This is a genomic window from Coprococcus sp. AF16-5 (genome assembly GCF_003479365.1).
Taxonomy (GTDB): Bacteria; Bacillota; Clostridia; order Lachnospirales; family Lachnospiraceae; genus Coprococcus; species Coprococcus aceti.
Window position 1 is genome coordinate 579,217 of record NZ_QUGZ01000002.1, and the last position, 57,671, is coordinate 636,887.

Genomic DNA, 57,671 nt, shown 5'->3' on the forward strand with positions numbered 1-57,671 from the left:
CACTCGATGGTGAGAGCTGTATATCTGAGTTCTCCCGAGGATTCCTGCTTGCACTGATAGCTGTCGGACATCCAGAAATACTCAGGATGATCGGCGAGCACAGCGTTGACGATCTGATCCATTCCATCGTTGCCGATAACTTCCCAGTCTTTGTTGCTGACCGACAATGTAAATGCTGTGTAATATCCGCCGTCCTGATAAGAAGCATTGGATGTCGACTCGTTGAATTCCTGAGCTGCATCGTTGATCTGTTTGTAGACGGTTCTGTACGCACTGTTGTCAAACTGGTCATAGAAATAAGTTCTGCCATCTATGGTATCGGTTTTGTTACTGCTGTCCGTATCATCTGTATCCGCCGCCTTTGCGACATATGGAGAAGATGATAATATCATGGTAAGCGTAAGCAGCAGTACAAGAAATTTTTTCTTCATAACTGGAACACACTCCTTCTTTTGCTTATGCAAAGCCCCTTTATATACTTCTTTCAATAATAACACATTATGGTTATTATTGCCAGAGAAAATGGGTTAAAGCGGTTGGATTTTGCTTCGCATATGTGTATAATAGTAAAAACCTGATGGTTAACGGATGGAAGGAGGAAACACATGGCTTCCAGTTGCGATATGTGTGCACACTATGTGTACGATGAAGAAGATGATTTTTATGAGTGCCTGGTGAATATGGATGAGGATGACTTTGCCAGATTTGTGGCAAGAGGCTACGACAATTGTCCGTATTTTCAGTTGGATGATGAATACAGGATAGTGAGACATCAGATGTGACGATTGAAGAAAAACGGGAGATGTGCAGCAGCGCGTCTCCCGTTTTTCTGGCAAATGATCAATGTGATCAGTTCTTTTCAAATGACTCCGCCAGCTCCGTGAGATACACATACCTCTCCAGAAGCTGATCCAGCTCTGATTCAAGCTGTTCCTTTTTCTGCGTGAGTTCGTTAAGCTTCACGAAATCTGACACAGAGTTGTTGATATCGGTCTCCGTCTGCTCTATCTCAGCTTCTTTCTGGGCGATGGTGTCCTCTATGGTGTCATATTCCCTCTGCTCATTGAAGGAGAACTTTTTCTTCACGGATGGATTCTGCGTTTTCTTTTTCTGGGCAGGTTCCTTGTCCGATGTGCTGACACGCTCCGGCTTTGTCTGGGTATTTGCCCCTGCCGATGCGCTGTTGGCAAATGAACCGTGGGTCAGATAATAATCGGTATAACCGCCCTCGAACTGTGAGATTCCGCCGCAGCCGTCAAACACCAGAAGCTTTCTTATGACTCTGTCCAGAAAATATCTGTCGTGTGATACGACTATCAATATGCCCTGGAAGGAATCAAGATAGTCCTCAAGTATACACAGTGTGGAAATGTCCAGATCGTTGGTCGGCTCGTCAAGGATCAGTACATTTGGCGATGATACGAGAACCTTCAATAAATACAGTCTTCGCTTCTCGCCTCCTGAGAGCTTCTCTATGCGCTGGTGCTGCAGAGTGCCGTCAAATAAAAATCTCTCACACATGGTGGATGCTGACATGAGACCTTCGGTGGTCTGGATATACTCTGCGGTTTCTTTGACGTAGTCGAGTACCTTCATGTTGGGATCCAAGGCTTCATTTTCCTGAGAGAAATATCCTATCCTTACGGTGTCTCCGATCTCTATGGTTCCGCTGTCCGGCTTGGTGACACCGGTTATGAGCTTCATGAGCGTTGTCTTGCCACAGCCGTTTGGGCCAACAACACCTATCCTGTCAGTCCTCAGGAAGTTGTATGAGAAGTCCGTTATGACCGGACTTGGTCTGCCCGGCCAGGTCTTGGCTATATGGGAGAGCTCTATTGTTTTGTTTCCCAGCCGGCTCGCGATTGAGCTCATGGTAACCGACTGAGTTTCCTTTATAAGCTCCTCACTTGCAAGCTTTTCATATCTCTGGATATGGGCTTTCTGCTTTGTGCTTCTGGCTCTAGCACCTCTCTGCATCCATGCGATCTCCTTGCGCAGGATATTCTGATGTTTGTTCTGAGTGGCAAGTGCGATGTTCTCACGCTCTGCCTTCAGCATGAGATAGCCTTCGTAGTTGGTATTGTAGCTGTAGGTTTTGCTTTTGTCGATCTCTACTATGCGGTTGCACACCTTGTCAAGAAAGTATCTGTCGTGGGTGACCATGACCAGAGCGCCCTTGTAGTTGTTAAGGTAATCCTCCAGATATTCTGTCATATCGTTGTCGAGGTGGTTGGTGGGCTCGTCCAGAACAAGAATGTCACATCTTGACAGCAGTGCCGCAGCCAGAGCGACCTTTTTTCGCTGACCTCCTGAAAGTGTGCTCACCATGAGGCTGGTGTCGTCAAATCCGAGACGGTGAAGAAATGCCTTGGCATCACCCTCTATGCTCCATTTGTTCTCCTCGTCGACATTTGCAGTGATGACATAGTCGTATATGCTGACCTTCTCTGCGAAGTCGGGGGTCTGTGGAAGATATTTTATGACCACGTTGTTTCCCTTTGACAACTGTCCTGAATCACATTCGTCTATGCCGGCTATGATCTTGAGGAGAGTTGATTTACCCGTGCCGTTTACGCCTATGACACCGATCTTTTCTCCTGAATTTACTGAAAAGTCTGCGTCATCGAACAGAATCTTGTCAGTGTATGCTTTTGAAAATCCTTTTATTGTAAGTAGATTCATATATGTTCTTATGGGGCTTTGTGCCCGCCCTTTCGTCAAAATGAGCCGTGAAAACGGCTTTGCATGTAAGTATTATTGTAATTGGGGAGAATTGACGAGTCAAGAAGCATATCATAATAGAAATACCATTTGAGAATAATTAAAAATAGACGAAAATATATAAGACCATGATCTCCACCCGACAGTATATTTGTAAAAAAACATTCCTGAATTTATACAACATGACTAAAAAGTAACCTTAAAAGGCGTTTTAGGTTAATAAAAACAAGCCATTTGCACAAATTGGTTTACAAAATTACAATTTTGTAATTTGCAAATTATTCCAAAAAGTAGTATAAATTGAACATTGATTACGGACAGGAATGGAGGTAATTATCATGGAATCAACAGATATCAAGGTTAAGCTCAATTCGGTAGAGCAGGTAAGACAGTTTGTAGAGACAATGAGAAAATATGATGGAGACGTTGATGTATATTCATCCAACAGGAATTATCTTGTAGATGGCAAATCAATACTGGGAGTTTTCAGTCTTGGACTTGATCAGGAACTCACAGTAAAGTTCTATAACGGAGCGACAGAGTCGTTTATAAATACATTACAGCCATTTATGCTGGCTGCATAAGGAGTATTTATTACAATAATTTCCATAGCTAATTCGTGGTCTGTATGCATTGACACATTCGTTGATGGAGTGTTAGAATGTCCTTATAAATATTAAGAGATATTAGGGGGCGCAGCCAATGCAGATTACAGAGATGAAAGCTAAAGTTAACACTATGGATGACATCAAGAAGTTTGTTGCATACCTGAATCAGTTTCCAAATGATGTTGACGTTTCATCAGCTCAGTACGTCGTAGATGGAAAGTCAATCTTAGGTGTGTTCAGTTTAAATCTTGAGAAGCCACTTACAGTGAAATTTCATGGAGAAGTTGCACCAGAGCTTCAGGCAAAGCTTGATGAGTTTAAGTGCTAATTCTATAGGATACATAAGAAAGCTTAGAAAAGCAGGCTGCAGATTTTCTGCAAGCCTGCTTTTCCTATGCTGTGAGACAAGTGTCAGGAGGGATGATTATGATATACGAAGCGGATCAGGGGTTGGAATACCATATAAAGGTAAATGAGGATATGATAGGCCGGTATGTTATCATGCCGGGGGATCCGAAGAGATGTAAGGCGATAGCAGCATATCTCGAAGATGCGGAGCTGGTGGCGGACAGCAGGGAATTTGTCACGTATACAGGCTATCTGGATGGAGAGAAGGTCAGTGTCACGTCCACAGGTATAGGCGGCCCGTCGGCGGCCATAGCCATGCAGGAGCTGGTGCACGCCGGTGCCCACACTTTTATCAGGGTTGGAACCTGTGGCGGTATGCAGACTGAGATCGTAGGCGGAGACGTGGTGATCGCCACGGGAGCTGTCAGGATGGAGGGCACGTCAAGAGAGTATGCGCCTATAGAGTACCCTGCGGTTGCGGATATAGATGTGGTGAATGCGCTCAGAGAGTCAGCAGGAGCACTTGGAGTGACGGCACACACAGGTGTGGTTCAGAGCAAGGACTCATTTTATGGACAGCACTCGCCGGGAATCATGCCGGTTGGATATGAGCTTATGAACAAATGGGAAGCGTGGAAGAAGATGGGCTGCAAGGCCTCTGAGATGGAATCTGCTGCATTGTTCATAGTTGGAGCGTTCCTGCGGGTCAGGGTCGGTGCGTGCTTCCTTGTGGTGGCAAATCAGGAGAGGGCTGCAGCCGGTCTCCCGAATCCTGAGGTACACGACACCGATAAAGCCATACGTGTGGCTATTGAAGCTGTGAAGAAGCTTATCAGAACTTGAATACACGACCTATGTCTGTCTTGTAGCTTTCAAGATAGTCAAGGATCTCATCTGAATTATCCATGACGGTATATATCTCGTTGGTCGCAGGCGTCATAAAGCCTTTGTCCGACGTCTCTTTGAGCATGGACAGAAGATGATCGTAGAATCCGTTCTGATTGAAAATTACGATTGCTTTGCCGTGACGTCCGAGCTGCTTGAGCGTGAGGATCTCAAAGAATTCCTCGAGAGTGCCAATTCCGCCGGGCGTTATGATGAAAGCGTCTGCCTTATCTTCCATGATCTGTTTGCGCTCTCTCATGGTCTCAGTGGTTATCAGCTCGGAGACATTCTCAAACAGTATTCCATCAACATTAAAGAATGAAGGAGTGACGCCTATTATGGTGCCATTTTTCTCGTATACACCCCTTGCCACTGCGCCCATGAGCCCATTTGCTCCAGCGCCGTACACAAGAGTGTGGCCTCTTTTGGCGATTTCCCTTCCTAAATATTCTGTTTCTTCTATATAAGATCTGTCAATGTCGTTGCTTGACGCGCCGTATACACATACATTCATAAAAACCTCCAATGTGACAATGCCAGGTATTCCTGAACTGCCGTAAAAATCATTTATTAAACAGTATATAGAAGTAAATGATAATTTGGAAGAAATTATTTATAAAATAATGTAAAATCGCAAAAAAATGCGGAGCAGCCATAGGACTGCCCCGCAAAGGGAAAACATGAAAAGAATGATATGAGATTACAGAAGCTCAACAACTTTGCCCAGAACTGCGATCTCTTTTTCTTTTGCACCCATAAGGTACTTCTCAAATCTGTCCATACAGTCAACCTTGCCTGTGATGGAGGTCTTGATGAGAAGGTTTCTGGCGGTGAGCATGGTGTTCTCAACCTCCATATAATCATTCAGGATATCACCGTTGAATTCAATATATCTGTGATCCATCATGTACTTGAGTCTCTCCATCATGAGAACCTTGTGGTCATACAGGATGTGAAGAGCACGTATATCAAAGTCTGGGTCCTCTGCTGAAAGCTGCTTGCCGATCTGCTTCAGAACCGCATCGTAGACATCAACCCCAAATACTGTGTCCTTAAAACGATTCCTCATCATACGGAAGTGATTCTTGGTATCCTTTGACTCAAGGTACTCGATGAGGGTATCCTTGATATACTGTGTGTCGAGTTCGTAGTATGTATCAGCCAGATTCTTCTGGATCACGTATATTCCACGGCGTCCCTTGTAGTCGTCCTTGAAAATATGATCCTCCTGGGCTGTGATGGTGTCATAGCCGTTTCTCACATCTGAGTATGATACTTTTGAGTAGGAATAATGCTCGCCAAATGTGAAATCTCCAACATAGAACTGCTGCTCCTCGTCGTCATATCCGTAGATGAAGAGCTCGTGTGGGAATTTGTAGTCGGCACCGGAATCGCAGAGGATCTTAGCCTCGTCAAATACTCCGTATACATATCCGCCCAGATTGATGGTCTTCTTGATGAAAGTGAGAATATCTCCGCAGTAGCTCTCTACCTGCTCCTTTGTCATGAGAGAGAAGAGAAGATAAGGGCATTCCTTAAGTGAACTGCTTCCCGGCATCATATCTGCAAGAAGCATCTCATCTCCTGTGAAGATCTCTTCGATGTTGTAACATCTTAACTGTATATAATTGCTGAATATCCAATTCTTGGCTTTCTCGTCGTCCCCTATGATCGAGAAAAGTGTGGCATGCCACTGCCAGGATGTTATCATTGGATAGCTTATTGGCAAAATCTTTTTGCTCATGTGCTTATTACCTCCATTTCATATTAAGATTACGTGATGTTAGCTGACCTTGGCTGCTACAGCCTTGACTACATCGTTCATGTCATAGTAGAGGCCAAGTGCAAGCTCAGAATCATCAAATTCAATGTTAAAAGCCTGCTCAAGTCCGACGATGAACTGAATGATGGAAACGGAATTCACGCCATATTCGGTGGTGAGTTCTGCAGTCATGTCCAGCTTGCCCGCATCTATGTCTGGAAGAATATCAGAAAAAACCTCCAATACTTTTTTTGTTAATGTGTCTTTGTCCATTTCAAACCTCCCATTCGTTTTGATATGTTACCAATGCACGTTACTTATATTTTAATGTGTTTGACAGTATTTTTCAATAAAATTATTCAATCCGTACAGAAATATTTGTGCATTTTTGTGTTAAATGTTAAAATTACCGTGAAGTATATGGTGTAAAATATGGTATAGTTGAATAAAATATTATAATTTTTTTAAAAAAATCAGACAGTTGATGTAAAATATAGAACAACAATATACGATAAGGCAGGGTGATGGACATGAAGATAGTTGTTCTGGATGGATGTGCGGCGAATTCCGGCGATATTAGCTGGGACAGTATTGGCAAGTATGGCGAGCTGACGGTGTATGACAGAACCGACAGGTCAGAGGTGGTCTCAAGGATAGGCGATGCGGAGATCATAACAACGAACAAGACGGTGATAGACAGGGCTGTGATCGAGGCCTGTCCGAACCTCAGATATATAGGTGTGCTTGCCACCGGCTACAATGTTGTCGATGTGGAGGCGGCACATGAGCACGGCATAGTGGTTACAAATGTTCCGGCATACAGTACGGATGCTGTGGCGCAGTTTACATTTGCACTGCTTCTGGAACTGGCAAACAGGGTCGGGGCGCATGATGCGTCAGTGAAGGACGGTGGCTGGGTGAGAAGTAAGGATTTCTCCTACAGTGTGATGCCGACCATGGAGCTTGCGGGCAAGACTATGGGTATCATAGGCTATGGCAGTATAGGTATGAAGGTGGCTGAGATCGCACATGCATTTGGCATGAGGGTGCTGGTGAACAGCCGGACGAGGAAAGTCCTGCCGGATGGCGATTGGATAAGCTGGGCTGAGAGGGATGAACTGTTCGCACGGTCGGATGTGATAAGCATACACTGTCCTCTGTTCCCTGAGACGGAGGGAATGATAGACAGGAGTGCGATAGGCCGGATGAAGAAGACTACATTCATCATAAACACTGCCAGAGGCGGCTGCATAGTGGAGAAGGATCTGGCAGATGCCCTGAACGAGGAACGTATAGCTGGAGCCGCGGTGGATGTTATAGCACAGGAGCCTATGGCGGCGGACAATCCGCTTCTCACGGCAAAGAATGTGATCATAACACCACATATCGCCTGGGCACCGAAGGAGGTCAGGGAGAGACTTCTCAATATAGCGGGTGGCAATATAGAGGCGTTTCTCAATGGAAAGCCTGTAAATACAGTATAAAAAGAATAAGATTAGCCATTGAGCAGAAATTTAGCTGTAAGAAGAAAGGATAGATCAGGAAGATGGAGAGCAGTTCTTTTGAGGATGTGAACAGACTGGTTAGGTCTGAACTGTATGAGCACATGGATCCGGAATTTGGCAAATATCTGGCCATGAACCTTCCGGGCTGTGGCAATATAATAGGTGTGAGGCTGGATGACCTGAAGGAGATAGCCAGACAGATAGCCGACATAAACTGGAAGGAGTATCTGAAGCATGCGCCGGATGATACGCTGGAGGATGTGGTCATTCAGGGGCTTGTCCTTGGATTCGCACAGGGCAAGCTGGAGGAGATACTTGCATATGCCGATGAATTTGTTCCCAAGATAGACAACTGGTGGGTGTGTGACTCGTTCTGCAGTACATTTGTGGCGGCATCCATGTACCCGGAGATAGTGTGGGAATTCATCATGAAGTATATGGGAGATTCCGAGCTGAATCCTGCGTGGAGAAAGAAGGAGGAGGCAGAGATTCCAGAGGGACAGGGAGGCATCGCAGTAGGAACCTGGCAGGATATGTCCGATGACTTCAGACTCAGGTTCGTGGCTATCATGCTGAAGTGCTACTTTGTGAATGACAAGTATATCGACAAATGCCTTTATGCATTTGAACATATGCAGGATGGCGGCTACTATGCAAAGGACGGTGTAGCCTTTGGCCTGGCGGAGAGCTATTTCGTGTTCCCGGACAAGACGATTGAGTACATAAAAGGTGCACAGTTTGACAGGCAGATTCTGGAGATGACTAAGAACAAGATAGAGAAGATATACAGGCTGCCGGAGGCGGATGTGAACAGGTTTGCGGAAGTTATAAATGAATATTAAAATTAAGAGAAGGACATTATATTTGCAGGAGGAATTCTTATGAGAAATTTGAATGCGGATATGGATGTCCTTTTTGCTTTGGCTGGGATCAATAATATTGAAAATAAGTTTATGGTGGCAATGGTGCTGGTGATTGTCTGTTTGGCGGCTGCGGTATGTCTGACCGTATGGATAAGAAAATATGTCAGGGGAAATGCCTCAGGCAGTCTGGAAGATAGTCAGGATGAGCGGGAGGACAGGGAGTATTCATCGGAGGATAACTACATCGATGGTGATGCTGTAGCCATTGCCATTGCTGGAGCTTTGGGAGGAACAGCAAATATTTACAGTCTGAGGAGCAGTGATACAAGACTTAGAGTTACGGTGAACAACGGGGCGCTGGTGGACAGGAGAAGACTGAAAGCCACAGGAGCTCTGGGAATACTGGCAAAGGGCAGGCAGGTGCAGGTATTCTATGAGGATCAGGTGGAAAGGATATGCCGAGAGCTTGGAAGATATATAGATGGACACAGGAAAGATAATATTGAACAGGAGGCTGAGATCGATTATGAAAGAGTGCTTAAGAAGGTGTATGTGCCTGTTGAAGGTGATGTTGTGCGCGTATCTGATATACATTGCCTACAGAACCTGGGAGACGGGAGTGTCGGCTTGTGTGCGATTCGAGCCACACGGGGAGAGATCAGAGCGCCGTTTGACTGCAAGGCTGGATATAGTAAAGCCGGAGAAGGTCAGATAGAGTGTACATCTGAGGAAGGATACGTGGTGAGGATATATCTGATATCAGAGATCGACACCGGATGGCAGAGGACACAGAGCTATGTAGATATAAGACTTACATGTGGTGATGGTGAGAAGGTGCGAAAAGGAAGGCTGCTTGCAGAGTATCCATATGAGACGCTTGCTGGCAGAGGCGAAACTGTATATGCTGTGCTGGAGGTGCATTCCGATGAAAATGCTGATACAGGTCATTCTGGTGGTATAGATAAAGGATATCAGCTTAAGATAAACAGGAGAGAGAAAGTGAATTATGAATATGTGGCATGCGAGCTTGTCGTCTGAAAAGCTCACATGCCATTTATTTACGCTCTGGTTGCCCTGTCTATGATTCCAGCAAGGGTATCTATGACCATAGCGGCATCCTGATCTTTGTATTTCAGGAAAGTATAAGCACAGCCTTGTACGAACATTGACACCTCAACATTCTTGGCAAGGTCATCTCTGAACTCGGGACGGACGTCATATATCTTTTCCTTGATGAGGGCGTCGAGCTTGTTGGTCAGGACTCCGTAGCTTCTATTGTCATCAGGAAAGAGTATGGAGAACAGATGTCCCTGATTGATAAATGCATTGCACAACTGTCTGCTTGCTTCTGCAGGATTGGTAAGCATATATTCGGGATTTGGAATGTCACCGATGAGGGACAGAAGAGCATCATTTTCAAGGTATTCCGACAGATCATATATATCCTGAAAATGCAGATAGAAAGTCTGCTTGCTGATATTGGCCTTTTCTGTGAGTTCCTTCACTGTGATCTTCTCCACAGGTTTGGTGGCACGCAGTTCGATAAATGCGCTGAATAAGCTGTTGCGTGTACGCTGAATCCTTCTGTCCATAAAAGCTCCTTTCTGATCATACAAAAGCTGTACGCGGGTAATGATTATAAATGGCTGTAAGCGCCCTGATGATGCTCTATGCATTATAATATAGAATACAACAAAAGAAAGATATAGTCAAAAAAACGTATATACATATTAAATCTAATTGTCAATAATTGTCTGGAGTAAATTATTTTACTTTTATCAAAAAACGAATATTCATATAGCGGATGTGCAACGGTATACTGAAGGTAATTTACTACAGTCAAGAAATGACTGCGAGGGCTTGGGTGATGAGACTTGAATATTAACCTTGTATGGAGGAAAAGTTATGGATTTGTATGAGTTTTATTCAGGAAGGTGCTTTGATGCTTATAATGAGCTCGGCGCACACGTTGTGAAGGAGAATGTGGGCAAGAGCAGGAGGAAGACCGTGATAGGCGTGGATTTTGTGACGTATGCGCCGAATGCGGAGTCGGTGACGGTCACAGGTGAGTTCAATTCCTGGGGAGAGACCACCATGAAGAGGTGCTACGACGGCAGCTTTTTCAAGTGTTTTGTGCCGGGGGCAAAGGCTGGACAGATGTATAAATATAAGATATACCAGAGAGATGGATATTGTGTGGATCACTGTGATCCGTATGGATTCGGCATGGAGCTGAGACCGGCATTTGCATCTATAATAAGAGATATGGATGAGTATACATTTGGCGATGCAAGATGGATGAGGACACGGAATGAGTGCAAGGGTGGTCCGCTCAATGTGTATGAGATGCACATGGGCTCATGGCACTGCAAGCCGGTGTATGATGAGAATGGAAAACAGCTGACACCGGAAGAAGTCATTGAGACTGACCGAGTTGCTGAGGGCTGGTATACATACAGAGAGATAGCACCGATGCTTGTGGAATATCTGAAAGAGCAGGGCTACAATTATGTGGAGTTTATGCCGCTTTCGGAGCATCCATGTGATGAGTCATGGGGCTACCAGAATACCGGATTCTTCAGTCCGACGGCTAGATACGGAACGGCGGATGACTTGAAGTTCCTCATCGACACGCTTCACAAGAACGGCATAGGTGCCATCATGGACTATGTGCCTGTGCATTTTGCACTGGATGGATATGGACTTGCAAAGTATGACGGAACCAATCTGTATGAGCATCCGACCGATGATGTGGGCTACAGCGAGTGGGGTAGTAAGAATTTCATCCATTCCAAGGGAGAAGTTCAGACATTCTTAAAGAGTGCGGCGAATTACTGGCTCACAGAGTATCATTTTGATGGCCTAAGAATGGATGCCATCAGCAGGATAATCTACTGGATGGGCGACGAGTCTAGAGGTGTAAATGACAGGGCGGTCGAGTTTATAAAGGGGCTTAACCAGGGACTTAAGGACAGACACCCGTCATGTATTCTCTGCGCCGAGGATTCCACGGACTACAAGGGAACCACCAAGGAAGTCGGATACGGCGGACTGGGATTTGACTACAAATGGGATATGGGTTGGATGAATGACACATTGAATTTCTTCAGGACTCTGCCGTTTTGCAGAGGCGACCAGTATCACAAGCTGACATTCTCCATGATGTATTTTTATAATGAGAGATACATGCTGCCACTCTCGCATGACGAGGTTGTGCATGGCAAGGCAACCATAGCCCAGAAGATGGCGGGATCATATGAAGAGAAATTCCCAAATGCAAAGGCACTCTACGCCTACATGTATGCGCATCCGGGCAAGAAGCTTAACTTCATGGGTAACGAGATAGCCCAGCTAAGAGAGTGGGACGAGAAGCGTGAGCAGGACTGGGATATACTGAAATACCCGAACCACGATTCATTTAACAGATTTATAAAAGATTTGAATAAGCTCTATCTGAAAGAGCCTGCGTTGTCAGGGTGGGATGATGATCCTCACGGGTTTGACTGGATACTCTGTGGCAAAGAGCAGGATGTTGTATATATATTCCAGAGAGTTATTGAGGAAAATAAGATAGTAGTAGTCATGAACCTATCAGGAAATACATACAGGGATTATCATTTCAGATACGGTGAGGGCAATTCCATGAAAGTCCTCATGAATACGGATTGGAACAAATATGGCGGCAGCACCAAAGACACCATGAAGAGTATCAAGGGCGTATGCGGTGACTTCGGCTTTGATCTTCCGGCTCTGTCTGTAATGTATTTAAAGCCGGTGGATTAGTAAAAAGGAGAGATTATGATATTAGATGTAAGCAACCTCAGCCATGGATTTGGTGACAGGGCAATATTTGAAAATGTGTCATTCAGACTTCTGGCAGGCGAGCATATAGGGCTTGTCGGCGCAAATGGTGAAGGTAAATCAACCTTCATGAATATAGTGACGGGCAGTCTCATGCCGGATGAGGGTACAGTGACCTGGGCGAAGAATGTGAAGGTCGGATATCTGGATCAGCACACGGTCCTTGAGCCGGGCATGACCATAGGCGGAGTGCTGAGGGATGCGTTCTCCAGACTTTTCGATATGGAGAAGAGGATAAATGAGATATGTGACAAGCTGGCGGAGGTCACTGACGAGGATGAGATGAACACCCTTCTTGAGGAGATGGGACTTCTTCAGGATCTTCTGGACAGCCATGACTTCTATATAATAGATTCGAAGGTTGAGGAGGTTGCCAGAGCATTTGACCTGTTGCAGCTTGGACTGGACAAGGATGTAACTGAGCTGTCGGGCGGACAGAGAACCAAGGTTCTGCTGGCGAAGCTTCTGCTTGAAAAGCCGGAGATACTTCTGCTCGACGAGCCTACGAATTATCTTGATGCACACCATATAGAGTGGCTCAAGAGATACCTTCAGGAATACGAGAATGCGTTTATTCTTATATCCCATGACATTCCGTTCCTGAATTCAGTTGTAAATATCATATACCATATGGAGAATTGTCAGCTGGGCAGATATGTCGGCGATTATGACAAGTTCCAGGAGGTGTATGCGGTGAAGAAATCCCAGCTTGAGGCTGCGTACAGAAAGCAGCAGCAGGAGATATCTGAGCTGAAGGATTTTGTGGCGAGAAATAAAGCCCGGGTTGCCACAAGAAATATGGCTATGTCCAGACAGAAGAAACTTGACAAGATGGATGTCATTCAGCTTGAGCGTGAGAAACCGAAGCCTGAGTTCAACTTCAAGGAAGCGAGAACCTCTGGTAAGGTCATATTCGAGACCGATGATCTGGTGATAGGTTACAGCAAGGACAAGCCGCTTTCCAAACCGATGAATCTCCGCATGGAGCGCGGTGACAAGATAGCCATCACAGGAACGAATGGTATAGGAAAGACGACATTCCTGAAGAGTGTGCTTGGACTTATCCCGGCTATATCCGGCAAGGCGCAGCTTGGCGACTATCTGCACATTGGATACTTTGAGCAGGAGGTCAAGCCGAGTGAGAATACATGCCTGCAGGAAATCTGGGAGGAATTCCCGGGATATACCCAGTATGAGGTACGTGCGGCTCTTGCCAAATGCGGACTTACCACCAAGCATATCGAGAGCAAGGTGAAGGTTCTCTCGGGCGGCGAGCAGGCGAAGGTGAGACTTTGCAAGTTAATCAACACTGATACAAATGTGCTTCTGCTTGACGAGCCGACAAACCATCTTGACGTTGATGCCAAGGATGAACTTAAGCGTGCTCTCTCGGAGTACAAGGGTTCTATACTTCTGGTATGTCATGAACCGGAGTTCTATGACGGCCTTGTGACAGATGTATGGAATCTGGAGCAGTACACGCTGCTCCAGTGATCAGATATTATAAAATTGTCAGGTTCAAATAGATCTTTTGAACCTGGCAATTTTTTAGCGTAAATTTGACTAATCGCAATTCCTATATTATTCTATATAGGACAGTTTAATATGGTAAAGTGCTAAAGATAAATGCGCACTCAGCGCAGAAATAGATACATCTGCTCAAAAAGTACTGTATAATCGTACGGATATAGACGCAGGTGAAAAATAATATTAGGATGGAGATGTTAGATGAATATACTTGAGAGTTTAAAGGATAAATTACTTGTTGCAGACGGGGCATTTGGAACCTGTTATGTGGGAATGTACGGAGAGCAGGGAACTGTCGCTCCTGAGCTTGCAAACATGCGTCACCCGGAGCGGGTGCTGGAGATCCATAAAGAGTATGTGAAGGCGGGAGCCGGGCTTATAAGGACAAATACATTTGCGGCAAATACAGCGAGCCTTGATGCTGACACGGATTATGTCATTTCAAATGTGCGTGCGGCGGTAAAGCTTGCGAAGCAGGCTGCGGAAGAAGATGTGGAAGCAGCAGATTGTGTCAGGACGAGTGATGCAGTTGTGACAGAAGCCGATGAATCTGGAACATATCGAAAAAAGGTGTCCGTTGCTGGAGATATAGGTCCGATACCTGCGGATGCCGGTCTCACGTTGAATGAAAGGGTGTCACAGTACAAGCTGCTGGGTGAGGCGATGCAGGACATGGGAGTGGATATCATCTGGTTTGAGACATTTCCTGAGTTCAATGTGCTCGAGCCTGTGGTGAAGCACCTGAAGGCAAGAAAGAACACGCCGGTCATGGTGTCGTTCTGCGTGAACCAGTTTGGGTACAGCAACTGTGGATTTTCGGCAAGGGCATTGCTCTCCCAGGTGGCAGGAAATCAGGACGTGGACTGTGTTGGATTCAACTGCGGAGTTGGTCCGTACCATATGCTTCAGCTTCTGAAAAAGCTGGATATAGACTGCGGAAAGCCTGTATCAGTCATGCCGAATGCGGGATACCCGAAGTTTACACAGAGCAGACTGGTGTTCAATGACAACAAAGAGGGATTCATAGATAAGATCCAGGACATAGCGGCGCTTGGTGCAGATATCATAGGAGGATGCTGCGGAACAAATCCTGAATACATACATCAGATCATGGAGCGGGTGAAAACCGGAGATATTGCAAAGGCTGCCAAGGTTCATGTTGAAAAGGTACAGGCTGACAGTGCTGTAAAGGACAATTTCCTCAAAGGACGTCTGGAGCGTGGCGGGGCAGCCACAAAAAATGCCGACGGACACAAGCACAAGCTGATTGCTGTGGAGCTGGCACCTCCGGTGGATGTCAACGATCAGAAGCTGCTTGATGCAGCCCATATACTTAAGCAGTCACATGTGGATGTGGTGACATTCCCTGATTCGCCATCGGGAAGAACCAGAGCGGATTCCATACTCATGGCGGAGAAAGTGCATAAGGAGACAGGACTCAGGGTCATGCCGCATCTGTGCTGCCGTGATAAGAATGCCATAGCCATAAGGGGAAGCGTGCTCGGTTCACAGCTTAATGGCATAAAGGATTTTCTTGTCATAACAGGTGATCCGGTTCCGGTCATGTTCAGACAGACGACCAGGAGCGTGTTCAACTTTGATTCAGTCGGAATGATGAAGCTGCTGCAGTCTATGAACGAAGAGGTGTTCAGCGGGGATAAGATCACCTACGGCGGAGCGATCAACCAGAACAGACTTAACACAAAGTTTGAGATAGACAGAATAAAGAGAAAGATGGAAGCCGGGGCTGAATTCTTTCTGACACAGCCGGTGTTCTCCAGAGAGCAGGCGCAGATCCTCAGAGACATGAAGGCTGAGACCGGCGCGACAATACTTGTGGGAATCATGCCGCTTGTCAGCAGGAGAAATGCCTTGTTCATGAAAAATGAGATGTCAGGCATAGAGATCCCGGACGAGATCATAGAGAGATACAGTGAAAATGCCACAAGGCAGGAAGGCGAGGAGTGCGGCATACAGATTGCCAGAGATATACTTGAGTACACTTCGGATTTTGCAGATGGATATTACTTCTCGTTCCCATTCAACAGAGTACATATGCTGGCACATATCGTTGACTAAAATGTGAGTCAAGGTTATTATGGAATAAGCGGTGTTGCCGGGGAAAACAGGGATTCCGGAGCAGCGCTATATAGGAGAGGCGCTGTTATATATACAGTAGATAAAATACAGGATGCGCGGGTGCGCAGAAAGGAACAGACATGGATTACAATAGTTTAAGTCTTAAGATGCATGAGGAGCACAAGGGTAAGGTAGAGGTAGTGTCCAAGGTGGCAGTGAAGAACAGAGACGATCTGAGCACGGCTTACACACCGGGCGTTGCAGAGCCTTGCAGAAAGATCCGTGACAATAAGGCTGACGTATACAAATATACATGCAAGGGCAACATGGTTGCCGTGGTATCAGACGGAACAGCGGTTCTCGGCCTGGGAGATATAGGACCTGAGGCAGCTATACCTGTAATGGAAGGAAAGTCCATACTCTTCAAGGAGTTCGGCGGAGTTGACGCATTCCCTATCTGCCTTGACACAAAGGATGTGGATGAGATCGTTGAGACAGTAAAGCGCATTGCACCTGTATTTGGCGGAATCAATCTGGAGGATATATCAGCTCCAAGATGCTTCGAGATAGAGAAAAGACTTAAGGAAGAACTTGACATTCCTGTATTCCATGACGATCAGCATGGTACAGCTATCGTTGTGTCAGCAGGACTCATCAATGCGTTAAAGCTTGTCGGCAAGCCGTTTGACGAGGCAAATGTGGTTATCAACGGAGCAGGTTCTGCAGGTATATCAATATGTAAGCTTCTGCTTCAGCTCGGTATAGGCAATGTGGTTCTCGTGGACAGGCAGGGTGCTCTGTGTCCTGGACAGGACTGGATGAATCCGGCACAGGCAGAGATGGCAGAGATTACAAACAAGGACAGACAGACAGGTTCTCTTGCCGAGATAATGAAGGGTAAGGATGTATTTGTCGGAGTTTCAGCTCCAAATATCGTGACAGCAGAGATGGTTGCATCTATGGCAGCAGATCCTATAGTATTTGCCATGGCAAACCCTACACCTGAGATCATGCCTGAGGAAGCGGCAAAGGGCGGAGTAAGAGTAATGGCGACGGGCCGTTCGGATTATCCAAACCAGATTAATAACGTTCTAGTATTCCCGGGAATATTCAGAGGTGCCCTGGACGCCAAGGCAACAGGCATAACTGAAGAGATGAAGATGGCAGCAGCCAAGGCTATCGCATCCATTGTAACAGATGATGAGCTCAAGGAGGATTACATCATTCCTGGAGCATTTGACGAGAGAGTTGCTAAGGTGGTTGCCAAGGCTGTAGCTGACGAGGCAATAAAGCTTGGAATTACAAAATAAGAATAAAAATAAAGTTTTTCGAAATATTTAGTAAATAAGTGTACTAAAAATCGCATCTTATGTGGAAAGTCCGCATGGGATGCGGTTTTTTATTTTGTAATTTTATTGTAAAGTAATATTGTTGTCCACGGGGACGGATAGGGAGGAGAAAAAATTGAACAGTGTTATTATTGGGCAGAGAATAAAGGATGCCCGCAAGTCTATGAACCTCACACAGAAGGAGCTGGGGTATCTTATCTATGCAGATGGCAAATATATAAGCCGTCTTGAAAATGGCGGAAGTCTGCCGAGCCTGAAGCGGCTGGTGCTGCTGTCGAGGGTGCTTAACCGCACATGTGATTATTTCATATGGGATATCGATGTGATGGAGGAGGATGTGACTCCGAGGGAGGAAATCGTTATCCGGGATGAACAGGAGCGGAAGCTTCTGCAGCTTTGGAGGGAGATATGCTGAAGATTGCTGTGTACAGTGAGGAGAAAGTAATGAGCCCGTTGTTGCAGGAGTACATGGGTATATGGCAGAGAGATGCGGGATGTGTGTGCGCTGTGAGATATTATGACAATGTGCATGCGATCATGGTCGACATGGATCTTGAAGGAATTTACGATGTAGTGGTGGTGTATCGTTCCTGGGATGTGGCCGATGTCTTGAAAAAAGACCGCAGGGTAGGTAGTCTCGTGATGATAGCAGCAGGAATAAACCGGAGATTGTATGATATCCAACCGTGTTATATTCTGTATGAACCTGTTAATGCGGCAAATTTCAAAAAGGTGATGACGATGGCGGTTGAGGGGAGCCGGGATGAGAGAAGATTCACATTTGTATCCGGAAGGGTGAGATACAGTGTAGATACCCGGAGCATAATGTATTTTGAAAGCGAACTGCGTCGCATAAATCTGGTCACAACGGAACAAAAATATGTTTTTTATGGAAGTATTGGCGAGATGGAAAAGCGCATGAAGGTGGGCTACGGGGGATTTATCAGACCACATGAATCCTATCTTGTAAATCCGGATCATGTGAGCAGATGCACGGCTCATGAAATGATACTGACAAATGGTAAAAGTATACACATCAGCGCAACAAGACGCGCTGATGTGAAAAGATACTACAGTGAACTGATCAATTGCTAGTTGTTAGAAGATCAAATATATCTGAGTAATTCTATGTTCAGTCTGCCCTTCCGGGTTGCGCTGCCTGTCTCGACAAATTCATATTTGCCATATCCACGTATTGAAAATACGTCGCCCGGTTTTAACTGGTAGCTGCTGTTTTCGTACAACCTGTTGTTTAGTGAAAATTTCTTTTCCCTGAACAACAGGGATGTGCTGCTTCTTGAAAGGCCTGTTATTGTGGCGGTCACTGCGTCCGCTCTTGCAGATGCTGCGATTATGTGCAGAGGTTCCTTTTTTATCTGTATCTCATCAGTATCCTGGGTGCTGCAAAAAGTACATTTTACATTTGTGTGCCTTATCTTTGTCAGATTTTCAGCGATATAATCGGCAACAGTGTCCACACAGAATATATAGGCATTGTTGTGCTTGCCAGAATGAGTGGATTCGGTGATCAGTATATCGCCCACCATCTCCCTCTCAATGCCAAGATTCATAAGTGCCCCAAGGAAATCCCTGTGGTTCAGATCGTCTGAGAATTTGTCCGAAACAGCGGAAACCTTCATGGTGCAGATGGGAAAAGCCGGTGCGTAGCCGCAGTCGGCTTCATTTCCAAAGGCGATCATAACGCGGTCGCAGGATTCCCTGCCTCCAAAGATGGTATATCCTGCAAATGACAACTGTTCAAGATTGCTGTAAAATACTTCCATGTCTGCAGCACTCAGAAAATTAGTATATGTATATCTGTTCTGGCGGAAGGCGGCATTTGCCAGATCCTTTAACCGCCCCTTTAGAATATCGTTTTCATTCATAGCATGTCCTCCGAGATCATTGACTTCTTACTATTATATTACAACACTCCGATCTTCGCCAACAGTCAAACGAATTTGACAGCTTTGCACGATAATCTGAAATTTATTGTTGCGAAAAGTGATCATAATGAACAATAAACCGTTCAAACGTGAATAAAACAATCATTTTGCATTCAAAAATCTTCTAAAAACTATTGAAATGCGCAACTGTTGATAAATTACCACAAAAAAAAGCCTTCGTTTTATAAATTTTTGCGTATTTACAATTTCAAAGTGTTTTGATAGTATATGGGCATAACAAGGAGATGAGTTGTGATCAACAAGCCTTCTGGTTATAAAAAAGACAATCACTTATATTTTGATAGACGGAGGGTTCCCTTAGCACGAAATTCGTAGAAATCCCTTTATACGATGTAATGTAACCCCATAACCCCAAACCCCAAAACATAGGAATCCTCCACTCCCCCCTTCTTAACAGCCTGTCGCATAAACGACGGGCTGTTTTTATGTTCTGAAAAACAGGGGGGGATTTAGAGTTTCATATTGGATGCACTTATGGCGTTACCGAGTTCTGTGAGACTTTCCACGAAGGCTGCGTATTTGCATATGTCAGTCATCTTAGATTTTCTTTTGCTATTTCCGAGAATGCTATAGATATAATCTCTTGACTGGTCGATTATATATGTTGGCGTTGTGTCGTGCTCGTTGTTGAATAACATGGATTTGAAGTTTTGAAAAAAAGAATAAATTTCATAATCTATAGAATTGTCATTCCGCTGCATGTATTCGAGAAGCATATCGATATAGCGCAAAGCTGAGTGTACGTACAGGATAGAGTTTTCGTTTATGTACAGTACGGTTTCCGGCACAAAGAAAGATGGATGTGCGAAACCTTTTATGCTGTGCAGGGCTTCCATTTTCTGGGTGGCTGACTGGTTGAACGAGTAACGGTTTTTGTATTGTTCAATGATAGAGAGCGTGTCCGCTGAATTATTTTTTGCTATTACGCGCCGTCTCTCGTTGATGTACAGTTTTAACTCCAATAGAAGAAAATATATATCCGGGGATGAAAAACGCTGCGAGTTTTTGATATACGGAAATGAACCTGTCATTCTTCTGAAAAATGAGTCTGCTGTGGCATAATTGTTTATTATGCTGATGGCTGCATCTACATTGAAATTCTGGACAAATTCCCTGGTTGCGGGCTGATACACTGTCTCGTTGTCAATGCGGGATACATAGGAACTAAGAAAGATTATCTTCTCTTCTGCGGTGAGTTCGTATCCGTTGAGGTTACAATAATTGATGGCGGAACAGGGGGCATCGGTTTGTGTTTCGGCATTGTTTAAGTCTGTCATAATGATCTCCTTTGTTTTTGTATGGATAAAAATGTAGCACTTTAACGCGATAAGTGGTAGGATATTTATGGATACAAAATTGTACAATCTGTATAAATGTATACAATGGAGGAGAGAGATGAATAGAAGGAGAACAAAAAAGGGGGTGTCGGATTCTACAGAAATGGTAGATACGATAGGCTTCAATATGCGGGATATCCGCAAAAACAGCAGATCTTCGAAGTATACGGTAAAGTATATGGTTGCGGAGATAAATAAGCTCCTGCCGGAGAATCATAAGATAACAGAAGGGCTATATTACAAGTGGGAGAATGAGGAGAGGCTTCCGACAGTGCGGCACATTCCGGCTATAGCTAGTGCTCTCGGTGTGTCTGAGACTGCACTTTTTCACTGGCAGGGTATGAAGAATGGAACTGTCAACAGCAAATATAGTCAACTGGTTGAGAGCGTTAAAGCACTTGGAGATGACAAGACGGCTGATATAGCCTGGCTTGCATCGGGTTGGTCAGGTGACCTTAAAGCTCTGGTTGAATTTGACATGCTGTATGCAAGTCTGTTTGCGGAGGACAGACGGGATGTGGCATCTCTTGGAATAAGATTATATGATGTGTGCAGGAAAGAGGGCAGACTGAATCCGGATGTGCCATCTGTGGATTTCTCTTATTTGCAGCAGGCTCTCAGGGATCTGTGGGCATCAAAGTAAGATATAATTGCACAAATAAAAAAAATATCTTTGTTCTTTTTGACAAAATAGCCAACTTGACATGGTAAAAATCAAAAAATTCTTGACTTGTGCACAAAAAAAGCTATGATAATATCAAGGGCAACCGATTGCGCATGGAGCGTTGCGCAAATGCGGTGATACGTGCTGAACAAAAGGAGACTTGAATATGGAGACAAAAGAGTCAGGCCAGAAGATGACCATTTCTGATGTGGCTGAGGCGTTAAATATATCTAAGACTACAGTATCGAGAGCGATTTCCGGAAAGGGAAGGATCGGTGCCGAGACAAGGCGGAGAGTTCTCGAGTATATAGAGGAGCATAATTATAAGCCAAGCGTTATAGCGAAGGGGCTGGCACAGTCAAAATCCTATAATATAGGGTGGGTCATGCCGAGCGACTACAGCGTGGTGGATCTGCCATTCTTTCAGAAGTGCCTGATGGGATTGCTGGAGATGGCTGCGCCAGTGGATTATGATGTGCTTGTGTGTACAGTGTCACCGGATGATATGAGCCAACTGGAGAGAATTGTTGAGAATCATAAGGTGGATGGGGTTGTACTTGGAAGAACTCTTGTGAATGATGCCCCGGCAGAATATCTCAAGGAAAAAAAGATACCATTTGTTGTGGTTGGAAGTATGGATGATGACAATGTTGTCCAGGTTGATCATGATCACAGAAGTGCATGCCGTGAGCTTACATCTATACTGCTTGCCAAAGGAATGACTAAGGTAGCCCTCATGGGTGGCAATAAGAATCATGTGGTAACCCTCAACAGGTATAGAGGATATCTTGATGCGATGGAGGATATGGAGGTACCGGTAGATAACAGCCTGGTATACTTTGATATAGATAATTCAGTATTATGTGAACATGCCATTGAAGAGATAATGAAGCAGAAAGCAGAATGCATACTGTGTATGGATGATGGAATATGCCAGAATGTACTTAATATATTGGATAAGAAGGGCATAAAGGTGCCAACTGATGTGAGAGTTGCGTCATTCTACAACAGCTCACTTCTGAACAATTACCAGCCTGCGATCACATCGCTCCAGTTTGATCCGCGTGAGCTTGGAATGGTAGCATGTAAACTGCTGGTGGATTTTATAGAGGGCAACGAAGTTAAGAAGAAGACACATCTGGGTTATGAACTCAGATTAAAAGAGTCAACGAAGTAATTCATAGTTATATATCCTTCCCAGAGGGGCGTCAGTGTTTGGCTGACGCCCTGTTTTTATGTGAAAAGAGCCAGAATATGCGCAACATGCGCAAAAAAAATGATGCGCGACGGGCATGAAAATACACCATAGAATATTGCTGTTATAGCAATATTCTATGGTGTAACAAAGAGAAAAGTAATGAAAAAACGGCCTAAATGAGTGTAATAATGGCTGGAAAAGGAAATGAAACATGAAAATCTCACATATGGGATTGCAGATGATTAACAAATATTACCATATATAGTGTGCAACGCAAACGGGTGCGCAAAATACAACGAACATGGAAACGTTTCCAAACAAAGTGACTTGTGCAAAATGTACATTTTTTTATTTTGAAAGTTATATGAATTAGTAGTTGACAACAATAAACAGAACTGATAATATATAACCATAAAGAACAACCGATTGCGCACGGGAAACAAAAAGAGCAACTAATTTTCTTATTATTTATTTAAAGAGGAGGACATAAGAATGAGAAAGAAAGTTTTATCATTAACACTTGTTGCTGCGATGATGGCAGGATGCCTTGCGGGATGTGGCAACGCAGATTCAAAGGACGAAGGAACAACAGCAGCTGCTGGCGACAGCACAACACAGGCTGCAGCATCAGATGATGCAATTCAGAACTTAATTGATGCAACAACAGGAACTGTAGATCTTTCGGTATGGGCTTCTGAGGAAGATCAGGATCTCACAACACAGGTTATTGAAGAATTCAAGAAAAAGTATTCAGATGTTGACTTCAACATCACACTCGGAGCCGAGTCTGAGTCAAAGGCAAAGGATGATATCCTGGTAGACGTTGAGGCTGCTCCTGATGTATTCGCATTTGCTGATGATCAGATCAATGAGCTGGTTAAGGCTGGTGCACTTCAGCCGGTACAGGCTACATACACTTTTGATGTTGCAAACGAGAATGTGGCAGCTTCTATAGAGGCAGCTTCTGTTGATGGAACATTATATGCATATCCAATGACAGCAGACAACGGATACTTCATGTTCTATGATTCATCAGTATTCACAGAGGATGATGTTCAGTCGATGGATGCCATGATCGAGGCAGCAAAGAAGGCAAACAAGAAGATCGCTATGAACGTATCAGATGCTTGGTATGTATACTCATTCTTCCAGGGAGCAGGTCTTGACCTTACACTTAACGATGACGGACTTACAAATACATGTACTTGGAATCAGGCAGGCGGTACAGATGTAGCTCAGGCAATCCTTGATCTCTTCAAGACTGGCGTATTTGTAGATATGGATGATCCTACACAGGCAACAGCGATCGCTGAGGGTACAATCTGTGCAGCAGTTAACGGAACATGGAGAGCAGCAGACGCTGCGGCAGCATGGGGCGAGAACTATGCAGCAGCTAAGCTTCCTACATACACAGTTGCAGGCAAGCAGGTTCAGATGGCATCATTCTCAGGCTGCAAGCTTATCGGTGTAAACCCACATTCAAAGAATGTAGGCTGGTCAATGCTTCTTGCTGAGTATCTTACATCAGAGGATACACAGGTTACAAGATTTAAGCAGAGAGGTCTTGGCCCTTCAAACATCAACGCTTCAGAGTCAGATGAAGTTAAGGCTGATCCAGCTATATCAGCTCTTGCAGCTCAGGCAGCATATGCAACACCACAGCGTGTAGGTGGTAACTACTGGACACCAGCAGAGACACTTGGTTCAATCCTTGCACAGGGCAATCCAGACGGAACAGACCTTCAGAAACTTCTCGATAACGCTGTAGAAGGAATTGATGCACCTGTATCACAGGAGTAATTTTAAATAAGAAGTACTTTGAATAATATTTATAGGTTATAATGAGAATGCCTCATATGTCATTCGTGGCATATGGGGCATTTTAAAAAGAGAGGAGCTTTTTCATGAAGAAAATATCAGGATTCTTTAAAGCCATAGGAAGATACTTCAAGAATTTTGGTGTTGCTTTTGCAAAAGGTGATATATGGGTTAAGCTCTCAGCGGTTATCATGGGTGCAGGTTACTTCGCAAGAAAGCAGATCGTCAATGGTTTGATCATGCTCATCGTTGAGGCTGCGTTTGTGTTGATGTGCGTAGGCTATGCGGCACCAAACCTTGCCAAATTTGGAACTCTTGGAACTGTAAAGTTTGAGCAGGTATTTGATCCACTCACCATGCAGACAACTACTAATAATTACGACAATTCTTTCCAGATCCTTCTCAATTCGGTGGTTGCGTTGTTCATCATTCTTATATTCGTGCTTTTCTACATTCACAATATCAAGACAGTGTACAAGCTTCAGCAGATGAAGGAAAATGGAGAACATATAAATACATTCAAGGAAGATATGAAGGCACTCTTCAACGAGAAGTTCCACATAACACTTCTCACACTTCCGACAATTGGTGTAGTCATAATGAATATTCTGCCGATACTTATTCTTATAGCGGTGGCATTTACCAATTATGATCAGCAGCACCTTCCACCAAACTCACTGTTTACATGGGTGGGCTTCAAGAACTTTGCAAGCCTGTTCTCAAACAGCATGACAGTAACATTTGGATATTCATTCAGAAAGGTTCTTGGCTGGACACTTGTATGGGCGGTCATGGCGACATTTACCACATTCATAGGCGGTATCCTTCTTGCCAAGGCGATCAATTCCAAGACAACCAAGCTGCCAAAGATGTGGAGAACACTTTTCATCATATCAATAGCAGTTCCACAGTTCGTAACACTGCTTTTGGTTAGAAACTTCTTCGCTGATTCCGGTATTGTGAACACTATCTGCTCAAATATCGGTATCACAGACCTGCTTAAGCATGCAGGACTTGTCGGTGAGCATCTTACATATATACCGTTCCTGACTGATCCTCACTGGGCAAAGGTAATGATCATTCTCATCAATATCTGGGTCGGTGTTCCATACCAGATGCTGATCGCAACAGGCGTTCTGATGAACATACCTACAGATCAGATCGAGAGTGCAAAGATCGATGGAGCAACAAATTTCCAGGTGTTCTGGAAGATCACAATGCCATATATCCTGTTCATCCAGGGCCCGGCACTTATAACAGACTTTGTAAAGAACATCAACAACTTCAACGTAATCTACCTGCTCACACAGGATGTATTCGTCACACAGAATCAGGCTCTCGCCAATTCGCATGCGAAGGAAGTTGACCTTCTTGTTACATGGCTGTTCAGACTTACAAATGAATACTACGACTACAAGATGGCATCTGTTATCGGTATCATAGTATTTATCATATGTGCAGCATTTACACTTATATCATTCTCAAGAATGATTGCAGGAGATAAAGAGGAGGAGTACCAGTAATGAAGAAAACAATAGGTTCAATCGTTAAACATATCGTATTACTTGTCCTCGCAGTTATCTGGCTGGTTCCGATCATCTGGCTGATTGTCACTTCATTCAGCGGATATAAGGGAATCAATACAGCGCATTTCTTCCCAACGAGCTGGTCTATGGACAATTTTGTTCAGCTGATTACAAGACCTGACTCGGTTGTGCAGTATGTGTCATGGTTCAAGAATACACTTATTATTGCAGTATTTACATGTATCATCTCTACTATATTTGTAATTATGGTCAGCTATGCGATGAGCTGCCTGAGATTCAACGGCAGAAAACAGATCATGAGTGCGTCACTGATACTGAACATGTTCCCTGGCCCACTTCTCATGATAGCAATTTACTTTATCCTGAAGATGCTGGGACTTACAAACAGCCATTTCGGTATGATCATAGTTTACTCAGCGGGATCGGGACTTGGATTCCTCATCATGAAGGGATTCATGGACACAATACCAATGTCACTTAAGGAGGCTGCCAGACTTGAGGGCGCTTCGGAGGCAAAGATATTTACGAAGGTAATTCTTCCTCTGTGTAAGCCAATAGTAGTGTATCAGGTAATCAGTTCTTTCCTTATACCTTGGGGCGATTTTGTATTCGCAAAGCTTATGCTCAACTCAGGAGTTTCGAAGGACTGGACAGTAGCTATAGGTCTTTACAATATGCTTGAAAAATCACTGGTCAACAAATACTTCTCAGTATTCTGCGCCGGCGGTATCGTGGTAGCTATCCCTATCTCAATACTGTTCGTCATCATGCAGAAGTACTATGTAGAGGGTGTAACTGGAGGTTCTGTAAAGGGTTAAGGCGGACGGACGCCGCTGTGGCTGAGACCGGCAGAATTTACAGGCGGCGGTCCGAGAGAAATGAGAAAATTTATTTTGGGCAGGTGTCTGCGTACCGGATGGACCACATATGGATGGTGGTGTGGATGCCTGCTATAATTAGCCCTAAAATAGGGCTGACAGGATGAAAAATGAGGATATTGTCACTTGTTTGGGGACGATCATCTTTAGATCAAAAGGTTACAACATATATGAAATAGGAGATTTAAGATATGGAGAATACATTTATTGTAAACATTATCCATCGTCCTGAGATGGTTCCTGAGTATGCCGAGAAGGTTACAGGCCATGGTCAGGCAGAGGATATCGGAAGAAAAGCTCTCCTCACAGAGTCACTGGACATATTCAAGTTCCAGCAGGAGACAGCTCACAAGAACGGACTCAAGACTACTATTCAGATGACATATGCCAGTCTTTTCAATGAGGAGGCTGTATCACTCGCCAAGGAGCATCATGAGAAGTATGGAGATGAGATAGCGCTCTCACTTCTCGGACTTCCCTGCACAGAGTTCAGAGAGAAGTACAAGACCAAGGACTTCTGTATCTGGATGTTCTCAATGGAGGACAAGAAGAATATCGTCGATGACGTATTTGGAAAGTTCCATGATATATTTGGCTTTTATCCAGTGTCTACAGGTTCATACTATATGGATGCTGAGCTTACAAACTACATCAAGGAGAAGTATCCATCAGTCAAGTGTGCAGTTGCAACATGCTGGGAGGAGGGCCCTAAGGCTTACCACACATGTAACAACTCATGGTACACACTGTTTGATGGCGGCCCATGGAATCCGTGGATACCTTCAAAGCAGAACACACATGCACCTGCAGCAAATGAGGCTGAGGACAGCGGAATCGTTGCCATCCCGCATCTTTCAAGAGATCTGCTGGCATGCTATGATGGAAATGGTTCTAACTTTGGTACACATCCACAGAACGTTCTCCGTGGAATGATCTATGACAGCAAGACATGGGAGTACCCATATCTGTACAACCTGATCGACCAGTATCGTCATCTGGCTAAGTTCAACAATGGATATTCATACAACATGATGTTCGTTGGACCAGGCTGGCTGAACAAGATGGGACGCTGGGAGGCTCCATACGAGCTGCTCAAGAAGAGCTACGAGGATGGAATGAAGTATTATGGCGACCTGAAGAAGGAAGGCAAATGTATCGACATGACAATGGCTGAATTTGCTGACTTCTACAGAGAGAACAAGACATACGAGGAGCCTGAGTGTGCTCTTTGGAAGGATATACTGTACGGATCAGACAAGCAGATATTCTGGTACTGCGATCCATACATGAGAGCCCAGATCAACATGGATCAGGGCGGTGCGATCGTTGACCTCAGACCATACGCTGCAAAGCTCAACTGGCCTGTAGGTATCGGAACTCCACATGTTCAGGATGCTTCATATCCATTCCTGATCCAGGAGAAGTACAGAGCAGGATATTTCACACACTATGCCGGAGAGGGTACTGTGAGAAGTGCCAAGATCAGCTACAAGGGTGAGGAGGTCGACCTCTGTCTGTGCAGAACAAAGGCAACATTCTCGCAGGAGGGAAGCACAAGAATCCTTACACTTGACCCGGTTGACATCGAGTTCTACGATCTGACAGTTAAACTTCAGACAAAGATATATTTTGAGGAGGGTTCATCCAAGATAAGACATGAAAGAACTATCCTCGAGATGAGCAACCCTGATGCAGAGGTTGAGATCAATGAGTACATGGTGGCATGCTACGGTACAACAGAGTACCCAGAGGACATGACAGGAATCACTCTCACAGCAAAGAATGCTTCAGAGAGCAAGTCACTCACATATGAGTACAAGTGCAGAGAAGAGGATCTCGCAGGCGCCGATGAGGTGTCAGCAGTTATACCTGCGATCGAGACAAAGGCTGCCATGGGAGCATCTGGCAGCGATGCAACAGGATATTTCAAAGAGGGATATGCGTTCTCGCCAATGTTCACTCTTGGTTATACAAAGACACTTAAGGATAAGGAGGTATTTTCAACATGGCTCAGTCTGGAAAAGGCAAATTAAATTACAGATGTCCAATGTGTTTCATGAGAGATCTGGATATAGATATGTTCTATGATAAGGACAAGAAGGAATACTACTGTATCCGTTGTCAGTATGTTGGACCAGAGGAGGACGTTCTGGCAAAGAACGAGCTCATCAGAATAAAATATGGAAGAATGTATGACAGGATTACATTTGACGACTAGGTGACAGATGTCATCTTGATAGAAGGCCGCCGACAGATGAAGATGAACTGGTACATCAGGAGTATGCAGAACATTTTTCTTCGGCGGCTGTTCTTGGTTATAACAGGCAGTAAAATAAATGCAGGTGAAGGAGACAAAAATATGGCAGATTATATAAAGGGCGTGGATCTCTCCGCTGTTGCCGAGGCTGAAGAGCTGGGTGCGAAATATTATGACAATGGTGTGCAGGGAGATATATTTGACATACTTAAGAACTATGGTGTGAATTCTGTGAGACTTCGTCTGTGGAATGATCCGTACACGGAGGACGGCGTACCTTATGGTGCGGGCACAAATGACCTTGAGGTATACAAGAAACTCGCGAAGCGCGCTATGGATCATGGAATGAGCATTCTGCTTGATTATCACTACAGTGATTTCTGGGCTGACCCGGGCAAGCAGAGGGTGCCCAAGGCGTGGAGAGGCATGGATGCGGATCAGCTTGAGCAGGCTGTGTACGACTACACAAGGGAGACTCTTTTAGAGATGAAAGATGCGGGCGTTCTCCCTCAGCTTGTTCAGGTTGGAAACGAGCTTACAAACGGACTGATGTGGCCGCTTGGGCAGAAACCAGAATATGACAATATCGCGAAGTTTGTGAGCGCAGGAATAAGGGCGGTCAGATCGGTTGGCTCTGATATTCCGGTCATGATACATCTCGACAATGGTGGCAACAATCCTATGTATGTGGACTGGTTTGACCACTACATGGAAAGAGGAGAAAATTTTGATATAATTGGAATGTCGTATTATCCGTTCTGGCATGGAACCATGAAGGAGCTGGAGGCAAATATGCGGGATATGGCGGATAGATATGGCAAAAAGATAGTTATTGCTGAGGTTTCCATGGGATTTACCATGGAGGACTATGCTGACTATGAGAAACTGGGGCCTGACGATAGAAAGGGCTATGCCACAAAACCTTCACTGGTGGAGAATCTTGACTACCCTATGACACCTGAGGGACAGGCGGAATTTATGAACGACATAATGAAACTGATAGATGATGTTCCTGGTGGTGATGGCTTTTATTATTGGGAGGCAGGCTGGATACCAGTACCGGGAAGCGGCTGGGCTACGGAAGGTGCTCTGTCATATATAGAGGAGTCTGGACCATGCGGAAATGAATGGGCAAATCAGGCACTTTTTGATTATGACGGACATGCTCTGCCGGCACTTAAGACTATACGTGATTACAAGCCGCTGCACAGCGACTATCCACTTAAGTGAATTATGGGGACGGAGGTGTCTGTCCCCTCCGTCCCCGTGGTTTCTGATAGTAAAGTACATATTTTTGATACATTTGGATATGTTTTGGTTGGGCGGGTCTGTGTATAATATATACAGATGCGCCCTTTTAATATATTTGGCAAATTTACAGATGGGGGACAGGACGGGTTGTTCTGATTGATCAGGAGGTAAGGTATGAAAAAAGTAGCATTGTTCATGGATGGCTGGAAGAGGTATTTCACCTACGCCTGGCCGCTGGGATTTATGCAGAAGATAAAGGAAGCCAGGGCTGATGTGAATTTGTACATATTCAACAGCAATGGCAATTGGAACAGGGACGACGGTTACAGCTATGGAGAATACAATATATACAATCTTCCGGAGCTGACAGACTTTGATGGGATCATAATATCTGTCAACAATATTAAATATCCGGAAGTCACGGCGGAACTGCTGGACAGGATAAGGAAGAGCGGAGTTCCGGCTATAAGCCTCGAGACTGCTTTTGATGGTCTGCATTTTGTGGGTATAGACAATTATGATGCTATGTATGACATGACCCGGCATATGATAGAGAAACATGGTGCGAAGAAGGTATGGTATCTTGCCGGACCAAAGGACAACTATGAGGCTCAGGAGAGATGCCGTGCATTCAGGGACTGTATGGATGAATATGGTCTGCCTGTGGATGATGAGGATGTCCTGTTTGGAGATTTTAGTTTCAATGACGGCGTGACGGGATTCGAGGAGCTGCTCAGAGCGCATGGACATACGTGTATAAAACATGAGAAGGACGGACCGGATTACGGCGGTCCTGCGGAGGTGTACGGTGAGATAACCAGCGGCAGTTTTGCTGATTCTGCTCCGGATGCCGAGGCTTCGAATAATGCGGAGATGGATGAGAGAAGGCTGGAAGAACGGGAGATAGTGAGGAAGATTCTTCCGGATGCAATAATCTGTGCAAATGATAATCTGGCGGTGGGTGTGTGCAACAGAGCAGAAGCACTTGGACTTTCAGTACCCAAGGATTTTAAGGTCACAGGATTCGACAACTTTGATAAAGCAGCGTATTATACGCCGCGCATAACAACGGTGAGCAGGATCCGTGAGAAGATCGGAGCTGAGGCTGCAGAGATCATGTTGAATATATGGGCGGGAAACAATCCGGATACCAGCTCCTATATAGATTATAATTGTATATTCACGGAGAGCTGTGGCTGCGGCGCGGATGCCATGCTGAACGGCAGACAGTACCTGAAGAATTATATAATGGGAGTTGTGGAACGCGAGGAGATAGATGAGAGTACACTTGACTTCACGCATTTGCTCAGCAAATGTGGTGATTACAGTGGCCTTTATCCATGTGTCCAGACGGCATATTCACAGGCAGAGTGTAAGAAATGCGTTATGGTTGTCGACAGATCTCTTGTGGAGATGGGGGGAGCTGGCCCGACTCTCTCAGCAGCATACGATGAGGATGTATTTGCTGTGAAGGGCTATCCTCAGAGAATGCAGATCGTGTACAGGCAGGGCATAGCGGATGACGGTGACGATACATACCATAGTATGTTTCCTCTTCTGGATGATGAGGTAGGCGGCAATATATTTTTATTTGCACCATTTCATTTTGGAGAAAAGGCAGCTGGGTTTTGCTGTGTCGAAAATGGATATTACCTTATGGATAAGCAGCTTTGGTCAACTGTAATGAGCGAAGTGAATGTAGCCATGATAAATCTGTTCAACAAATGGAGACTCGAGCAGATCAATCAGGAGCTTACGGCAATATCCATAAAGGATCCACTTACCCAGATATACAACAGGGAGGGTATGAGACAGATCGCCGCAAAGGCATTTGACAAGGCTGCGGGCCAGGGCAGGGCGCTTCTCATAATGTTTGCCGATATGGACAAGCTCAAATATATAAATGACACTTATGGTCACGAGTACGGAGACAAAGCTATAAGGAGTGCCGCAAGAGCCATAGCAGGCGGAGGCGGAATAAGCAGTATTCCGGTTAGATACGGCGGAGATGAATTTGTATCCATATCTATATACGATGAGGCGGAACCTCCTGAGGAAAGAAAGACGGCAATCCTTGAGAAAGCCAGGGAGATAGTTGCGCAGGAGAAGCTTCCGTTTGAATTGGAGTTTAGTATAGGCTATGTTATAACAGACCCGGATGGTGATAAAACCCTTGAAGAGTATGTGAGGGAAGCGGATCACAGTATGTATCAGGAGAAGATGCAGAGAAGGGTAAGCAGACAATGATAAAAAAATATCAAAAAATGGAGAATCAGATCTTATGTGCTGATTCTCTATTTTCATTTAGTATGTTATAATTAACTGTCATTATGATAGTCTGCACAAGTGCAGCTGTCGCAACGATTATTTTATCATGTGGACACAACGTGGATTATTTATATTAGATACTTAGGATCAAAAGGAGGATATACAATGCTTAAGAATGTAACTGACACAGTATTTTACGTAGGTGTGGATGACAAGGACATAGACCTTTTTGAGAACCAGTATATAGTTCCAAACGGAATAGCGTACAATTCTTATGTCATCATGGACGAGAAGATAGCCATCATGGATATGGTGGATGCAAAGTGCGCAGACCAGTGGTTTGCAAATGTGGCAGAGGTGCTTGGAGACAGGCAGCCTGACTATCTCATAATCTCACATCTGGAGCCTGATCACTCGGTGAATCTTGGTGATGTGCTTGCAAAATACCCGGATATCAAGATTGTATCAAATGCAAAGCTTTTCGCAATGCTTCCAAACTTCTTTGAGGTTCCTGTGGCAGACAGAAGCGTGACCGTTGCAGAGGGACAGACACTCTCACTTGGAAGCCATACGCTCCAGTTCTTCATGGCTCCTATGGTCCACTGGCCTGAGGTTATGGTCACATATGAACAGAGTGAGAAGATACTCTTCTCAGCGGATGCATTTGGCAAGTTCGGCACTCTGGATACCGACGAGGACTGGGCATGCGAGGCGAGAAGATATTACTTCAATATAGTAGGAAAGTATGGAATGCCTGCACAGGCACTTCTGAAGAAGGCAGCAGGACTTGACATACAGAAGATATGCGCACTTCACGGACCTATACTCACAGAGAATCTTGAATATTACATAGGCAAATATCAGCTGTGGTCAACCTACACACCTGAGGATGAGGGAATCTTCATCGCATACTGCAGTCTCCACGGCAACACAGAGAAGGCGGCAAAGAAGCTGGCGGAGATACTTGAGGCAAAGGGGGCGCCAAAGGTTGCGATATCAGACCTCTCAAGGGATGATATGGCGGAGTGTATAGAGGATGCTTTCAGGTATGACAGACTTGTGCTTGCAGCACCTACATATGATGGCGGTGTGATGCCTGTCATGGCGGATTTCATCAACCACTTGAAGATGAAGGCATACCAGAAGAGAAAGGTCGCTTTCATTGAAAATGGTTCATGGGCACCAATGGCGGCGAAACTCATGAAAGAGCAGATGGCAGCGATGAAGGATATAGAGATCGTGGATGAGCATGTGACCATAAGGTCCGCGTTCAAGCAGTCGGATGTGGCAGCGCTCGAAGCTTTGGCTGGAAAACTGTTATAAGAGATAAGGATAATAAACATAAAGTAAGTCTGAAACCGACTTACATACGTAGTTATTATTCATCTAACAGGTGAGTTGTCACAATAAAGTTGTTACACAGAGTTGCTATACATATCGTGAGCAGGGAATTTGAGCCCGCCGGTTCTTAGGTGGCGCTGTGAGGCGGCACCTTAGTACCGCTGCAGGGCGAAATAAGCGGAAGCGACCCAGCGAATGATATGTATAGCAACTCTGTGTTCAAAGAAAAAATTGGCAACTCACCGTCACATCAATAATGTAAGGAAGGTGTAAGACATGGCTAAGTCCATGGTTTCCGGTAAGCCCCTCAGTCTGATGCTGCAGTTTGCCACCCCGCTCTTGCTCGGCAATCTGCTCCAGCAGACGTACAACGTAATAGATGCGGCTATTGTGGGGCAGATACTGGGAGATAAGGCTCTGGCGGGAGTTGGAGCAAGCAGCAGTATACAGTTTCTGGTTCTGGGATTCTGTATGGGCTGTTGCGCAGGATTTGGTGTTCCTGTTGCAAAGTATTTTGGTGCAAATAATCTGCACAAGATGAGAAAGTATATATTTAACGGCGCGGTGCTGACGGGCATCATAGCGTTGATAGTCACGATTGTATGTTCGGTGTGCTGTAATCAGATACTTCATCTGCTTTCGGTTCCTCAGGATATATATGACAAGGCATATGCTTATCTTATAGTTATATTCCTGGGAATTCCGTTCACACTCATGTACAACTATCTGTCAAGTGTGCTCAGGTCTCTGGGAGACAGCAGAACGCCGTTCATGTTTCTGGCGTTCTCGGCAATACTCAACATATTCCTTGACCTGTTCTGCATAGTTGTCCTCAAATGGGACTGCGCCGGTGCGGCTATAGCAACCATCACGGCACAGGCGGTGAGTGGAATATTGTGTCTTGTATATATCTTCAAGAAGGTTCAGATCATGCATCTTGAGGCGGAGGACAGGGAGATAGAGGGATCTGCAGTGAAGGAACTTCTCGTCATGGGAATTCCGACAGGCCTGCAGTTTTCCATAACTGCCATAGGAAGTATGGTCATGCAGTCTGCAAATAACAAGCTGGGAAGTTTGTATGTGTCAGGCTTCACAGCCGGTATGAGGATAAAGCAGTTCACTATGTGTCCATTTGATGCATTTGCAACGGCGGCATCTGTGTTCTGCAGCCAGAACCTTGGCGCCGGACAGGCAAAACGTATAAAACAGGGCTTGTGGCAGGCGATAGCAGTCGCAGTGGGATATGGATTGATAGCAGGACTTATCATGATATTCTTTGGCAGGCCGCTCTCAATGATATTTGTAAAGAAGAGCGCAGTCGACGTACTTGATGCCTCTGCGAAATACCTCAGATGTATGGGATTCTTCTACTGGAGTCTCGGTATACTGAACGTGGCGCGTATGGTGACACAGGGACTTGGATATTCCGGTCGGGCTATATTCTCAGGTGTTACAGAGATGGCGGCCAGGATTATAGTGAGCCTGGGATTTGTCGGAACATTTGGATTCACGGCCATCTGTTTTGCTGACCAGACAGCGTGGGTCACAGCGACCATCTATATATTGCCGACATGTCTTTACTGTGTGAAGAAGTCCACGGCGAAGATTGCTGCGGGAACGGTGTGATATGGAAAAGATAAAAATGCGTATGAATAACCGAGACTGTTGTCTGAGGATTCATACGCATTTTATAGTTGTGACATATTCGGTTTATATTACTTTTCCTTGCTGTCATCAAGCAGCTTGGGAGTGTTGGAGTTTAATGGGGATAGTATGCTGCGCCCTATCTGCTTTTCAAGGGATTCACGTGCATTTCTGGCAATATTGCCACCTTGGATGGTAGCATCTGTGGCCTCGGTTATACCTTGAGGATTAGTTGCCTTTGATATCTCTGTTGTTGATATCTCTGCAAGAGCATTCAGGACAAGCTCTGTGTTAGTCATATTGTCTCTGAGATTTTCTTTTTTCAGTCCCTTAAACTTTTTATATTCTTTCACTGTCTTTCCTGACCATGCGGCAGTAAGTATGTTTGTAAGAGAAGCATACTGTCTGGAATCGGTAATTCCGGCACGCCTCCACTCATTGGTCATATCTTTACGAATCTCTATCCCACGCATACGCTGGGCTATCCAATCTTCAGAATATCCTTTGTTGCGGTATGATTCTATAGCACGATCTATAGCAATCTGAGGATCAACTTCCTCGTCCAGACGTTGTTTGCCCACCATTGCCAGCCATTGCTTGAATGGCTCAGCCTTTTTTGACGGAATGGACTGGATAATTCTCAATAACCCATGTGTGTTTGTTGCTTGGATTTTACGCATTTTACCATCAGCGGCTATCATTTGAATAGGGGTACAAATTGTACCCCAGTTAGCTGATAATTCTGGGTCGCGGGATCGTAACTTTTTTACATATTGTTTTGGATCGGAACTATCGGTCAAAACGTCAATTACATCAATTATGGAAAAATACCATTCCTCCTCCTGTGAGTGCCATACTTTTCTGATTTTATCATCATATATAAATTCAAGTTCCTGTTCGCTTAACTCGGGTATATCTGATACCTCAACAGGAGCAGTCGAGGAAGTATTCTCATCATATACATAAAAAAGCATAATAATCACTCCAATCCATTAAAATTTTGCCCTTAACTCCACTACCTTACCAATGATCTTGACAGGTTTATTTTTTATGGTTTCATCGTCAAAATAGAGCGGTGCATAGCTGGGGTTGGTGGAAATCAGTTCCAGTCCTTCTTTATATTTTCTCAGGCGTTTGCACACGGCGTCTTCACCAGCTATTGTAGCAATAACAGTGTCCCCTGTGTCTGCATCATCCTGTTGACGGACAATTACAACGTCGCCGCTGCTGATCTTGGGTTCCATGCTATCCCCCTTTATTCTAAGAGCGTAGAATTCGCCAGTTTTAGCAAGACTTTCGGGTATTTCTTCTGTATCAATAATCTTTTCGGTTGAACAAAATGTTTTGTCACATGATATATAATCAAATACAGGAATTGCATATGCCTCTGATTTCTTTTGGCTTCTTATGATATCTTTTTCTTCCAGAAGATCAGACCTAGAGCAATTGAAAATAGCGCACATGTGGTCAATTTTGTCCATTCGGGGAGACTTTAGCCCGTTACACCAATTTGACACAGTTGCAGTGCTGACATTCATCTGCTTAGCAAAGGCAGCTTGAGTATATTGATATTTATTAAGAAAAAAGAAAAGATTCTTTGCAAATTGGTCATTCATTCTTCTTTCAAATTCTATATCGGACATAGTAATCAACCTCCTTTTGAACAAATTATACACTTAAAGCTAATTTAATACAATATAAAATAAATATAAGTTAACTTATAGTAAAAAATAGCAGCGAGATAAAAAGGGGAACAAACTTTGACATATCCTTCTATTCATTATAAAATTAACCTGATTTTAATCTTTCTCATATTTTAGATTAATCATCGGTTGGTATAGTAATAACATCAGTTGATGATATCAGCAGCAAACGATAAGAAAGATGACAGATCATCGGAAGACGATGAAACTAAGATAATGAGAAAGGGTGCAAAGATTATGGATAAACTGGAAAAGGTAGAAAAGTTAAGAGAAAAAACAGGCGTAAGTTACGAGGATGCAAAGAATGCGCTTGAGGCATGCGATTACGATCTGCTGGATGCGATCATTTATCTTGAGAAGCTTGATAAGGTGAAAGCCCCTGAGGTGGAGAGCTTTACCACAGGCGAGGAACAGAAGACATCAACAGAGTTCGAGCAGGCACAGCAGACATATACAAATGACTGCAATAAAGTGACGTTTGGACAGATGATGGACAAATTTTTCAAATGGTGCGGCAAGGTGTTAAAGAAGAGTGTGGATAGCACATTCATAGTAGAACGCAGAGGCCAGACCATGATAAACGTTCCGGTTCTGGTGCTTGTGATCGCACTCATACTTGCATTCTGGGTAGTGCTTCCACTTCTTGTTGTAGGTCTCTTCTGTGAGTGCAGGTACCATTTTGAAGGAATAGGCGACATCAACGTAAACCTTAATAGCGCATGTGACAAAGTAGCCGACTCAGTAGACAACCTTAAGTCCGACGTCAATAACAAGCGTCCGTCATAAAAGAAAGGAAAAAGATATGGCACAGAAGATTCTCATTGTGGAGGATGAAGAGAAAATTGCAAGATTTGTGGAGCTGGAGCTGCTGCATGAGGGATACGAGGCGGAGAAGGTATTTGATGGAAGAACAGGGTTGGACAAAGCTCTGTCCGGTGGCTTCGACCTCGTGGTGCTGGATGTGATGCTTCCGGGACTCAACGGTCTGGAGGTGCTTCGAAGAATCCGCAAGGAGAGTGATGTGCCGGTCATCATGCTGACCGCGAGAGATGCGGTCATGGACAAGGTATCTGGTCTTGATGCCGGTGCAGACGATTATCTCACCAAGCCATTTGCCATAGAGGAGCTGCTTGCCAGGATAAGGGTTGCGTTGAAGAGACGCGGAGTTGCAGAGGTTCACACACACAGGATAGAGATCCGTGGAGTGTGCATGGACACCGACAGGCATGAGGTTACAGTGTGCGGCGAGATAGTTGAGCTGACAAACAGGGAATTTGAGCTGCTCAGGACGCTCATGGAAAACAAGGACATCGTTATGGACAGGGAAAAGCTGCTGAATGCGGTGTGCGGATATGATTACCTGGGAGAGACCAATATCATAGATGTGTATGTGAGGTATCTGAGAACAAAGATAGATGACAGATTTGGAGTTAAGCTGATCACCACCGTCAGAGGCGTCGGATATGTTATCAGAGAATGACCATTTTGGATGCCAGGATAGAGCAGATAGATATGTGACAAGCCGGATATCGTAGCAGAGCAAACAGATATGTGACAGACCAGCGCCGCATGACACGGATACGCACAGATAGAGAGAAAATACATGGGAAAGAAAACTAACGAAAACAAAAGAATGTCATCGATAGCCAGAAGGATCAACATGAGCTTCTGGCTCAAAGAACTGGGCAATGTGATACTTATAGATATCGTCATTGCCTTTCTTATTGTAAGTGTATTTGCTGTGTGGGGCAGGAAACAGCTGCCACAGGGCGTGGGTGGAATGAGATATTACGTTGAGAAAAATGAAGATGGCGGAGCGTATGAATATATAATAGAAGGGTCAGATGAGAAGAAGTACAGATATGACGTTAAGATCCTTTGGGATATCATAGAGATTCCGGGCGTTATATTGCTGGGGATGGAGACTATAGTATTGTTTGTTGCGTTGTTCAGGACAGCGGATGTCAGAAGAAGATTGAAACCGCTGAATGATCTGGCGGTGACGGCGGAAAAACTCAGCAAGGAGCCTATGGATCACAACAAGATAGACGATCTGGAGAAAGCCATATCCCATCTGTCCGCGGATGACGACGAGCAGGTTATACATACCGGAGACAAGGATCTTCAGAGTATAGAGATCGCGCTCAACAATCTGCTCAGGAATATGAAGGAGAATGAGAAACGTCAGATGAGATTTGTGTCGGATGCTTCCCACGAGCTCAGGACGCCTATCGCGGTGATCCAGGGATATGTGAACATGCTCGACCGTTGGGGGAAGGAGGATGAACAGGTTCTGGGAGAGTCCATAGAGGCACTCAAAAATGAATCCCAGCACATGAAGGAGCTTGTGGAACAGCTGTTATTCCTTGCAAGGGGCGACAGTGGAAGGCAGCACCTGAACATGGAGAAAACCGATCTCAACCGCATGGTAAGTGAAGTGTGGGAGGAGTCCATGATGATAGACGAGAGCCACAGATATGAGTTCCGGGGCACTGAGAATGAGGCGTGTGTGCTCGGCGATGTGGCGATGATCAAGCAGTCCGTCAGGATATTTGTCCAGAACGCGGCGAAGTATTCTGAACCCGGCACGGCCATAATACTCGGTGTAAAAGAGGAGCCCGGTTATGTCAGTTATATGATAGAGGACGAGGGAACCGGAATGAATCCGGGCGATCTGGCTCATATATTTGACAGATTTTACCGCTCGGATGAGGCCCGGAATAATGAGACCGGAGGCTCAGGTCTTGGCTTGTCCATCGCTAAATGGATAGTTGATGCCCACGGAGGTACCATACAGGTAATATCCAGAGCGGATATAGGATCAAGATTTGTTGTGAGATTCCCTAAAATTGCTTAAAAAGAGAGGTTGCATATATTTATTGGTAATCTGAGTATCTGTGGTTGCTGAACAATCCCAGAATACAGCCTGCACTTCCTAAAATTATGTATTCTTTCATAAAAGAGGCGAGAGTCTTAACTGAGTGAACATCAATATACCATGGTATGATAGCATTAAAGAGATTTCCTCCGCTAAGAGACAGGATGATCAGTGTAAATGATAAAATGATGGCTATGGTGATGTTCTTCGCTGTATATACTGTGCCGTAATATAAACCGCAGAAGCAATATATTATAATAAGATTTTTGGCTATAAATCTTTCTGGGTAGAGAATTGTCCTGAAGAACAACAACGATGTTATGGCACACATTAATAAAGACAGGTATAAAAATGGAATAATTGTTTCTACCCATTTTATTCTGTGGGCTATGTAAAAAAGTTCCCGGCTTGGGCTATATACAAACGGCATAAAGGTTATTGTATATAGCAGCATAACGCACACAGGATATGCTATGCAGTAACACTGCTGCAGTGCGTTTTCTTTATCCTGCAGATCAAGGGGTTTCATCATCATAAAGCCCGTAATAGCAGCTAAAACAGCTATAATTACACAGAGTATCATTCCCTTACGCAATATAAATAGTGAGTTATGTATTCTTTGCACCATAGTTACACTCCGTTCCTGTAAGACTTAAGAATATACATGTATCCATCTTCCAAAGTGGGATCAGCTGATGCAGGCTCTGAGGTATCAATAGAAGGGGAAGCCAAAAGCCTGGTCATGGCTGTTTTGATTCCGTCTGTAGTGTCTTTTGCAATTATATAGCCTTGATCGATAATTTCTATATAATCACACAAAAACTCCGCATCGTCTACGATGTGTGTGGATATAATAATTATCTTGTCATCACAATTGGTTTGTTTTATAAGATCCCTGAATCTGAGTCTTTCCTCAGGATCAAGACCTGCTGTCGGTTCATCGCATATTATTATAGGGGGATTGCCAAGAAAAGCCTGGGCGATTCCAACACGTCTCACCATTCCGCCAGACAGAGTATGAGCCTTTTTGTCAATATAACTTGATAAATTGACACTTTCTATAACTGATTCGATGTCTTCATCAAGACTACATGATGAAATACCCTTGGAAAATGCAATATAACGCATACATTCTCTTACGGTCATTCCGGGAAAAAGACCAAATTTCTGAGGCAGATACCCGATATCAACAGAATGTATATTTGCTCCGTTCAGGAGAATGCTTCCGGTAGCTGATGGATATAACCCAATAAGGGATCTCATGAATGTGGTTTTGCCGGCACCATTAGGACCGAGTAGTCCGTGTACTCCTGATTCAAAATTACAGTTTAAATTGTGAAGAATTGTGTTCCCTCCCAAAGTAGTTGTCATATTTTTTATTTCCAGCATAATAATCCCCCTTTATCTGAACGGATACAAGTTACTTTATTCTGTTGTTTCAGTGATGCCAAGTTCGTCGTATACATCTTCCTGAATCTTTTGAAGTTCCTCATCGGTGAGAATTGAATCAATATTGTACCAATTACCTGTCTGTATATAATTGGTGTAGTAAATATCCAAATTACCTGCAGCATCAAACATCACCATGTCAGAACCGTACATATATGCATTTCTGTGTATTGGTTGTATCAGGATTGTTTTCCCGATAAGGGAATAATCAGTTGCCTTTTCTTCAGGTGTATAGTTTATATATTTTTTTATCTGGCTTGTTATGTAGTGGTTTCGACTCGGATCGGTGTCCGCGCCAATATATGGGAAAATGTATCGCACATTATCAATAATCTGTTCTCTCCAAAATATGCCGGAAACAATGCTTAGCTGATCACTGAAACCACTGAACGTGTCACCGGACAAGCTGAGATTGCTATACGTAGTAAAATCAGAGTATATGGATACTGTGAACCTGCTCAGATCCTTAGGAAGCTGGCAATATCCGTTTTGAAATAAGTCTCCATTTCCAGCAATTGGGTAATACGGGAAGTTCCCAGGAAGATATGCACCATTTTCCCCTGTGTAGCAAATATTGTAGGATTTTCCTGTATACTTTATGTATATGGATGAGAGATTGCCGGCTTCGTTGTATATGCATAGCTTATTCCCATTTCTGCTATAGCGGATAGCATTATCCTTATCATCTGCTATATAGTCGATATTGTAATCTTTACAGAGTATAAAATGGTATTCAGGGAGACTGGTGTCTGATAGCTGCATATACATATCTGCGATCAAATTCTTCCTTATGTCAAAATGTATGTTATACTCTGTAACATAAAAATCTATTTCCTTTGTTGGAGTAAGTAATTCCTGTTCATTTGCAAATAAATCCGAGGAATCGTCTGCGTATCCAGGGTTACTACCATTATATGGGATGTTGCAGATATAAATAAAGGAAAACGAGCATAACACTGAAAATATGGTGGCAAAAATCAAAGATAACTTCTTGTATCTGAAGAAATTTGTGATCAAATATACGGAGATCACGCCAAATACTATATACAAAGGTTTGGACAGAAAATGTATATTTACAGGAATTAAAGCTGCTTCATCTGGAATATAAGTAAGAGAAGCACAGAATATATTGGATATTTCCTGTATACTGCCGATTTTATCTTCCGCAGGAAAGGTGAACTTACCCGATTGCAATATGGCAACTATAGTGAACCCAAATAATGCAAGATAGGCAAGGATAGTATTGTTGATATACGATATGATGAGCCCAGTCATAACCGCACAAGTGTTAACCATAAATACATGTGTGAAAATAGCCTTAATTGTATATATATAAAAGTCTGCAGAGGAAGAACCTGACAGTATACAAAGGCATATACATAGAACTAACATGCACATACATAATAAGACATTTATGATAGAGAGAATAAGCAGTTGCTGTGATTCTCTTTTAATTGATGACATAGTGTATGTGCTTATGCTCTCTACCACATTGGTTTTTTTTACGATAGATGTGTATTCAAAGGACAAGTACAAAAACAGAATATAATAATATATGGAATTTCCAAGCATCATATCTGTATGTTCAACTATATCAATGTAGTTAAATTCCCTAAGCAGACTGTCTTCAATGAATTTGTATACTGAGTATAAAATACAAAATATGATAGCAGCGATGGAAGGCCAAAAGCATTGTGGAGTTTTCCTGAATAGTATGTAATTCTGTTTAAGCATTACCTGGTTCCTTTCAATATTTTAATAATCTATTCTTGCCCAGCCAATACCAGGTTTACTGGTATTGTTCTGATATAATTTTACTGTTAGTTTTTGGCTATAACCAGTTTTGGAGGAGTATATGTAATTAAAATTTGTATTAGGAATACATCCTCCAGTTATGTAGGTTTGTGATTTTGCATTATCAGTTATGCTGTATCTTATGCCAGTACCACCGTTTAGCGCTCCACCGTTTATTTGTGCACTAGCACAGCTTACTGTTGCACTTTTGCTTGTATCTTTCATTACAAGGCTTATTGACTTCGAACTAGCATTGGCTATTGTTGGTAATAACAACATAAAGCATAAAGCTAGTATAGATAATAGCATTGATTTAGAGTGTTTCATGTTTAATTTTCCTCCCATTTTAATAATAAGTATAACTACTTTACCTCCCATCATTAATAAATTATAATTAGTAAAGTTTAGTTGCTCTAAAATTTACGTAAGTTGTATTAATTGGTAAATGAAAGGCGGAAGATGTTAAAAGTTGCTATATGTGATGATGAGCAGAAGGATATAGACATTGCAGAAAAATGCATATTGGAGTATTCGTTTAAACACAATCTGGATATTGAATGCGCCAACTACAGGACGGGGCAGGAATTGCTGGACAAGATGGAATCTGGTGAACATTATGATTTTTTTGTCTTTGATGTGGAAATGGAGAAGGAGGATGGCATATGTATCGCCTCAATTATCCGAAAAAGATACGACAAAAATGCAATTATCATTTTTGTAAGCAATTACCCGGGACATATGGGACGGAGCTTTTCTGTGCATGCATATAATTATATTCAGAAACCTCTTAAATATATAGAGTTGGAACAAGTATTATCTCAGGTTTTGCGTGAGATAAGGGACATGGAGTTTAATAAGTTGATTGTGCCAGCGGCAGATGGAGAAAGAGTTGTTAATATATCTGATATTATGTATATAGAAACCTCGAGAAAATTTCAAAAGAGTGTAGATATTCATTCTGCAAAAGAGATTATACAGGTTACAGGAAATTTAAAAAAATGGTTTAACTTGTTAAAGGACAAAAGGTTTGTATACAGCTTTAAGGGGTATATTGTAAATATAGATCACATAGTTACCTTGAGAGGCGGGGAGCTTGTTTTGGATAATAACGAGATTATTCCGTTGTCAAGGAAATATGAGGAAGAGGTAAGGAAGAGTCTTATTAATACGGTTATATCAGATGTGGGGAGCATCAGAGGTTAAAGGGTGAGTTATTTAGTATTAATTTTTATATCAGCAATTATGGATGCTGTGACTGTAAAAGTTTATGTAGAGAAATGGCTTGGAAAGCCTACGCTTAGAATATCGACAATAGCATATTGGGGTATATTTATTTTAACAGAGCTGGCTTCAAGAGGCGGACAGCTTTTCATGATAGACGTGTCACAGGAGAAAGCAATGGTCAGCCAGGTGTCCGCGCATATAGTTATCATGCTCGTATTTATTTGCCTATATGATTCCCGTATAGCTGAATGTATATCTGCGTTTATTATATGGGTATTGGGTTATCTGGTGAGCATCGGTTTATCTGATGTAGTGGTAATTACAACGGATCAGATGCTGTATGACGGTGGAATAACTCATCTGATCTCGGTGATGGATATGTATGCACAGTTTATTATGCTGCCTGTCCTGATCATAATACTGGTAGTGAGAAATTATGTATCAGGTAGATATTCATTTAAACAGTTGGTCATAGTGCTTATAACTCCAATGATAAGTTGTTATCTATACTTGATAATACCAGAACAGATCGTGCTTTTGTCAGGGTATGGATTTATATTTGTGCTGATAATTGTGCTGGTCTTAAATGTTTTGAATTATTATCTGTTTGATAACATGGTGGATAATTATAAATTGAAAAATCAGGTAACAATGCTTGGTTATCAGTTGGAGCATCAGTCGGATAAATATGACCAATTGGTTCTTTCTTATAAGAAAATTGGCAGTATGGTTCATGATACCCAAAAGCATATAAGCTATATAAGGTCATGCATAGAAGAGAAAGAATATGACAGGATAAGAACAGTATGTGATAGATATGAGGAAGAATTAAAAAATAAATATGTTGTTTCAAAAACAGGAAATCTTGTTATTGATACATTTGTGAACAGTGCGTATACATTTGCCCAAAACAATGGCGTGAAATTTCATACGGATTTTAAGTTCGATAAAAATTCAATAATGGTCTCTGATTATGATATGTGTATAATAATAGGAAATCTGCTGGATAACAGTATCAATGCATGTAAGAAACAGAAGGAAAAAGAGGGGGTATATATAAAGCTGGCAATAGTGCAGACAGATCGGCATTTGGTAATAGATGTGAAAAATAGCAGTACACAGTCTGACGTGGGCGGCAGTAAGGATATGACTCATGGATATGGTATACAAAATGTGAAAAATACCATGGACAAGTACAATGGAATAATGGAGATAAAGAATACATATGGGGAATATGAAACACTTGTGCTGATCCCCATAAATCAGGATTAAATGTACATAAACCGCATGCCCCCGCATAAACTGTAAAAACAGAATATGCGGGGGCTTTTTCTTTGAAGGATTACATAGAAGAGCGGGCAATCGAAGCGGCAAATTATATCATAGACACAAGGGCGACTGTGAGACAGACAGCGGACAAGATGGGTATAAGCAAATCAACGGTGCACAAGGATATAACGGAACGGCTGGTCCGTATAAGACCCATGCTGGCGGCCCAGGCCAGGGTGGTGCTGGACGCCAACAAGGCGGAGAGACATATAAGAGGAGGGCTTGCCACGAGGGAGAAGTATCTGCATGTCACAAAGTTTTAACATAGCTTATGTTGTTTTTTTCTCTGATTTGGGTTAAACTTTTGATGATTATATAATAGTGGACTAAGTGTGGGCTATTAGAAAATGGCAGTTTAACTATAGATTAGAGGTTAGGATATGAGATTTATTCATGTTTCGGATGTGCATTTGGGGATGATTCCTGACAAGGGAAAGCCTTGGAGCGATGTCCGTGCGAAAGAGATAGAAGAGACATTTGACAGGATCCTGGATATTGCGGAGGAGAGAAAGGTAGATCTGCTCCTCATTGCCGGCAATCTGTATCACAGTGCGCCGAAGGCAGCGGATCTTGCAAAGCTTGATGCCAGACTTGCAAAACTTACAAATACAAGAACGGTGATCATTGCGGGCAGTAGTGATTACATTGAAAGTGGATCTCCATCGGAGAATTATGAGTTCACATCGAACACAGTGCTTCTTCCGGCTGGGGAGTTCAGCAATGCGTATTTTGAAGATATAAATACCTGTGTGACCGGTTTCAGCTATGGACAGGCGGAATACACGGAGGATTTCTCAGAGGGGATAGATGCCCAGACGGAAGGCGCTGTCAATATACTTCTCATGCATGGAGGAGATGCCAGCCACAGTCCATTTAATTTCCGAAAGCTGGCTGACACAGGATTTGACTATGTGGCACTCGGACACCTGAGAAAGCCGAAGCACATGGTGAAGAACCGTATGGCATATCCGGGATCGCCGGAGCCTTTGTCACCTTCTGACACAGGAAAGCATGGCTTTATTTATGGACAGATAATAAACGGAGAGACAAGGATAAAGTGGGAGCCTGTTGCCTGCAGGAATTACATCAACCTTGGACTTGAGATAAAGCCGGAATATACTGACAGACAGATCGAGCATGCTGTTCTGAAACAGATCGATAAGATGGGAACGCAGAACATATATCGGGTTATCCTGAAGGGTCAGAAGGGGCGCGGAGTGAGACCTCAGTTTGATGATGTGTCTCAGGATTACAAGATATATGAGGTTGTGGATAATACGATGTTCGAGTACAATGCTGATGGTCTCAAGAGGGACAATGAGCACAATGTACTTGGAAGATTTATCGCTGAGTTGTCCGGTGAGGATGACGAGGTCAGCAAAAAGGCACTTGAATATGGTCTTGAGGCGATCATAGCAACTGGAGAAAAGTAATGTATATAAATAAACTTTTTTTGAAAGAATTTGGAAAATTCAATAACAAAGAAATAAAGCTGGACAAAGGCTTGAATGTGCTCTATGGAGAGCCCGGAGCCGGCAAGAGTACGATCAGGGATTTTGTGTCCGGTATACTGTATGGTATGAATAAAACCAAGGGTCTTGGAGCCCGGGGAGACAATTTTGCATTAAGAAAGCCATCCGGTGGAAATGGATATGCCGGAAAGGCACAGGTGACAAATGCCGGAAAGAGTCATCTTATGGAGAGAAATTTCAACATGTCCACGGACGGTGCAACGCTCACTGATATAGAGAGTGGTAAGGATGAGAGACTTGTGTCTAAGAATTCCTACAGAGGTGTCCTGTTTGATATGGACAAGAGCACATTTGTGGATGCGATGTGTGTTGATCCGCCGGAGGAGATGGGCGGAGATGACAAAGCTTTGTGTGACAGACTTGAGAAGTATCTTCAGAATATGAAGGAGACGGGCTGCAGCGGAATAAACAGAGCAGACGCAGTGGCGTATCTTGAGAACGAAAAGAAGAAATATGACAATCAGAAGTATCTGGTTCAGATAGAAGAGCTGGAAGCCCAGATGGATGAGCTGGGTGAAGTTGATAAGGAGCTTGAAGACATCCGAACTGCCAGACGTGAGGAGCTTGATGCTTATAATATGGAGATCGCACGTTTGAAGAGAGAGGCAAGGCAGCTTGTGAATGAAAAGGATGCTGAGATCCCTGACGATGATGAGGACAGGGAGCGAAGCAGAATATTCCTCGAGGTTGAAGCTATAGATGATGAGGACGAGCTGAAGGAGAAAAAGAAGCAGGAGAAGAAGGACAAGAAGCTGACGGACAATATATTTGTCATAATGGCAACAGGAATACTGGTTGTTGCAGTGGTCATGCTAGTGGTTCACCTTGTTGGTTTTCAGAAGTCCATACAGCAGCTATTCACGATATGTACGATTGCGTTTGTTGCTATAACCATCATAGATGGATTGTTCAGGAAAGGCGCATTTGACGGTGATAAGCTTCCGTCTGAGGAGGAGTTCAGGAGAACCATATATGAGATGGGAAGAGCAACTGAGTCGAGGACGGTTCGCGTTGAGATAGACAGAGCTTTTCAGGAGGAGCATGACAGGAAGCTTGATATGTTCAAGTTCCAGGAGCATGATGCCATAGAGAAGAGGGATGCCTACTATGAACTCAAGGAGAAGAGAGACGCCATATTTGTCGATTATGATGTGCTTGAGACTGAGAAGAAGGCCATAGATAAGGCTATTAATACCATAATGGACATATCGGAGGAGTTCTCAGGTCTGTTTGCCGGTATAGACGGCAGAGTATCGGATATTCTTAGCGCACTCTCCGGTGGACAGTATCAGGAGGCAAAGCTCGATGATGAGATGCATGTTGCAGTGAAAAAGGATGACCATTTCTTCAGGGCGGAATTCCTGGGACATGAGGTCGTTCGGCAGGTGTATCTGGCTGTGCGGCTGGCTGTTGCAGAGATACTTAACAACGAGAAAATGCCACTTGTGCTGGACGATGTGATAGATGTGACCGATGAGAGTCAGCTCACGGGAGTGCTCAAGGCGATGAGTATGGTGAACACGGAGCAGACGATATTGCTTACATCCGATAAGGATCTGGTTAACAGACTTGAGGATATGCATATAGCATGCAATGTGGTGACATTGTAGAAAGTTTCTAATAATAAATAATTAAAAGACCTGCGGAAACTTGCGATACATGGTATGTATCAGGTGAGCTTACGTAGGTCTTTTTTGTAAGTCTATAATTGTATATTAGTAATTCTCGTAGTTATCTGAGATAGTGTGCTTCTCCTTGTACTCAGCAATTCTCGCACTGATTCTCTCTGATGGATCAAGAAGATCGCTGAGAGATGCATCGTGGTTGAGGTGATCGATAATGAGTGCAATGTACTTGCTCATGTCGGCTGATACATACCAGTCGCGGTCTGCAAGCTCAGGAAGCTGATAAGTGAGGTTGGTTGTGATGACCTTCTCAATGAGACCTTCCTCGTGACACTTGTCAAATACCTCAAGACCCTTGGTGAAGAGACCAAATGTAGCAAGTGCAAATACTCTCTTAGCCTTTCTTGCCTTGAGCTGCTTGGCAACATCTATCATACTCTCGCCTGATGCGATCATGTCGTCGATGATGATAACATCCTTGCCTTCAACTGAATCACCGAGGAACTCATGGGCAACGATAGGATTACGTCCGTCCACAACTCTTGAGTAATCTCTTCTCTTGTAGAACATACCTACATCTACACCGAGAAGGTTAGCGAAGTAGATAGCTCTGTGCATAGCACCCTCGTCAGGTGATATAACCATCATGTGGTCGTTATCTATCTCAAGATCAGGAGTTGATCTAAGAAGTGCCTTTACAAACTGGTAAGTAGGCTTTACGTTCTCGAAACCGCTCTTTGGAATAGCATTTACAACACGTGGGTCGTGAGCGTCAAATGTAACGATGTTGTCTACACCATACTGCTGAAGCTCCTGGAGCATAACTGCACAGTCGAGGGACTCGCGTCCTGATCTCTTGTGCTGACGGCTCTCATACAGGAAAGGCATGATGACAGTGATCTTTCTAGGCTTGTCTGTCATGGCAGAGATGATTCTCTTCAGATCAGCATAGTGATCGTCAGGAGACATTCTCTGAGTCTGGCCACCCATGGTGTATGTGCAGCTATAGTTTCCTACATCAAGCATGATATATATGTCTTTACCGCGGACTGACTCGTTGACAATACCCTTTGCCTCACCTGAACCAAATCTAGGGCAGTCTGCCTTGATAAGGTAAGAGTCCTTCTCGTAACCGTGGAATACGATGCTTGACTTGTTCTCGTTCTGACGGTTCTTTCTCCATTTTACGATATAAGAATCGACCTTCTCTCCGAGAGGTACAATGCTCTTATGAGCAATGATTCCTAAGCTTCCTACAGGTATTGTTTCCAACTTGCTATCGTCTGGCATAATAAAAATCCTCCTAATCTGCTTTCGTTGTCTACCTTTTGTTCCTGGCTATGCTTTTCATTCTTTTTACATAGCGGATGTTATCTCCGTAGAGATTGAAGATGAGATAGCTATCAACTATTCGTGACATGATACGCTCTGTATACCTGTTCTTGAATTCCTGCAGATCAAGATTGGTAGAAATGAGAGTAGACTGTCTCTTGATAGTTCTCGTATTTATAATCTCAAATAACTGAGACAGGACAAATGAGTTGGTGTACTCTGTGCCCAGATCGTCAATTATAAGAAAATCGCAGTTATATATGTAGTCATACAGCATCTTCTGATGCGGTTCATGACCACCCTTTATTATAATGTCCTGTAAGATATTATCAAATAAATTTATCGCCGACAAGTATAAAACTGTATAACCTTTGTCTAAAAGTTCCTTAGCGATACAATTTGTCAGGAAGGTTTTGCCTGTTCCGGTCTCTCCATATATAAGAATGCCCGGTCTGCTGTCCTGAAAATTCTCTGTGAACTGTCTTGATGCAGACAATATGCTCTGTGCATTCTGGTAAGGAGTGTAATTGTAGCCAGCAATGTGTTCATCTCTGTAGAAATCAGGATTGAAGCTGGCAAAATTCTCCGTCTCCAGCACCTTCTCTATGGTGGACTGCTGGTACAACTGGCTGATGACCATGTGTTTCAGACATGAACATGGCTTACCATCTACATATCCGCTGTCTCTGCATGCGGGGCAGTTGTATATCGGTGCCAGATAATCGTCAGGGTATCCGGTCTGTGCCATGAGCTGATGCTTCTCATCGCGGAGAGCGTGGTTCTTCATGGAGAGTGCTTCTTCATCCACTTCCTGATGCAGTATCCTTGCCCTTGATGCCTGGACGGCACTGTGGGCGATGGCATCGTCGATCTCCTTTATACGAGGGATCCTGGCATATACCTCAGCTTTTCTGTTGTCCTGTCTGCGAAGATTGTCCTGTCTGATTCTGCTCAGCCGGGACAAAATATCATCATAATTTATATTGCCCATAATATGTATATATTACCTCTTGTCAAGATTGAGTTCATCTGCAAGCATCTGTTCCAGCTTGTCCAACTGGTTGGACATGTCTGTCTGCTTGAAGTTCGCAAATCCATTCGGATTCCTGGTGGCTGCAGGCTGCGCTGTGGCCGCTGATTTCTTCTTGAGGAACTCCTGATCGAGCAGTTCGACATCCCTAATGGATTGTACACCATTCTTATGCCAGTTTTCAAGAATTCCATTGACATATGCGAAGTTGGCGGATTGTGGCTTGGAGATTATGGCCTTCTCACATGCCAGAAGGATAAGATCCTCTGAGAAATTCATCTCACCTGTCCACGCGTCAATGTATGCGGTCTCTATGCTGGTAGGATTGCTTCTGCGTATTCCAAGTGCAGAGAAGACCTTTCTGTAAAATGGGTTGTAGGCGGAGCTGTCTGCCTTGGCCTTGTCAACCGTGTCGATTCCTTTTTCATACCATGCTATGGCTACGGTCTCTGCATATCTGAAGCTTGCCTTGCCCATGGTCAGACAGTATTCGATCAGATATTCGATGAGCTCCTGGGAGAAGCCAAGCTGGTCGTATATGTATATGAGACTTTCTGATTCAGGCATGGAAAGCGGTCTGCCAAAATATGCCTCTGTCTCAAACATAATATCAGAGAGAACCTCGTCCTCCTGTTTCTTCCTAAGAAATTCTGGTGTAACTGTTATCTTGTCAGGCAGAGTGCGCTCCGGCACCTCGGCCTTGTCTTCGTCTGTGATCGTCGCCGTGATCTCGCTGTTGTTATCGTCATCTCCGGTGGAATAATCCATGCCGAGAATAGAGAGGTCGTCAACTCCGCTGTCGGAGGAGCTGCCCTTGTCGTGAAGAGGGAGAAGAGTTATTCCTGTAAGCTCCTTCTTCTTGTTGTAGTTGAGCTTCATAACATCCTGGCTTATCCAGTATTTTATGGCTCTGCAAATATCCTTCTCTGTGAGATTAAAATGATCTGCTATGTTGGCGACAGACACGGGTTTACTGGAAGACATAAGTCTGACCAGATACAGATATACCTTAACAAACTCTCCGCTGGCGGAGGTCATGTAATAGTCTATAAAAAAGTTTGATATAGAGGAATATGTTTCGTTTTTTTCTGTTGTAATAGTAATGTAGCTCATGTCAAAAAACTCCTTGATCATACTCCTGAAATAGCGCATTTCCCTTAGCGCAAATGCATTATAACATGAACTTTTTGGAATGCAAACAGAACATATAGTCGGTTGGGAAAAATGGTGGGGATGTGGATAATGTGGATAATGTGGACGAAAAAGTGACATAAAAATACAAAAGTCATAGTTTAACAGGGCTTTGTAATATTTCTGTAAAAATTATGTCAACAAAAAATATAAGCTCTGTGGGGAAAACTTTCCCACAGAGCTGTGTGGATAATGTGGATAACTAATTTTTTATCAGGTCATTTCCGATAGAATAGACGTTTCCGGCGCCCATAGTTATCAACAAATCATTTTTTTTGCAATTTTTTAAGAGATAATTTTCTATATCGTCGAAAGATGGAAGATAGAACGCATCAGTACCCGTCTCGGCGATCTTCTCGGCGAGTTGCTTTGCTGAGACAAGTCCGGTATCCTTCTCTCGGGCTGCATAAATATCTGCCACGATGACGTGGTCACATACCTTGAGTGCGTCTACAAACTCATCGAACAGAGCGTAGGTTCTTGAGTAAGTGTGTGGCTGGAATACGCACCACAGTTCGTTGTAGCTTGTGTTCTTTGCTGCCTTCAGTGTGGCTGCTATCTCAGTTGGATGGTGAGCGTAGTCATCCATGACTCTCACGTTGTCGAGGATGGTTCCCTTGTACTCAAAACGTCTCTCGGCACCGACACACTCTGACAGTCCCTGTTTGATGACATCTATGGAGATCCCAAGTTCAAGGGATGCCGCTATGGCTGACAGTGAGTTGTATACGTTGTGCTCACCGAATACCTTGAGTGTTATGTCAGTGATCTCTTTGCCGTCCACAACCAGTGTATAGGTTGGATGGCCGAAGTCATCGAATCGTATATTGTGTGCTGAATATTTGTTCTGTGCGCCCTTTCCAAATGTTACCACGCGGCACTCGAGGTCTCTGACAACGGTATCATAATACTTCATATCGCCGTTCACGATGACCAGGCCCTCCTTTGGAGTCTTGGTGGCAAATACATGGAATGACTCAGCGATCTCATCTATATCCTTGAAGAAGTCAAGGTGGTCGGCATCCACGTTCAGTATGATACTGATAAAAGGCTTAAATGCGTGATAGCTGTTGGTGTACTCACATGCCTCTGTTACAAAGTATTCAGATTTGCCTACACGGATATTGCCGCCGATGCTGTCGAGGATTCCTCCGACTGATATGGTAGGATCAGTGTCCGCATCTATGAGGATGTAGGACAGCATGGAAGTCGTTGTTGTCTTGCCGTGGGTTCCACTGACGGCTATGGAATATTTGTAATTCTCCATGATCTGGCCGAGAAGCTGGGCTCTGGTGAGCATAGGAATGTTCTTCTCCACTGCGGCCTTGAACTCTTCATTGTCAGGATGTATGGCTGCTGTGTATACGACCAGATCTATGTTGTCTGTTATGTTAGATGCACACTGACCGATGTTGATAAGCGCTCCCATGTCGGCAAGCTGATCGGTGATTTCGGATGCTTTCATATCTGATCCGGTAACCTTGAATCCGGCCTTCAGAAGTATCTCTGCGAGACCGCTCATGCTTATTCCGCCTATTCCCATGAAATGGACGTTGATTGGCTTTGAAAAATTGATCTTGTACATTTGTATTTCGCCTTCCTTATATAAAAGATTGATTACTATATTTAAAAGTGTTTTTTATTATAGCATAACTGCCCTCAAATGAAAATAAATGGTTTTGGTCAATTGCATAGATTGTTATTGAACGAAAATTATGTTATAAATGGAGGTAGTGTGATGGAAGCTGAGGAGAAAACTGCAAAGCTCATGCGGATCGTAGAGGGCGCAGAAGAGGTAGAGAAGATGGATGCATTGCTCAGCCTGGCTATAACGGGCGGAGATTATAACTGGATCTAAGAGGTATACATATTAGGTATACAGGGGCAAAGATCAATATAATATGAGTAGAGGTTAACATATGATTACAAATGACGCTACATTATTAAAGGTAAAGCACGAGGTGCTTTATGAGGTGGCAAAGCTTGCGTATGAAGGCAGGCTGGATGATGAGAGGGACAATCTTCCATATAAGATGGTTCCCGGTCCACAGCCATTTTTCAGATGTTGTATATACAGAGAGAGGGAGGTCATCAGACAGAGGATCAGACTTGCCGAGGGCAAAGCCCCTGGAACAGAGGATGATGGGAATGTAGTCCAGATCATCAACTCTGCCTGTGAAGGATGTCCTATTTCACGTTACGTAGTAACTGATAACTGCCAGAAGTGCATGGGAAGAGCGTGCCAGCAGGCGTGCCGTTTTGGTGCCATCAGCATGGGACGTGACAAGTCCTACATCGACCCATCAAAGTGTAAGGAGTGTGGACAGTGTGCCAAAGCATGTCCGTACAATGCCATTGCAGATCTGATGCGTCCATGTATCAAGAGCTGCCCGGTTGGTGCCATATCTGTAGCTGAGAATGGAACAGGTATTGCGGTCATAGACAAGGACAAATGTATAGACTGTGGTTCATGTATCCACAAGTGCCCATTTGGTGCGATCGGATCAAAGTCTTATATAGTAGATATAATAAATGACATGAGAGCCGGCAAGAAGGTATTTGCCATGTTCGCACCTGCCACATACGGACAGTTCGGTGCGGATATCACCATGGCGAGCTGGAGAACAGCCATGAAGAAGATAGGCTTCTACGATGCGGTGGATGTGGGACTTGGTGCCGACATGACAGCCATGGCAGAGGCAAAGGAATGGATGGAGGCCAAGGCAGAGGGCAGGAAGAAGACAACCTCATGCTGTCCTGCATTCAAGCTTCTGGTGGAGAAGCATTTCCCTGAGCTGGCAGACATGGTATCTGAGACCGTATCACCTATGTGTGCAGTATCGAGATACATCAAGGAGAATTATGAGGATGCCGTGACAGTATTCATAGGCCCTTGTATCGGCAAGAAGGCGGAGAGCGCAGTCGGAGAGAAGGAATCTGCGGACTATGCGCTGACATACGGAGAGATCAGAGCCATGCTGAGAGCAAAGGATGTCAAGCTTGAGCCTGAGGCTGAAGATAACGACCAGTCCACACTGTTCGGCAAGAAATTTGCAAATGCAGGCGGAGTCACAGCGGCAGTCATAGAGAGCATGAAGGAGCTCGGCTGCGAGGACGAGGTTAAGGTGTGCAAATGTGATGGAATAGATGCATGTAAGAAGGCACTGACTCTCATGAAGTTCAACAGATTCCAGGATGACTTCATGGAAGGTATGGCGTGTGAAGGTGGCTGCGTGGGCGGCCCTTCAAGACACAGGGATCCGAACATGGCGATGCGTGACAGAAAGGCAGCCCTTGATAATTCTACAGATATCAACATCACAGAGAATCTTGAGAAGCAGGGAGCAGACAAGATTGATATGGTGAGAGATTAGTGCATGGAGGACAAAGACATGACAACAGTTTTGATATTTGTGATATGTGTGCTTATATTTGTGTGTGTATCGGTGGTTACGGCGATACTTGTATACAAGTCACAGATGCGTAAGAAGAAGCTTCAGTGGGACAGCCGGCAGCAGACACAGGATTCCAAGCAGGTACAGGATCAGTAGAGACTGTGATATATAATGAAATAATAAGAAAATTAAGACGTGCAGCGATGGAGATGAAACTGGACTTATCCGGGGGGATTCATTGCTGCACGCCTTATTTTTATGGATTGAGGGAAAAAACTGTGCAGTCAAAATGTAATACCAATATGTGAAAATAAATTAAAACTTTTATTTTTCTGTTGACATGACAAAGAGATATGATAATATATGGATGTAGTAATCGAAACTACATGTAAAGTTAATTGAAAACGCAAATTAAAGTAATGTTTATTTTGATTGCTAGATAGAAATACGAACTTAGAAGACTTTTTATACTAAGTTAATACATAATGTGATAAAAAACGGCATGTATCGCCGGCGTTAAAAGGCGGAAAAGCCGTTTTACCATATATATTATCAGAACTTATAGTTTATGGAGGAAATTAACATGTCAACAGAAATGAGACCAGAGCAGGGAATAGCAGGAAAGTTTGTGAGGTCAGCTCTTGATGAGAATGGAGTTCTCAGCAAGATTGAGTTCACCAACAGCGAGAATTTCAACTTCGCATACGACGTAATGGATGCTCTGGCAGAGAGGAAGCCTGATCAGACAGCGCTCATCTATGTATCAAAGGATAGAACGATCGAGAAGAAATTCACATTCCAGGATATCAAGGATTATTCCAACAGGGCAGCCAATTACTTCAAGAGCCTGGGCATCAGGAAGGGTGACAAGGTAATGCTCGTGTTAAAGAGACATTATCAGTATTGGTTCACCATGATGGCTCTCCACAAGATCGGTGCCATAGCTATACCGGCGACAAATATATTAAAGGCAACAGATTATCAGTATAGAATTGAGGCAGCAGGCGTATCAGCGGTTGTGTGTACATCAGATGACGGAATCACGGCGTCCATAGATACATTTGCTGATGACAAGCTGACAAAGATCGTTGTAAATCATCCAGTAGAAGGCTGGAACTTCTTCGATGAGGGAATCATGGAGTGCAGCACCGAGTTTCCAAGACCTACAGGCGAGGATGCTGTAGGAGGAAAGGATGATATACTGTTCGTCATGTTCACATCGGGAACAACAGAGCATCCAAAGATGGTTGCACACAATCATCTGTATCCACTTGGACATTACATCACAGCAAAATACTGGCACTGCAACAAACCTGGTGAGGTTCATCTCACAGTTTCAGATACAGGCTGGGGTAAGGCTCTCTGGGGCAAGCTCTACGGACAGTGGCTGTGCGAGGCATGCGTATTCGTATTTGACTTTGATACATTCAGTGCGGACACTATATTCAAGCTTATAGAGAAGTACAATATCTCAACATTCTGTGCACCTCCAACACTGTACAGAATCCTTA

General features: G+C 43.9%; 53 protein-coding genes (2 of these 53 only partly in view). 35 read left to right on the forward strand and 18 right to left on the reverse strand.

Annotated elements, in window-relative coordinates; translation table 11 throughout:
* Window positions 1–431 carry the start of a transglutaminase domain-containing protein gene (locus DWW70_RS07450; protein ID WP_118649566.1) on the reverse strand. The gene continues 844 nt to the left of window position 1, outside the view, so only the first 431 of its 1,275 coding nucleotides appear in the window; the start codon lies at window positions 429–431; the stop codon falls past the left edge of the window.
* Between the two features lie 174 nt (window positions 432–605).
* Between DWW70_RS07450 and DWW70_RS14975 the strand changes: the two genes are divergently transcribed.
* Window positions 606–782 (forward strand): DUF6472 family protein, encoded by a 177-nt coding sequence (locus tag DWW70_RS14975; RefSeq protein ID WP_022215981.1) that lies wholly within the window; start codon window positions 606–608, stop codon window positions 780–782.
* 67 nt (window positions 783–849) lie between these two features.
* Here the strand turns inward: DWW70_RS14975 and DWW70_RS07455 are convergent, their stop codons facing one another.
* Window positions 850–2,682: an ABC-F family ATP-binding cassette domain-containing protein gene (locus tag DWW70_RS07455; RefSeq protein WP_118649567.1), complete on the reverse strand. Its 1,833-nt coding sequence runs from the start codon at window positions 2,680–2,682 to the stop codon at window positions 850–852.
* Between the two features lie 377 nt (window positions 2,683–3,059).
* Here DWW70_RS07455 and DWW70_RS07460 point away from each other — a divergent pair, with 377 nt between their 5' ends.
* The 3 genes from DWW70_RS07460 to udp all read left to right on the forward strand — a co-directional run bounded on the left by DWW70_RS07460 (window position 3,060) and on the right by udp (window position 4,520).
* Entirely contained in the window at window positions 3,060–3,305 is a 246-nt protein-coding gene (locus tag DWW70_RS07460) for an HPr family phosphocarrier protein (protein ID WP_118649568.1), read from the forward strand.
* Window positions 3,306–3,423: 118 nt separating this feature from the next.
* Window positions 3,424–3,657: an HPr family phosphocarrier protein gene (locus tag DWW70_RS07465; RefSeq protein ID WP_015534532.1), complete on the forward strand. Its 234-nt coding sequence runs from the start codon at window positions 3,424–3,426 to the stop codon at window positions 3,655–3,657.
* Window positions 3,658–3,752: 95 nt separating this feature from the next.
* Window positions 3,753–4,520: a uridine phosphorylase gene (gene udp, locus DWW70_RS07470; RefSeq protein WP_416387267.1), complete on the forward strand. Its 768-nt coding sequence runs from the start codon at window positions 3,753–3,755 to the stop codon at window positions 4,518–4,520.
* Here udp and DWW70_RS07475 read toward each other — a convergent pair.
* From DWW70_RS07475 to DWW70_RS07485, 3 genes are all read right to left on the reverse strand, one after another.
* Window positions 4,510–5,076 carry a TIGR00730 family Rossman fold protein gene (locus DWW70_RS07475; RefSeq protein ID WP_118649570.1) on the reverse strand — a complete coding sequence of 189 codons (567 nt, stop codon included), beginning with the start codon at window positions 5,074–5,076 and terminating at the stop codon, window positions 4,510–4,512. The genes udp and DWW70_RS07475 overlap by 11 nt on opposite strands.
* Before the next feature lie 186 nt (window positions 5,077–5,262).
* On the reverse strand, window positions 5,263–6,306 hold the full coding sequence (locus DWW70_RS07480) for a hypothetical protein (protein ID WP_117550065.1): 1,044 nt from the start codon (window positions 6,304–6,306) through the stop codon (window positions 5,263–5,265).
* Window positions 6,307–6,345: 39 nt separating this feature from the next.
* Window positions 6,346–6,597 (reverse strand): acyl carrier protein, encoded by a 252-nt coding sequence (locus DWW70_RS07485; RefSeq protein ID WP_015534536.1) that lies wholly within the window; start codon window positions 6,595–6,597, stop codon window positions 6,346–6,348.
* 257 nt (window positions 6,598–6,854) lie between these two features.
* Here DWW70_RS07485 and DWW70_RS07490 point away from each other — a divergent pair, with 257 nt between their 5' ends.
* The 3 genes from DWW70_RS07490 (at window position 6,855) to DWW70_RS07500 (ending at window position 9,730) form a co-directional block, all read left to right on the forward strand.
* Window positions 6,855–7,808, forward strand: coding sequence for a D-2-hydroxyacid dehydrogenase (locus DWW70_RS07490; protein ID WP_118649571.1), 954 nt, complete (start codon window positions 6,855–6,857; stop codon window positions 7,806–7,808).
* Window positions 7,809–7,870: 62 nt separating this feature from the next.
* On the forward strand, window positions 7,871–8,671 hold the full coding sequence (locus tag DWW70_RS07495; RefSeq protein WP_015534538.1) for a DNA alkylation repair protein: 801 nt from the start codon (window positions 7,871–7,873) through the stop codon (window positions 8,669–8,671).
* A 39-nt stretch (window positions 8,672–8,710) separates the two neighbouring features.
* Entirely contained in the window at window positions 8,711–9,730 is a 1,020-nt protein-coding gene (locus DWW70_RS07500; protein WP_118649572.1) for a PTS transporter subunit EIIB, read from the forward strand.
* Window positions 9,731–9,750: 20 nt separating this feature from the next.
* Here the strand turns inward: DWW70_RS07500 and DWW70_RS07505 are convergent, their stop codons facing one another.
* Window positions 9,751–10,284, reverse strand: a complete 534-nt coding sequence (locus DWW70_RS07505; protein ID WP_022215975.1) for a TetR/AcrR family transcriptional regulator — start codon at window positions 10,282–10,284, stop codon at window positions 9,751–9,753.
* A 313-nt stretch (window positions 10,285–10,597) separates the two neighbouring features.
* Between DWW70_RS07505 and glgB the strand changes: the two genes are divergently transcribed.
* The 6 genes from glgB to DWW70_RS07535 all read left to right on the forward strand — a co-directional run bounded on the left by glgB (window position 10,598) and on the right by DWW70_RS07535 (window position 18,603).
* Window positions 10,598–12,475, forward strand: coding sequence for a 1,4-alpha-glucan branching protein GlgB (glgB, locus tag DWW70_RS07510; protein WP_118649573.1), 1,878 nt, complete (start codon window positions 10,598–10,600; stop codon window positions 12,473–12,475).
* Window positions 12,476–12,487: 12 nt separating this feature from the next.
* Window positions 12,488–14,047 (forward strand): ABC-F family ATP-binding cassette domain-containing protein, encoded by a 1,560-nt coding sequence (locus DWW70_RS07515; protein ID WP_055280133.1) that lies wholly within the window; start codon window positions 12,488–12,490, stop codon window positions 14,045–14,047.
* Window positions 14,048–14,281: 234 nt separating this feature from the next.
* Window positions 14,282–16,159 carry a bifunctional homocysteine S-methyltransferase/methylenetetrahydrofolate reductase gene (locus tag DWW70_RS07520; RefSeq protein ID WP_118016981.1) on the forward strand — a complete coding sequence of 626 codons (1,878 nt, stop codon included), beginning with the start codon at window positions 14,282–14,284 and terminating at the stop codon, window positions 16,157–16,159.
* A 140-nt stretch (window positions 16,160–16,299) separates the two neighbouring features.
* Entirely contained in the window at window positions 16,300–17,469 is a 1,170-nt protein-coding gene (locus tag DWW70_RS07525) for an NAD(P)-dependent malic enzyme (RefSeq protein ID WP_022215972.1), read from the forward strand.
* Between the two features lie 154 nt (window positions 17,470–17,623).
* On the forward strand, window positions 17,624–17,923 hold the full coding sequence (locus DWW70_RS07530) for a helix-turn-helix domain-containing protein (protein ID WP_022215971.1): 300 nt from the start codon (window positions 17,624–17,626) through the stop codon (window positions 17,921–17,923).
* Window positions 17,917–18,603 (forward strand): LytTR family transcriptional regulator DNA-binding domain-containing protein, encoded by a 687-nt coding sequence (locus DWW70_RS07535; RefSeq protein ID WP_055272066.1) that lies wholly within the window; start codon window positions 17,917–17,919, stop codon window positions 18,601–18,603. Before DWW70_RS07530 ends, DWW70_RS07535 begins: the two co-directional genes overlap by 7 nt.
* Before the next feature lie 11 nt (window positions 18,604–18,614).
* Here DWW70_RS07535 and DWW70_RS07540 read toward each other — a convergent pair whose 3' ends face one another.
* Together DWW70_RS07540 and DWW70_RS07545 are read right to left on the reverse strand one after the other, a co-directional pair.
* Window positions 18,615–19,394 (reverse strand): YlmH/Sll1252 family protein, encoded by a 780-nt coding sequence (locus tag DWW70_RS07540; protein ID WP_117550071.1) that lies wholly within the window; start codon window positions 19,392–19,394, stop codon window positions 18,615–18,617.
* Window positions 19,395–19,924: 530 nt separating this feature from the next.
* Complete coding sequence (locus DWW70_RS07545; protein ID WP_015534547.1) at window positions 19,925–20,752, reverse strand: hypothetical protein; 828 nt, start codon at window positions 20,750–20,752, stop codon at window positions 19,925–19,927.
* A gap of 118 nt (window positions 20,753–20,870) precedes the next feature.
* Between DWW70_RS07545 and DWW70_RS07550 the strand changes: the two genes are divergently transcribed.
* From DWW70_RS07550 to DWW70_RS07600, 11 genes are all read left to right on the forward strand, one after another.
* Entirely contained in the window at window positions 20,871–21,455 is a 585-nt protein-coding gene (locus DWW70_RS07550) for a helix-turn-helix domain-containing protein (RefSeq protein ID WP_117550073.1), read from the forward strand.
* Window positions 21,456–21,642: 187 nt separating this feature from the next.
* Window positions 21,643–22,653, forward strand: a complete 1,011-nt coding sequence (locus tag DWW70_RS07555; protein ID WP_022217055.1) for a LacI family DNA-binding transcriptional regulator — start codon at window positions 21,643–21,645, stop codon at window positions 22,651–22,653.
* A gap of 513 nt (window positions 22,654–23,166) precedes the next feature.
* Window positions 23,167–24,474, forward strand: coding sequence for an extracellular solute-binding protein (locus DWW70_RS07560; protein ID WP_118649574.1), 1,308 nt, complete (start codon window positions 23,167–23,169; stop codon window positions 24,472–24,474).
* A 104-nt stretch (window positions 24,475–24,578) separates the two neighbouring features.
* Window positions 24,579–26,015 (forward strand): carbohydrate ABC transporter permease, encoded by a 1,437-nt coding sequence (locus DWW70_RS07565; RefSeq protein ID WP_118649575.1) that lies wholly within the window; start codon window positions 24,579–24,581, stop codon window positions 26,013–26,015.
* Window positions 26,015–26,857 (forward strand): sugar ABC transporter permease, encoded by an 843-nt coding sequence (locus DWW70_RS07570; RefSeq protein ID WP_118016979.1) that lies wholly within the window; start codon window positions 26,015–26,017, stop codon window positions 26,855–26,857. Before DWW70_RS07565 ends, DWW70_RS07570 begins: the two co-directional genes overlap by 1 nt.
* Before the next feature lie 251 nt (window positions 26,858–27,108).
* Complete coding sequence (locus DWW70_RS07575) at window positions 27,109–28,950, forward strand: hypothetical protein (protein ID WP_055147383.1); 1,842 nt, start codon at window positions 27,109–27,111, stop codon at window positions 28,948–28,950.
* Window positions 28,923–29,135, forward strand: a complete 213-nt coding sequence (locus DWW70_RS07580) for a hypothetical protein (RefSeq protein WP_015534553.1) — start codon at window positions 28,923–28,925, stop codon at window positions 29,133–29,135. The genes DWW70_RS07575 and DWW70_RS07580 overlap by 28 nt, the downstream gene beginning before the upstream one ends.
* Before the next feature lie 141 nt (window positions 29,136–29,276).
* Window positions 29,277–30,404 (forward strand): glycoside hydrolase family 53 protein, encoded by a 1,128-nt coding sequence (locus DWW70_RS07585; protein WP_118649664.1) that lies wholly within the window; start codon window positions 29,277–29,279, stop codon window positions 30,402–30,404.
* Window positions 30,405–30,599: 195 nt separating this feature from the next.
* On the forward strand, window positions 30,600–32,672 hold the full coding sequence (locus DWW70_RS07590; protein WP_118649576.1) for a diguanylate cyclase domain-containing protein: 2,073 nt from the start codon (window positions 30,600–30,602) through the stop codon (window positions 32,670–32,672).
* Between the two features lie 186 nt (window positions 32,673–32,858).
* Window positions 32,859–34,016, forward strand: coding sequence for an FprA family A-type flavoprotein (locus DWW70_RS07595; protein ID WP_118649577.1), 1,158 nt, complete (start codon window positions 32,859–32,861; stop codon window positions 34,014–34,016).
* A gap of 294 nt (window positions 34,017–34,310) precedes the next feature.
* Entirely contained in the window at window positions 34,311–35,660 is a 1,350-nt protein-coding gene (locus DWW70_RS07600) for an MATE family efflux transporter (protein WP_118649578.1), read from the forward strand.
* An 89-nt stretch (window positions 35,661–35,749) separates the two neighbouring features.
* Here DWW70_RS07600 and DWW70_RS07605 read toward each other — a convergent pair whose 3' ends face one another.
* Entirely contained in the window at window positions 35,750–36,652 is a 903-nt protein-coding gene (locus DWW70_RS07605) for a BRO family protein (protein ID WP_118649579.1), read from the reverse strand.
* 18 nt (window positions 36,653–36,670) lie between these two features.
* Window positions 36,671–37,321, reverse strand: coding sequence for a LexA family protein (locus tag DWW70_RS07610; RefSeq protein ID WP_187115862.1), 651 nt, complete (start codon window positions 37,319–37,321; stop codon window positions 36,671–36,673).
* 297 nt (window positions 37,322–37,618) lie between these two features.
* Between DWW70_RS07610 and DWW70_RS07615 the strand changes: the two genes are divergently transcribed.
* The 3 genes from DWW70_RS07615 (at window position 37,619) to DWW70_RS07625 (ending at window position 40,238) form a co-directional block, all read left to right on the forward strand.
* Complete coding sequence (locus DWW70_RS07615; RefSeq protein WP_243017692.1) at window positions 37,619–38,167, forward strand: DUF4342 domain-containing protein; 549 nt, start codon at window positions 37,619–37,621, stop codon at window positions 38,165–38,167.
* A 16-nt stretch (window positions 38,168–38,183) separates the two neighbouring features.
* Entirely contained in the window at window positions 38,184–38,861 is a 678-nt protein-coding gene (locus tag DWW70_RS07620; protein WP_055147401.1) for a response regulator transcription factor, read from the forward strand.
* A gap of 123 nt (window positions 38,862–38,984) precedes the next feature.
* Window positions 38,985–40,238: a sensor histidine kinase gene (locus DWW70_RS07625; RefSeq protein ID WP_118649581.1), complete on the forward strand. Its 1,254-nt coding sequence runs from the start codon at window positions 38,985–38,987 to the stop codon at window positions 40,236–40,238.
* A gap of 19 nt (window positions 40,239–40,257) precedes the next feature.
* On the opposite strand, the gene DWW70_RS07630 is transcribed toward DWW70_RS07625, so the two are convergent.
* From DWW70_RS07630 to DWW70_RS07645, 4 genes are read right to left on the reverse strand one after another with little or no spacing between them, the layout of a single operon-like run.
* A complete protein-coding gene (locus DWW70_RS07630; RefSeq protein WP_015534560.1) occupies window positions 40,258–40,887 on the reverse strand; it encodes a hypothetical protein in 630 nt (209 codons plus the stop codon).
* 2 nt (window positions 40,888–40,889) lie between these two features.
* Window positions 40,890–41,648: an ATP-binding cassette domain-containing protein gene (locus DWW70_RS07635; protein ID WP_022217041.1), complete on the reverse strand. Its 759-nt coding sequence runs from the start codon at window positions 41,646–41,648 to the stop codon at window positions 40,890–40,892.
* A 36-nt stretch (window positions 41,649–41,684) separates the two neighbouring features.
* Window positions 41,685–43,442, reverse strand: coding sequence for a hypothetical protein (locus DWW70_RS07640; RefSeq protein WP_118649582.1), 1,758 nt, complete (start codon window positions 43,440–43,442; stop codon window positions 41,685–41,687).
* A 21-nt stretch (window positions 43,443–43,463) separates the two neighbouring features.
* Window positions 43,464–43,829 carry a hypothetical protein gene (locus DWW70_RS07645; protein WP_118649583.1) on the reverse strand — a complete coding sequence of 122 codons (366 nt, stop codon included), beginning with the start codon at window positions 43,827–43,829 and terminating at the stop codon, window positions 43,464–43,466.
* 132 nt (window positions 43,830–43,961) lie between these two features.
* Between DWW70_RS07645 and DWW70_RS07650 the strand changes: the two genes are divergently transcribed.
* From DWW70_RS07650 to DWW70_RS07670, 5 genes are all read left to right on the forward strand, one after another.
* Complete coding sequence (locus tag DWW70_RS07650) at window positions 43,962–44,705, forward strand: LytR/AlgR family response regulator transcription factor (RefSeq protein WP_118649584.1); 744 nt, start codon at window positions 43,962–43,964, stop codon at window positions 44,703–44,705.
* Between the two features lie 3 nt (window positions 44,706–44,708).
* Complete coding sequence (locus tag DWW70_RS07655; RefSeq protein ID WP_022217038.1) at window positions 44,709–45,998, forward strand: sensor histidine kinase; 1,290 nt, start codon at window positions 44,709–44,711, stop codon at window positions 45,996–45,998.
* Window positions 45,999–46,060: 62 nt separating this feature from the next.
* A complete protein-coding gene (gene spoIIID, locus DWW70_RS07660) occupies window positions 46,061–46,318 on the forward strand; it encodes a sporulation transcriptional regulator SpoIIID (RefSeq protein WP_055222251.1) in 258 nt (85 codons plus the stop codon).
* 117 nt (window positions 46,319–46,435) lie between these two features.
* A complete protein-coding gene (locus DWW70_RS07665; protein ID WP_022217036.1) occupies window positions 46,436–47,488 on the forward strand; it encodes a metallophosphoesterase family protein in 1,053 nt (350 codons plus the stop codon).
* Window positions 47,488–49,197: an ATP-binding protein gene (locus tag DWW70_RS07670; protein ID WP_118649585.1), complete on the forward strand. Its 1,710-nt coding sequence runs from the start codon at window positions 47,488–47,490 to the stop codon at window positions 49,195–49,197. Before DWW70_RS07665 ends, DWW70_RS07670 begins: the two co-directional genes overlap by 1 nt.
* A gap of 105 nt (window positions 49,198–49,302) precedes the next feature.
* Here the strand turns inward: DWW70_RS07670 and DWW70_RS07675 are convergent, their stop codons facing one another.
* From DWW70_RS07675 to murC, 4 genes are all read right to left on the reverse strand, one after another.
* Complete coding sequence (locus DWW70_RS07675) at window positions 49,303–50,502, reverse strand: ribose-phosphate pyrophosphokinase (RefSeq protein WP_015534565.1); 1,200 nt, start codon at window positions 50,500–50,502, stop codon at window positions 49,303–49,305.
* A 31-nt stretch (window positions 50,503–50,533) separates the two neighbouring features.
* Complete coding sequence (locus DWW70_RS07680) at window positions 50,534–51,535, reverse strand: ATP-binding protein (RefSeq protein WP_015534566.1); 1,002 nt, start codon at window positions 51,533–51,535, stop codon at window positions 50,534–50,536.
* Window positions 51,536–51,547: 12 nt separating this feature from the next.
* The gene (locus tag DWW70_RS07685; protein WP_118649665.1) at window positions 51,548–52,687 is read right to left on the reverse strand and encodes a DnaD domain protein; all 1,140 of its coding nucleotides are present in this window, start codon (window positions 52,685–52,687) and stop codon (window positions 51,548–51,550) included.
* 280 nt (window positions 52,688–52,967) lie between these two features.
* Window positions 52,968–54,350, reverse strand: a complete 1,383-nt coding sequence (gene murC, locus DWW70_RS07690; RefSeq protein WP_015534568.1) for a UDP-N-acetylmuramate--L-alanine ligase — start codon at window positions 54,348–54,350, stop codon at window positions 52,968–52,970.
* A gap of 334 nt (window positions 54,351–54,684) precedes the next feature.
* Here murC and DWW70_RS07695 point away from each other — a divergent pair, with 334 nt between their 5' ends.
* The 3 genes from DWW70_RS07695 to DWW70_RS07700 form a co-directional block, all read left to right on the forward strand.
* Window positions 54,685–56,139, forward strand: a complete 1,455-nt coding sequence (locus DWW70_RS07695) for a 4Fe-4S dicluster domain-containing protein (protein WP_118649586.1) — start codon at window positions 54,685–54,687, stop codon at window positions 56,137–56,139.
* 18 nt (window positions 56,140–56,157) lie between these two features.
* Complete coding sequence (locus tag DWW70_RS14980) at window positions 56,158–56,316, forward strand: hypothetical protein (RefSeq protein ID WP_165852775.1); 159 nt, start codon at window positions 56,158–56,160, stop codon at window positions 56,314–56,316.
* A gap of 427 nt (window positions 56,317–56,743) precedes the next feature.
* Window positions 56,744–57,671: the 5' portion of an AMP-binding protein gene (locus DWW70_RS07700; RefSeq protein WP_015534572.1), read on the forward strand. 749 nt of this gene lie beyond the right edge of the window; 928 of the gene's 1,677 nt are visible here — the first part of the coding sequence; its start codon is at window positions 56,744–56,746; the stop codon falls past the right edge of the window.

Bases quoted from the DNA above. Each gene is read 5' to 3' on its own strand.
- DWW70_RS14975 (WP_022215981.1), top strand. From the start codon at position 606: ATGGCTTCCAGTTGCGATATGTGTGCACACTATGTGTACGATGAAGAA.
- DWW70_RS07455 (WP_118649567.1), bottom strand. From the start codon at position 2,682: ATGAATCTACTTACAATAAAAGGATTTTCAAAAGCATACACTGACAAG.
- DWW70_RS07460 (WP_118649568.1), top strand. From the start codon at position 3,060: ATGGAATCAACAGATATCAAGGTTAAGCTCAATTCGGTAGAGCAGGTA.
- DWW70_RS07465 (WP_015534532.1), top strand. From the start codon at position 3,424: ATGCAGATTACAGAGATGAAAGCTAAAGTTAACACTATGGATGACATC.
- DWW70_RS07475 (WP_118649570.1), bottom strand. From the start codon at position 5,076: ATGAATGTATGTGTATACGGCGCGTCAAGCAACGACATTGACAGATCT.
- DWW70_RS07480 (WP_117550065.1), bottom strand. From the start codon at position 6,306: ATGAGCAAAAAGATTTTGCCAATAAGCTATCCAATGATAACATCCTGG.
- DWW70_RS07485 (WP_015534536.1), bottom strand. From the start codon at position 6,597: ATGGACAAAGACACATTAACAAAAAAAGTATTGGAGGTTTTTTCTGAT.
- DWW70_RS07490 (WP_118649571.1), top strand. From the start codon at position 6,855: ATGAAGATAGTTGTTCTGGATGGATGTGCGGCGAATTCCGGCGATATT.
- DWW70_RS07495 (WP_015534538.1), top strand. From the start codon at position 7,871: ATGGAGAGCAGTTCTTTTGAGGATGTGAACAGACTGGTTAGGTCTGAA.
- DWW70_RS07500 (WP_118649572.1), top strand. From the start codon at position 8,711: ATGAGAAATTTGAATGCGGATATGGATGTCCTTTTTGCTTTGGCTGGG.
- DWW70_RS07505 (WP_022215975.1), bottom strand. From the start codon at position 10,284: ATGGACAGAAGGATTCAGCGTACACGCAACAGCTTATTCAGCGCATTT.
- glgB (WP_118649573.1), top strand. From the start codon at position 10,598: ATGGATTTGTATGAGTTTTATTCAGGAAGGTGCTTTGATGCTTATAAT.
- DWW70_RS07520 (WP_118016981.1), top strand. From the start codon at position 14,282: ATGAATATACTTGAGAGTTTAAAGGATAAATTACTTGTTGCAGACGGG.
- DWW70_RS07525 (WP_022215972.1), top strand. From the start codon at position 16,300: ATGGATTACAATAGTTTAAGTCTTAAGATGCATGAGGAGCACAAGGGT.
- DWW70_RS07535 (WP_055272066.1), top strand. From the start codon at position 17,917: ATGCTGAAGATTGCTGTGTACAGTGAGGAGAAAGTAATGAGCCCGTTG.
- DWW70_RS07540 (WP_117550071.1), bottom strand. From the start codon at position 19,394: ATGAATGAAAACGATATTCTAAAGGGGCGGTTAAAGGATCTGGCAAAT.
- DWW70_RS07545 (WP_015534547.1), bottom strand. From the start codon at position 20,752: ATGACAGACTTAAACAATGCCGAAACACAAACCGATGCCCCCTGTTCC.
- DWW70_RS07550 (WP_117550073.1), top strand. From the start codon at position 20,871: ATGAATAGAAGGAGAACAAAAAAGGGGGTGTCGGATTCTACAGAAATG.
- DWW70_RS07555 (WP_022217055.1), top strand. From the start codon at position 21,643: ATGGAGACAAAAGAGTCAGGCCAGAAGATGACCATTTCTGATGTGGCT.
- DWW70_RS07560 (WP_118649574.1), top strand. From the start codon at position 23,167: ATGAGAAAGAAAGTTTTATCATTAACACTTGTTGCTGCGATGATGGCA.
- DWW70_RS07565 (WP_118649575.1), top strand. From the start codon at position 24,579: ATGAAGAAAATATCAGGATTCTTTAAAGCCATAGGAAGATACTTCAAG.
- DWW70_RS07570 (WP_118016979.1), top strand. From the start codon at position 26,015: ATGAAGAAAACAATAGGTTCAATCGTTAAACATATCGTATTACTTGTC.
- DWW70_RS07575 (WP_055147383.1), top strand. From the start codon at position 27,109: ATGGAGAATACATTTATTGTAAACATTATCCATCGTCCTGAGATGGTT.
- DWW70_RS07580 (WP_015534553.1), top strand. From the start codon at position 28,923: ATGGCTCAGTCTGGAAAAGGCAAATTAAATTACAGATGTCCAATGTGT.
- DWW70_RS07585 (WP_118649664.1), top strand. From the start codon at position 29,277: ATGGCAGATTATATAAAGGGCGTGGATCTCTCCGCTGTTGCCGAGGCT.
- DWW70_RS07590 (WP_118649576.1), top strand. From the start codon at position 30,600: ATGAAAAAAGTAGCATTGTTCATGGATGGCTGGAAGAGGTATTTCACC.
- DWW70_RS07595 (WP_118649577.1), top strand. From the start codon at position 32,859: ATGCTTAAGAATGTAACTGACACAGTATTTTACGTAGGTGTGGATGAC.
- DWW70_RS07600 (WP_118649578.1), top strand. From the start codon at position 34,311: ATGGCTAAGTCCATGGTTTCCGGTAAGCCCCTCAGTCTGATGCTGCAG.
- DWW70_RS07605 (WP_118649579.1), bottom strand. From the start codon at position 36,652: ATGCTTTTTTATGTATATGATGAGAATACTTCCTCGACTGCTCCTGTT.
- DWW70_RS07610 (WP_187115862.1), bottom strand. From the start codon at position 37,321: ATGTCCGATATAGAATTTGAAAGAAGAATGAATGACCAATTTGCAAAG.
- DWW70_RS07615 (WP_243017692.1), top strand. From the start codon at position 37,619: ATGGATAAACTGGAAAAGGTAGAAAAGTTAAGAGAAAAAACAGGCGTA.
- DWW70_RS07620 (WP_055147401.1), top strand. From the start codon at position 38,184: ATGGCACAGAAGATTCTCATTGTGGAGGATGAAGAGAAAATTGCAAGA.
- DWW70_RS07625 (WP_118649581.1), top strand. From the start codon at position 38,985: ATGGGAAAGAAAACTAACGAAAACAAAAGAATGTCATCGATAGCCAGA.
- DWW70_RS07630 (WP_015534560.1), bottom strand. From the start codon at position 40,887: ATGGTGCAAAGAATACATAACTCACTATTTATATTGCGTAAGGGAATG.
- DWW70_RS07635 (WP_022217041.1), bottom strand. From the start codon at position 41,648: ATGCTGGAAATAAAAAATATGACAACTACTTTGGGAGGGAACACAATT.
- DWW70_RS07640 (WP_118649582.1), bottom strand. From the start codon at position 43,442: ATGCTTAAACAGAATTACATACTATTCAGGAAAACTCCACAATGCTTT.
- DWW70_RS07645 (WP_118649583.1), bottom strand. From the start codon at position 43,829: ATGAAACACTCTAAATCAATGCTATTATCTATACTAGCTTTATGCTTT.
- DWW70_RS07650 (WP_118649584.1), top strand. From the start codon at position 43,962: ATGTTAAAAGTTGCTATATGTGATGATGAGCAGAAGGATATAGACATT.
- DWW70_RS07665 (WP_022217036.1), top strand. From the start codon at position 46,436: ATGAGATTTATTCATGTTTCGGATGTGCATTTGGGGATGATTCCTGAC.
- DWW70_RS07670 (WP_118649585.1), top strand. From the start codon at position 47,488: ATGTATATAAATAAACTTTTTTTGAAAGAATTTGGAAAATTCAATAAC.
- DWW70_RS07675 (WP_015534565.1), bottom strand. From the start codon at position 50,502: ATGCCAGACGATAGCAAGTTGGAAACAATACCTGTAGGAAGCTTAGGA.
- DWW70_RS07680 (WP_015534566.1), bottom strand. From the start codon at position 51,535: ATGGGCAATATAAATTATGATGATATTTTGTCCCGGCTGAGCAGAATC.
- DWW70_RS07685 (WP_118649665.1), bottom strand. From the start codon at position 52,687: ATGAGCTACATTACTATTACAACAGAAAAAAACGAAACATATTCCTCT.
- murC (WP_015534568.1), bottom strand. From the start codon at position 54,350: ATGTACAAGATCAATTTTTCAAAGCCAATCAACGTCCATTTCATGGGA.
- DWW70_RS07695 (WP_118649586.1), top strand. From the start codon at position 54,685: ATGATTACAAATGACGCTACATTATTAAAGGTAAAGCACGAGGTGCTT.
- DWW70_RS14980 (WP_165852775.1), top strand. From the start codon at position 56,158: ATGACAACAGTTTTGATATTTGTGATATGTGTGCTTATATTTGTGTGT.